This window comes from Streptomyces macrosporus, from assembly GCF_039533145.1.
Taxonomy (GTDB): domain Bacteria; phylum Actinomycetota; class Actinomycetes; order Streptomycetales; family Streptomycetaceae; genus Streptomyces; species Streptomyces macrosporus.
On the sequence record NZ_BAAASZ010000037.1, the window covers coordinates 104,783 to 158,970 of the forward strand.

Annotated in this window: 49 protein-coding genes, 1 pseudogene and 1 riboswitch; of the genes and pseudogenes, 24 read left to right on the forward strand and 26 right to left on the reverse strand. The window is 73.5% G+C overall.

What is annotated here, in order from left to right; all coding sequences use genetic code 11:
* The 10 genes and pseudogenes from cobM to ABD335_RS26380 form a co-directional block, all read right to left on the reverse strand.
* Nucleotides 1-774 (reverse strand): annotated as a pseudogene (gene cobM, locus ABD335_RS26335) (precorrin-4 C(11)-methyltransferase); the annotation flags it as partial.
* Nucleotides 775-839: 65 nt separating this feature from the next.
* A complete protein-coding gene (cobI, locus tag ABD335_RS26340) occupies nt 840-1,598 on the reverse strand; it encodes a precorrin-2 C(20)-methyltransferase (protein WP_344327971.1) in 759 nt (252 codons plus the stop codon).
* Nucleotides 1,595-2,992, reverse strand: coding sequence for a cobyrinic acid a,c-diamide synthase CobB (locus tag ABD335_RS26345; RefSeq protein ID WP_344327972.1), 1,398 nt, complete (start codon nt 2,990-2,992; stop codon nt 1,595-1,597). Before ABD335_RS26345 ends, cobI begins: the two co-directional genes overlap by 4 nt.
* Nucleotides 2,993-3,010: 18 nt before the next feature.
* Complete coding sequence (gene cobO / locus ABD335_RS26350) at nt 3,011-3,616, reverse strand: cob(I)yrinic acid a,c-diamide adenosyltransferase (protein ID WP_344327973.1); 606 nt, start codon at nt 3,614-3,616, stop codon at nt 3,011-3,013.
* On the reverse strand, nt 3,616-5,787 hold the full coding sequence (locus ABD335_RS26355) for a putative cobaltochelatase (RefSeq protein ID WP_344327975.1): 2,172 nt from the start codon (nt 5,785-5,787) through the stop codon (nt 3,616-3,618). Before ABD335_RS26355 ends, cobO begins: the two co-directional genes overlap by 1 nt.
* Nucleotides 5,784-9,470 carry a cobaltochelatase subunit CobN gene (gene cobN / locus ABD335_RS26360; RefSeq protein ID WP_344328059.1) on the reverse strand — a complete coding sequence of 1,229 codons (3,687 nt, stop codon included), beginning with the start codon at nt 9,468-9,470 and terminating at the stop codon, nt 5,784-5,786. The genes ABD335_RS26355 and cobN overlap by 4 nt, the downstream gene beginning before the upstream one ends.
* Before the next feature lie 89 nt (nt 9,471-9,559).
* Entirely contained in the window at nt 9,560-11,071 is a 1,512-nt protein-coding gene (locus tag ABD335_RS26365) for a cobyric acid synthase (RefSeq protein ID WP_344327976.1), read from the reverse strand.
* Nucleotides 11,068-12,015 carry a cobalamin biosynthesis protein gene (locus ABD335_RS26370; RefSeq protein ID WP_344328060.1) on the reverse strand — a complete coding sequence of 316 codons (948 nt, stop codon included), beginning with the start codon at nt 12,013-12,015 and terminating at the stop codon, nt 11,068-11,070. The genes ABD335_RS26365 and ABD335_RS26370 overlap by 4 nt, the downstream gene beginning before the upstream one ends.
* A gap of 188 nt (nt 12,016-12,203) precedes the next feature.
* Nucleotides 12,204-12,327, reverse strand: a riboswitch (cobalamin riboswitch).
* 213 nt (nt 12,328-12,540) lie between these two features.
* Nucleotides 12,541-12,759, reverse strand: coding sequence for a hypothetical protein (locus ABD335_RS26375; RefSeq protein ID WP_344327978.1), 219 nt, complete (start codon nt 12,757-12,759; stop codon nt 12,541-12,543).
* 64 nt (nt 12,760-12,823) lie between these two features.
* On the reverse strand, nt 12,824-14,068 hold the full coding sequence (locus ABD335_RS26380) for an inorganic phosphate transporter (protein WP_344327980.1): 1,245 nt from the start codon (nt 14,066-14,068) through the stop codon (nt 12,824-12,826).
* A 207-nt stretch (nt 14,069-14,275) separates the two neighbouring features.
* Here ABD335_RS26380 and ABD335_RS26385 point away from each other — a divergent pair, with 207 nt between their 5' ends.
* The 6 genes from ABD335_RS26385 (at nt 14,276) to ABD335_RS26410 (ending at nt 20,996) form a co-directional block, all read left to right on the forward strand.
* Nucleotides 14,276-14,935, forward strand: coding sequence for a class II aldolase/adducin family protein (locus ABD335_RS26385; protein WP_344327981.1), 660 nt, complete (start codon nt 14,276-14,278; stop codon nt 14,933-14,935).
* Nucleotides 14,936-15,024: 89 nt separating this feature from the next.
* Nucleotides 15,025-16,158: an alpha/beta hydrolase gene (locus ABD335_RS26390; RefSeq protein WP_344327982.1), complete on the forward strand. Its 1,134-nt coding sequence runs from the start codon at nt 15,025-15,027 to the stop codon at nt 16,156-16,158.
* 181 nt (nt 16,159-16,339) lie between these two features.
* A complete protein-coding gene (locus ABD335_RS26395) occupies nt 16,340-17,755 on the forward strand; it encodes a hypothetical protein (RefSeq protein WP_344327984.1) in 1,416 nt (471 codons plus the stop codon).
* A gap of 174 nt (nt 17,756-17,929) precedes the next feature.
* Nucleotides 17,930-19,528 (forward strand): ABC-F family ATP-binding cassette domain-containing protein, encoded by a 1,599-nt coding sequence (locus tag ABD335_RS26400; protein ID WP_344327985.1) that lies wholly within the window; start codon nt 17,930-17,932, stop codon nt 19,526-19,528.
* Nucleotides 19,529-19,893: 365 nt separating this feature from the next.
* On the forward strand, nt 19,894-20,115 hold the full coding sequence (locus ABD335_RS26405; RefSeq protein WP_344327987.1) for a helix-turn-helix domain-containing protein: 222 nt from the start codon (nt 19,894-19,896) through the stop codon (nt 20,113-20,115).
* A gap of 101 nt (nt 20,116-20,216) precedes the next feature.
* Nucleotides 20,217-20,996 (forward strand): enoyl-CoA hydratase/isomerase family protein, encoded by a 780-nt coding sequence (locus ABD335_RS26410; RefSeq protein WP_344327989.1) that lies wholly within the window; start codon nt 20,217-20,219, stop codon nt 20,994-20,996.
* A 76-nt stretch (nt 20,997-21,072) separates the two neighbouring features.
* On the opposite strand, the gene ABD335_RS26415 is transcribed toward ABD335_RS26410, so the two are convergent.
* The 3 genes from ABD335_RS26415 to ABD335_RS26425 are packed head-to-tail and all read right to left on the reverse strand — an operon-like array spanning nt 21,073 to nt 23,797.
* On the reverse strand, nt 21,073-21,828 hold the full coding sequence (locus ABD335_RS26415; RefSeq protein ID WP_344327990.1) for an SDR family oxidoreductase: 756 nt from the start codon (nt 21,826-21,828) through the stop codon (nt 21,073-21,075).
* Between the two features lie 4 nt (nt 21,829-21,832).
* A complete protein-coding gene (locus tag ABD335_RS26420) occupies nt 21,833-22,774 on the reverse strand; it encodes an SURF1 family cytochrome oxidase biogenesis protein (RefSeq protein ID WP_344327991.1) in 942 nt (313 codons plus the stop codon).
* A gap of 24 nt (nt 22,775-22,798) precedes the next feature.
* The gene (locus ABD335_RS26425) at nt 22,799-23,797 is read right to left on the reverse strand and encodes a DEDDh family exonuclease (RefSeq protein ID WP_344327993.1); all 999 of its coding nucleotides are present in this window, start codon (nt 23,795-23,797) and stop codon (nt 22,799-22,801) included.
* Nucleotides 23,798-23,939: 142 nt separating this feature from the next.
* On the opposite strand from ABD335_RS26425, the gene ABD335_RS26430 reads away from it, so the two are divergent.
* Nucleotides 23,940-24,881, forward strand: a complete 942-nt coding sequence (locus tag ABD335_RS26430; RefSeq protein ID WP_344327994.1) for a sterol desaturase family protein — start codon at nt 23,940-23,942, stop codon at nt 24,879-24,881.
* 44 nt (nt 24,882-24,925) lie between these two features.
* Here the strand turns inward: ABD335_RS26430 and ABD335_RS26435 are convergent, their stop codons facing one another.
* Nucleotides 24,926-26,455 carry a S8 family peptidase gene (locus ABD335_RS26435; protein WP_344327996.1) on the reverse strand — a complete coding sequence of 510 codons (1,530 nt, stop codon included), beginning with the start codon at nt 26,453-26,455 and terminating at the stop codon, nt 24,926-24,928.
* Nucleotides 26,456-26,908: 453 nt separating this feature from the next.
* Between ABD335_RS26435 and moaA the strand changes: the two genes are divergently transcribed.
* Nucleotides 26,909-27,898 (forward strand): GTP 3',8-cyclase MoaA, encoded by a 990-nt coding sequence (gene moaA / locus ABD335_RS26440; RefSeq protein ID WP_344327997.1) that lies wholly within the window; start codon nt 26,909-26,911, stop codon nt 27,896-27,898.
* Here moaA and ABD335_RS26445 read toward each other — a convergent pair.
* Nucleotides 27,881-28,126, reverse strand: coding sequence for a hypothetical protein (locus ABD335_RS26445; RefSeq protein ID WP_344327999.1), 246 nt, complete (start codon nt 28,124-28,126; stop codon nt 27,881-27,883). The two genes, moaA and ABD335_RS26445, sit on opposite strands and share 18 nt — an antisense overlap.
* Nucleotides 28,127-28,302: 176 nt before the next feature.
* Complete coding sequence (locus ABD335_RS26450; RefSeq protein ID WP_344328000.1) at nt 28,303-28,776, reverse strand: DUF3099 domain-containing protein; 474 nt, start codon at nt 28,774-28,776, stop codon at nt 28,303-28,305.
* A gap of 220 nt (nt 28,777-28,996) precedes the next feature.
* Between ABD335_RS26450 and ABD335_RS26455 the strand changes: the two genes are divergently transcribed.
* Nucleotides 28,997-29,284: a GlsB/YeaQ/YmgE family stress response membrane protein gene (locus tag ABD335_RS26455; protein ID WP_344328002.1), complete on the forward strand. Its 288-nt coding sequence runs from the start codon at nt 28,997-28,999 to the stop codon at nt 29,282-29,284.
* 78 nt (nt 29,285-29,362) lie between these two features.
* Here ABD335_RS26455 and tyrS read toward each other — a convergent pair whose 3' ends face one another.
* The 3 genes from tyrS to ABD335_RS26470 form a co-directional block, all read right to left on the reverse strand.
* Nucleotides 29,363-30,772, reverse strand: coding sequence for a tyrosine--tRNA ligase (gene tyrS / locus ABD335_RS26460; RefSeq protein WP_344328004.1), 1,410 nt, complete (start codon nt 30,770-30,772; stop codon nt 29,363-29,365).
* 76 nt (nt 30,773-30,848) lie between these two features.
* Complete coding sequence (locus ABD335_RS26465; protein WP_344328007.1) at nt 30,849-32,294, reverse strand: metallopeptidase TldD-related protein; 1,446 nt, start codon at nt 32,292-32,294, stop codon at nt 30,849-30,851.
* On the reverse strand, nt 32,291-33,811 hold the full coding sequence (locus ABD335_RS26470) for a TldD/PmbA family protein (protein ID WP_344328008.1): 1,521 nt from the start codon (nt 33,809-33,811) through the stop codon (nt 32,291-32,293). The genes ABD335_RS26465 and ABD335_RS26470 overlap by 4 nt, the downstream gene beginning before the upstream one ends.
* Before the next feature lie 150 nt (nt 33,812-33,961).
* On the opposite strand from ABD335_RS26470, the gene ABD335_RS26475 reads away from it, so the two are divergent.
* The 3 genes from ABD335_RS26475 to fabI all read left to right on the forward strand — a co-directional run bounded on the left by ABD335_RS26475 (nt 33,962) and on the right by fabI (nt 36,670).
* The gene (locus ABD335_RS26475; RefSeq protein ID WP_344328009.1) at nt 33,962-34,768 is read left to right on the forward strand and encodes a DUF1648 domain-containing protein; all 807 of its coding nucleotides are present in this window, start codon (nt 33,962-33,964) and stop codon (nt 34,766-34,768) included.
* 412 nt (nt 34,769-35,180) lie between these two features.
* The gene (gene fabG, locus ABD335_RS26480; protein ID WP_344328011.1) at nt 35,181-35,885 is read left to right on the forward strand and encodes a 3-oxoacyl-[acyl-carrier-protein] reductase; all 705 of its coding nucleotides are present in this window, start codon (nt 35,181-35,183) and stop codon (nt 35,883-35,885) included.
* Nucleotides 35,886-35,890: 5 nt separating this feature from the next.
* Nucleotides 35,891-36,670 (forward strand): enoyl-ACP reductase FabI, encoded by a 780-nt coding sequence (gene fabI / locus ABD335_RS26485; RefSeq protein ID WP_344328012.1) that lies wholly within the window; start codon nt 35,891-35,893, stop codon nt 36,668-36,670.
* Between the two features lie 69 nt (nt 36,671-36,739).
* On the opposite strand, the gene ABD335_RS26490 is transcribed toward fabI, so the two are convergent.
* Together ABD335_RS26490 and ABD335_RS26495 are read right to left on the reverse strand one after the other, a co-directional pair.
* Entirely contained in the window at nt 36,740-37,087 is a 348-nt protein-coding gene (locus ABD335_RS26490) for an SH3 domain-containing protein (RefSeq protein WP_344328013.1), read from the reverse strand.
* Nucleotides 37,088-37,231: 144 nt separating this feature from the next.
* Complete coding sequence (locus ABD335_RS26495; protein ID WP_344328015.1) at nt 37,232-37,936, reverse strand: FadR/GntR family transcriptional regulator; 705 nt, start codon at nt 37,934-37,936, stop codon at nt 37,232-37,234.
* A gap of 79 nt (nt 37,937-38,015) precedes the next feature.
* On the opposite strand from ABD335_RS26495, the gene ABD335_RS26500 reads away from it, so the two are divergent.
* The 4 genes from ABD335_RS26500 (at nt 38,016) to ABD335_RS26515 (ending at nt 40,495) form a co-directional block, all read left to right on the forward strand.
* Complete coding sequence (locus tag ABD335_RS26500) at nt 38,016-39,335, forward strand: CynX/NimT family MFS transporter (protein ID WP_425583751.1); 1,320 nt, start codon at nt 38,016-38,018, stop codon at nt 39,333-39,335.
* A 4-nt stretch (nt 39,336-39,339) separates the two neighbouring features.
* A complete protein-coding gene (locus ABD335_RS26505; RefSeq protein ID WP_344328017.1) occupies nt 39,340-39,456 on the forward strand; it encodes an SGM_5486 family transporter-associated protein in 117 nt (38 codons plus the stop codon).
* A gap of 185 nt (nt 39,457-39,641) precedes the next feature.
* On the forward strand, nt 39,642-39,851 hold the full coding sequence (locus ABD335_RS26510) for a hypothetical protein (protein ID WP_344328018.1): 210 nt from the start codon (nt 39,642-39,644) through the stop codon (nt 39,849-39,851).
* A 122-nt stretch (nt 39,852-39,973) separates the two neighbouring features.
* Complete coding sequence (locus ABD335_RS26515; protein WP_344328020.1) at nt 39,974-40,495, forward strand: SixA phosphatase family protein; 522 nt, start codon at nt 39,974-39,976, stop codon at nt 40,493-40,495.
* Between the two features lie 69 nt (nt 40,496-40,564).
* Here ABD335_RS26515 and serB read toward each other — a convergent pair whose 3' ends face one another.
* Nucleotides 40,565-41,800, reverse strand: coding sequence for a phosphoserine phosphatase SerB (gene serB, locus ABD335_RS26520; RefSeq protein ID WP_344328022.1), 1,236 nt, complete (start codon nt 41,798-41,800; stop codon nt 40,565-40,567).
* Nucleotides 41,801-42,183: 383 nt separating this feature from the next.
* Here serB and ABD335_RS26525 point away from each other — a divergent pair, with 383 nt between their 5' ends.
* The 3 genes from ABD335_RS26525 to ABD335_RS26535 all read left to right on the forward strand — a co-directional run bounded on the left by ABD335_RS26525 (nt 42,184) and on the right by ABD335_RS26535 (nt 46,788).
* The gene (locus ABD335_RS26525) at nt 42,184-44,748 is read left to right on the forward strand and encodes an FHA domain-containing protein (protein WP_425583752.1); all 2,565 of its coding nucleotides are present in this window, start codon (nt 42,184-42,186) and stop codon (nt 44,746-44,748) included.
* Between the two features lie 179 nt (nt 44,749-44,927).
* Complete coding sequence (locus ABD335_RS26530) at nt 44,928-46,142, forward strand: GAF domain-containing sensor histidine kinase (protein WP_344328026.1); 1,215 nt, start codon at nt 44,928-44,930, stop codon at nt 46,140-46,142.
* Nucleotides 46,135-46,788: a response regulator gene (locus ABD335_RS26535; RefSeq protein WP_344328029.1), complete on the forward strand. Its 654-nt coding sequence runs from the start codon at nt 46,135-46,137 to the stop codon at nt 46,786-46,788. Before ABD335_RS26530 ends, ABD335_RS26535 begins: the two co-directional genes overlap by 8 nt.
* An 18-nt stretch (nt 46,789-46,806) precedes the next feature.
* Here the strand turns inward: ABD335_RS26535 and ABD335_RS26540 are convergent, their stop codons facing one another.
* Nucleotides 46,807-47,589 carry a hypothetical protein gene (locus tag ABD335_RS26540; protein WP_344328030.1) on the reverse strand — a complete coding sequence of 261 codons (783 nt, stop codon included), beginning with the start codon at nt 47,587-47,589 and terminating at the stop codon, nt 46,807-46,809.
* Between the two features lie 109 nt (nt 47,590-47,698).
* Here ABD335_RS26540 and ABD335_RS26545 point away from each other — a divergent pair, with 109 nt between their 5' ends.
* The 4 genes from ABD335_RS26545 (at nt 47,699) to ABD335_RS26560 (ending at nt 50,881) form a co-directional block, all read left to right on the forward strand.
* On the forward strand, nt 47,699-48,490 hold the full coding sequence (locus tag ABD335_RS26545) for an ABC transporter ATP-binding protein (RefSeq protein WP_344328031.1): 792 nt from the start codon (nt 47,699-47,701) through the stop codon (nt 48,488-48,490).
* A 21-nt stretch (nt 48,491-48,511) separates the two neighbouring features.
* Complete coding sequence (locus tag ABD335_RS26550) at nt 48,512-48,934, forward strand: NfeD family protein (RefSeq protein WP_344328033.1); 423 nt, start codon at nt 48,512-48,514, stop codon at nt 48,932-48,934.
* Between the two features lie 83 nt (nt 48,935-49,017).
* On the forward strand, nt 49,018-49,983 hold the full coding sequence (locus ABD335_RS26555; RefSeq protein ID WP_344328035.1) for an SPFH domain-containing protein: 966 nt from the start codon (nt 49,018-49,020) through the stop codon (nt 49,981-49,983).
* Between the two features lie 130 nt (nt 49,984-50,113).
* Entirely contained in the window at nt 50,114-50,881 is a 768-nt protein-coding gene (locus ABD335_RS26560; RefSeq protein ID WP_344328036.1) for a sulfite exporter TauE/SafE family protein, read from the forward strand.
* Between the two features lie 18 nt (nt 50,882-50,899).
* On the opposite strand, the gene ABD335_RS26565 is transcribed toward ABD335_RS26560, so the two are convergent.
* From ABD335_RS26565 to ABD335_RS26575, 3 genes are all read right to left on the reverse strand, one after another.
* Nucleotides 50,900-51,409 (reverse strand): HNH endonuclease, encoded by a 510-nt coding sequence (locus ABD335_RS26565; RefSeq protein ID WP_344328037.1) that lies wholly within the window; start codon nt 51,407-51,409, stop codon nt 50,900-50,902.
* A 234-nt stretch (nt 51,410-51,643) separates the two neighbouring features.
* Entirely contained in the window at nt 51,644-52,183 is a 540-nt protein-coding gene (locus tag ABD335_RS26570) for a YbhB/YbcL family Raf kinase inhibitor-like protein (RefSeq protein ID WP_344328039.1), read from the reverse strand.
* A 169-nt stretch (nt 52,184-52,352) separates the two neighbouring features.
* The gene (locus tag ABD335_RS26575) at nt 52,353-53,135 is read right to left on the reverse strand and encodes a sporulation protein (protein ID WP_344328041.1); all 783 of its coding nucleotides are present in this window, start codon (nt 53,133-53,135) and stop codon (nt 52,353-52,355) included.
* Nucleotides 53,136-53,266: 131 nt separating this feature from the next.
* Between ABD335_RS26575 and ABD335_RS26580 the strand changes: the two genes are divergently transcribed.
* Nucleotides 53,267-53,938 carry a DNA-3-methyladenine glycosylase gene (locus ABD335_RS26580; protein ID WP_344328043.1) on the forward strand — a complete coding sequence of 224 codons (672 nt, stop codon included), beginning with the start codon at nt 53,267-53,269 and terminating at the stop codon, nt 53,936-53,938.
* The last annotated feature ends 250 nt before the right edge of the window (nt 53,939-54,188 follow it).

Sequence of the window (54,188 nt, forward strand, 5' to 3'; positions counted from 1 at the left end):
CCGCAGCGCCCGCCGCGCGGCGGGCTCGGCCCGGCGGTACCCGTGGAAGTGCCCCGGGTGGTACAGGTGCGAGCGCGTGCCGGAGGCCGACAGCGCCGGGCCGACGAGGAACAGCGTGTGCTTCCACAGCCGGTGCTCCTTGACGGTCTCCTCCAGCGTGCCGACCGTGCAGCGCAGCACCAGCTCGTCCGGCCAGGTCGCCTGGTGGGCGATCACCACCGGGGTGTCGGTCGGATAGCCGCCCTCCAGCAGCTCCACCGCCAACTGCCCGGACCGCGCCGCCGACAGGAAGATCGCCATGGTCGTGCCGTGCCGGGCGAACTCCCGCACCTCCTCGCCGGGCGGCATCGGCGTCTTGCCGCCGCCCAGCCGGGTGAGGATCACCGACTGGGCCACCTCCGGGATCGTCAGCTCCCGCCCCGCGATGGCCGCCACCGCCGAGAACGACGACACCCCGGGCACGATCTCCACCTCGACGCCCAGCTCCGCGCAGCGGTCCACCTGCTCCTGGGTGCCGCCCCACAGGGACGGGTCGCCGGAGTGGACGCGGGCGACCCGCAGGCCCTCGCGGGCGGCCCGCTCGTAGACGGCGACGACGTCCTCCAGGGACATCGACGCCGAGTCCAGGACCTCCGCGTCCGCACGGGCGTGTTCGAGCACCTCCTCGCGCACCAGGCTGGCCGCCCAGATCACGACGTCGGCCTCGGCGATGGCGCGGGCGGCGCGGAAGGTGAGCAGGTCGGCGGCGCCGGGCCCGGCGCCCACGATGGTCACCTTCCCGGCGCGGGGCGCGTCGGTACGGGACGCGGCGGCGGTCGGGTCGGGGCTGGGTGCGGCGGTCACAGTTTGCCTCCTCGGCGGTCGCGGCGGGCGGGGGCGATCAGGGTGGACAGGTAGGGCAGGGCGCCCCCGGCGGCCAGTTCCGCCTCCAGCTCGGACGCGGGGCGGATCGACTCCTCCGGCAGTCCCAGCGACGACCCCCACACGGCCCCCTCCAGACGGCCCGAGGCGCGCAGCGCCTCGGCGACCTCGCCGGCCAGCCGCCCGAACTTGTACGCCACCACCGTGCCCGGCCCCTGGAGGGCCTCCCTGAGCACCGCCGATCCGGCCGTCACCGGCACCAGCGTCAACGGCTCCGTCCCCTCGGTGAGCACCGCCCCGCCGCGCGCGGCCAGGTCCTGCATCGCGGTGATGCCCGGCACGGTCTCCACGACCGTCTCGGGCACCAGGGCGCCGACGGTCTGGGCGAGGTAGGTGAAGGTGGAGTAGACGTTGGGGTCGCCGATCGTGGCGAAGGCCACGGTGCCGTGGGCGCGCAGCAGTTCGGCGACGCGTTCGCCCGCCGCGTCCCAGGCGGCTTCCCGGCGGGCCCGGTCGCTGCGCTCGTTGAGCGCGAAGACCACCCGCTCGACCCGCTCGCGCGACACGTAGTGCAGCACGGTGGCCTCCGCCCGGCCCGTGCCGCCGTCCTCCATCACGGGCACGATCACCACGCGCGCCGAACGCAGCGCCTTCACGCCCTTGAGGGTCACCAGGTCCGGATCGCCGGGGCCGACCCCGACGCCGATCAGCCGTGGCCCACTGTCGGTGCTGTTCACGCGGCACACCTCTCGACACATCGGTTGACGAAGCGCCGGGCCAGGGACGGCTCGGCGGCCCAGTGCACATGCAGGTACGAGGCGTGCACGTGGTTCCTCACGAAGCCCTCGACCCGTCGCCGGTCGCGTGCGGCCCCCCAGGTCAGGCCCCACGCCGGTGCCTGGTCCGTCTCCGGGGACCCGGCACCCGGCTCCACCGTCGTGCGGTGGAACTCGTGGCCGCGCACCCGCGTCCCGGCGGCGGCCAGGACGCTGTCGCCGACGGCGACCGCCTCGCGGTAGCCGAGGGTGAGCCGCTCGGTCATCCGGGCGGTGGCGTCCAGCACCCCGCACATCGGGGCGCCGTCCAACTCCCGCGCCAAGTAGAGCAGTCCGGCGCACTCGGCGGCGATCGGCGCCCCCGAGGCGGCCAGGTCCGCGACGGCCGCGCGCAGCGGCTCGTTCGCCGACAGCTCCGGCGCGTACACCTCGGGGAAGCCGCCGCCGACGACCAGCCCGGCCGTGTCCGGCGGCAGGCCGGTGTCCCGCAGCGGGTCGAAGGGGACCACCTCGGCGCCCGCCGCCCGCAGCAGTTCGGCGTGCTCGGCGTAGGAGAAGGTGAACGCGGCCCCGCCCGCGACCGCCACCACCGGGCGCCGCCCGCGCGGCGCCCCGGCGGGCGGGGCCGGGGGCTCCCACGGTTCCCCGGGCAGGGGCGGCGCGGAGTGCGCCAGGGCGAGCAGCGCCGTCAGATCGCAGCCGGACCGCACCCGTTCCGCCAGCGCCGCCACCGCCTCGGCCGCCTCCGCCCGCCGCTCGGCCACCGGGACCAGGCCCAGGTGCCGCGAGGGGGCGCCGATCTGCGGGGCGCGGCGCAGGACGCCCAGCACGGGCACCCCCGAGGCGTCCAGCGCCTCGCGGAGCAGCTCCTCGTGGCGGTCGGAGGCCACCTTGTTGAGGATCACCCCCGCGACCCGCACCTCGGGGTCCCAGGACGCGAAGCCGTGTACCAGCGCCGCCACCGAGCGGGACTGCGAGGAGGCGTCCACCACCAGCACCACCGGCGCCCGCAGCACCTTCGCCACCTGCGCGGTCGAACCGAGTTCCCCCTGCCCGGCCGCGCCGTCGTACAGCCCCATCACGCCCTCGACCACGGCCAGGTCCGCGCCGGCCGCCCCGTGGAGGAACAGCGGCGCGATCAGCTCCGGGCCGCACAGGTACGCGTCGAGGTTGCGTCCGGGACGCCCGGTGGCCAGCGCGTGGTAGCCCGGGTCGATGTAGTCCGGCCCCACCTTGTGCGGGGAGACGGCCAGTCCGGCCGCCGTGAAGGCGGCCATCAGACCGGTGGCGACGGTGGTCTTGCCGCTGCCCGAGGAGGGCGCGGCGACGACCAGCCGGGGAACGGTCGTGCTCATGGAAGGTTCGTCACCCGCTCACCACTCGATGCCCCGCTGGCCCTTCTGGCCGGCGTCCATCGGGTGCTTGACCTTGGTCATCTCCGTCACCAGGTCGGCGGCGTCGATCAGCGCCCGCGGCGCGTTCCGCCCGGTGATCACCACGTGCTGGGTGCCGGGACGGGTGCGCAGCACCTCCACGACCTCGTCGGTGTCCACCCAGCCCCAGTGCATCGGGTAGGTGAACTCGTCCAGCACGTACAGCCGGTGGGTCTCGGCCGCCAGATCGCGCTTGACCTGCTCCCAGCCCTCGCGCGCCGCCTCCTCGCTGGAGAGGGCGTCCCGGGCGTCCCGCTGGATCCACGACCAGCCCTCGCCCATCTTGTGCCAGGTGACGGCACCGCCCTCGCCGCTCGCGCCCAGCACGCGCAGCGCACGCTCCTCGCCGACCCGCCACTTGGCGGACTTCACGAACTGGAACACCCCGATCGGCCAGCCCTGGTTCCAGGCGCGCAGCGCCAGCCCGAACGCGGCCGTCGACTTGCCCTTGCCGACGCCCGTGTGCACCGCCAGCAGCGGACGGTTGCGGCGCTGACGCGTGGTGAGTCCGTCGTCGGGTACGACGCTCGGCTGTCCCTTCGGCACTACGCGGCCCTCCCAAGGTTCCGGTTCGAGTTCTGTGCGGAGCGGACGAGCGAGGTGACGGCGTCGGCGCGCAGCTCGTCCAGCGTCACCGCCGGGCCGCCCAGCTCGCGGGCGAGCGCGCCGGCCAGGCCCAGCCGCACCGGGCCCGACTCGCAGTCGACCACCACCGAGGCGATGCCGTCGGCGGCCAGCAGCCGTGCCGCCTGCCGCGCCCGTACGACGGGTCCGGTCCCACCCGTCGCCCGACCGCCGCCCCCGGCCGAGGCGCTTCGCGCCGCTCCTCTTTCCGTCGCCCGACCACCACCCCCGGCCGAGGCGCTTCGCGCCGCCCGTCCTTCCGTGGCCCGCCCGTCGGTGACGGCGACCAGCAGCGGACGCCGCGACGGGTCGCGCAGCCGCTCCACCCGCAGCACGTCACGGGCCTTCAGCAGCCCGGCGGCCAGCGGGGTGCGGCCACCGGTGGGCAGCGACTCCAGGCGCGCGGCGGCGGCGTCCACGGAGGACGTGGGCGGCAGGGCGACCTCGGCGCCCGAGCCGCGGAAGGTGATCAGGCCGACCTTGTCGCGGCGCTGGTAGGCGTCCAGCAGCAGCGACAGCACCGCTCCCTTGACGGCGCCCATCCGCTGCCGGGCGGCCATCGAGCCGGAGGCGTCCACGACGAAGAGCACGAGGTTGGACTCCCGTCCCTCGCGCACGGCCTCGCGCAGGTCGTCCCGGCGGACCACCAGGCCCGGCCCGGTGCGCCCCCGGGCCCGCTGGTGCGGGGCGGCGGCCCGGACGGTCGCGGCCAGGTGCAGCCTGCCCAGCGCGCCGTGCGGGCGGCGGGCGCCGGTGGTGCGGCCCTGCGCGGTGCGGGCCCGCGAGCGCCGTCCGGCCGCGCCCTCGCCCACGCCGGGCACGTACAGGGCCCGGGTGCGGAACGGCTCGCCCGCGCGGGCGGGGGCCTGCTCCCCGCCGCCCCGGCCCGGTCCGGTGCCCTCGCCGTCCTCGCGGCCCCGCGACTGCTCCGGCACCGACGGCTCGGACGGCTCGGAGCCGTCCGAGGCGCCCGACGGCTCCTCGGGCCCGCCCTGCGGAGGCCGCCCGCCGCCGGGACCGTTCCCGGGACCGCCGTCCGGCCCGTCCGGGTCCGGCTCGTCGTCCCCGCCGTCCCCGCCGCCGTTCTGCCGGAGCGTCTCGTCGAGCTTCTCCTCGTCCAGGCCGGGCGCGTCGAAGGGGTTGCGGCGCCTGCGGTGCGGCAGGGCCAGCAGCGCGGCCTGCCGGACGTCCTCGGCGACCACGTCGGTACGTCCCGCCCAGGCCGCCAGCGCGCAGGCGGTGCGGGCCATCACGATGTCGGCGCGCATGCCGTCCACCTCGAACGCCGCGCAGGTGGCGGCGATCTGCCGCAGCGCGGCGTCGCCCAGCCGCACCCGCGGCAGCAGCGCGCGCGCCGCCGCGATCCGCTCCCGCAGCGCCGTCTCCTCGTCGGCCCAGCGGGCGGCGAAGGCGGCCGGGTCCTCGTCGTGGGCCAGGCGTCGGCGCACGACCTCCATCCGCTCGTCGGTCTCGCGGGAGGCGGCGACCTCCACCGTCAACCCGAAGCGGTCCAGCAGCTGCGGACGCAGCTCGCCCTCCTCGGGGTTCATCGTCCCCACCAGCAGGAAGCGGGAGGCGTGCCGCACCGAGACGCCCTCGCGCTCGACGTACGAGGCGCCCATCGCGGCGGCGTCCAGCAGCAGGTCCACCAAGTGGTCGTGGAGCAGGTTGACCTCGTCGACGTAGAGGACGCCCCGGTGCGCGTCCGCCAGCAGGCCCGGCTCGAACGCCTTCACGCCCTCCGCCAGCGCCCGCTCGATGTCCAGGGCCCCCACGAGCCGGTCCTCCGAGGCGCCCACGGGCAACTCGACCATCCGCGTGGGCCGGCTCTCGCCGTGCCCCGCCTCGTGCGGCCCGTCCGGGCACTCGGGGTCGGGCCGGCGCGGATCGCAGGAGAAGCGGCAGCCGGGGACGACCTCGACCTCGGGCATCAGCGCGGCCAGCGCCCGTACGGCCGTGGACTTCGCCGTGCCCTTCTCGCCGCGCACCAGGACGCCGCCGACGGCCGGCGAGACCGCGTTCAGCAGCAGCGCCAGCCGCAGGTCGTCCATCCCGACGATCGCGGTGAACGGGTAGGTGGCCGTGGTGGTCATGCGTCGTCCTCCGGATCGTCGTCGGAGCCGCCTTCGAGGTCTCCCTCGAGTTCGAGGTAGAGCTGCCGGAGCCGGTCCAGGGTCTCCGCCTCCGGCTCGGCCCACAGCTCGCGGTCGGCGGCCTCCAGCAGCCGCTCGGTGATGCCGCGCAGCGCCCACGGGTTGGAGCGCCGCATGAAGTCCTGGTTGGTCTCGTCGAAGACGTAGGCGCTCGCGAGCTTCTCGTACATCCAGTCGTCCACCACCCCGGCCGTGGCGTCGTAGCCGAAGAGGTAGTCCACCGTCGCGGCCATCTCGAAGGCGCCCTTGTAGCCGTGGCGCCGCATCGCCGCCATCCAGCGCGGGTTGACCACCCGCGCCCGGAAGACCCGGTGGGTCTCCTCGCCCAGCGTCCGCGTCTTCACCTGGTCCGGCACGGCCGAGTCGCCGACGTACGCCTCGGGGGAGGAGCCCGTCAGGTGGCGGACCATGGCGACCATGCCGCCGTGGTACTGGAAGTAGTCGTCGGCGTCGGCGATGTCGTGCTCGCGGGTGTCGACGTTCTTGGCGGCCACCTGGATGCGGCGGAACGCCGTCTCCATGTCGCCGCGCGCCGGGCGGCCGTCCAGGCCGCGCCCGTAGGCGTAGCCGCCCCACACCGCGTACACCTCGGCGAGGTCCGCGTCCGAGCGCCAGTTGCGGGCGTCGATCAGCGGCAGCAGCCCGGCCCCGTACGCGCCCGGCTTGGAGCCGAAGATCCGCGCCGTGGCCCGGCGCCGGTCGCCGTGCGCGGCGGTGTCCTCGTCCGCGTGGGCCTTGACGTAGTTGGACTCGGCGGGCTCGTCCAGCTCGGCCACCGCCCGCACCGCGTCGTCCACCAGGCCCACCACGTGCGGGAAGGCGTCGCGGAAGAAGCCGGAGATGCGGACGGTGACGTCGATGCGCGGACGCCCCAGCTCCTCCAGCGGCACGATCTCGAAGCCCGTCACCCGCCGCGAGGCGTCGTCCCACACCGGCCGGCAGCCCAGCAGCGCCAGGATCTCCGCGATGTCGTCGCCCTGCGTGCGCATGCAGGAGGTGCCCCACACCGTCAGGCCCACCGACGTCGGGTACGCGCCGTGGTCGGCCAGGTGCCGGGCCAGCAGCGAGTCCGCCAGCGCGCTGCCGACGTCCCACGACAGCCGGGACGGGATCGCCTTGGGGTCCACGGAGTAGAAGTTGCGGCCGGTCGGCAGGACGTTGACCAGGCCGCGGGTCGGCGACCCGGAGGGACCGGCCGGGACGTACCCGCCGTCCAGCGCGTGGAGGACGTTGCCGATCTCGTCGGTGGTGCGCGCCAGCCGGGGCACGACCTCGTCCGCGGCGAACTCCAACGCCCGCACCGCGCCCGGCACCTCGGTGCCCAGCACCTCGGCGGCCACCTCGCCGGCCGCCTCGCGTGCCCAGCCGCGGGCCTCCATGCCCTCCACCAGCCGCCGCGCCAGGTGCTCCAGCAGGTCGATCGCGTCGGAGGCGGTCCGCGCCGGACCGTCCGCCAGGGACGTCAGCGCCTTCGGCACCTCGACACGGGCGCCGGGCTCGGCCAGCAGCGCGGCCTCCTCCAGCCCCACGTGCTCGGCCAGCACCGCCCGCAGACCCGGCAGCGCACCGCCGACGCCGCCCCACACCTGCGCCGAACGCAGCACGGCCAGCACCAGGTTGACGCGCGACTCGCCCACCGGGCCGCCGCCCAGGACGTGCAGGCCGTCGCGGATCTGCACGTCCTTGATCTCGCACAGCCAGCCGTCGATGTGCATGACGAACTCGTCGAACTCGTCCTCGTCCGGCTGCTCCTCCACGTGGAGGTCGTGGTGGAGTTCGGCGGCCCGCACCAGCGTCCAGATCTGGCTGCGCACGGCCGGGGCCTTGGCCGGGTCCAGGTCGCACACCAGCGCGTACTCGTCCAGCAACTGCTCCAGCTTGGCCAGGTCGCCGTAGGAGTCGGCCCGCGCCATCGGCGGCACCAGGTGGTCGACGACGGTGGCGTGGCCGCGGCGCTTGGCCTGGGTGCCCTCGCCGGGGTCGTTGACGATGAACGGGTAGACCAGCGGCAGGTCGCCGAGCACCGCGTCCGGCGCGCAACCGGCCGACAGGCCCAGCCCCTTGCCCGGCAGCCACTCCATCGTGCCGTGCTTGCCCATGTGGACCACCGCGTCGGCGCCGAAGGAGTGCTCCATCCACCGGTAGGCCGCCAGGTAGTGGTGGGAGGGCGGCATGTCCGGGTCGTGGTAGATCGCGATGGGGTTCTCGCCGAAGCCGCGCGGCGGCTGGATCATCACGATCACGTTGCCGAACCGCAGCGAGGCCAGCACGATCTCGGCGTCCTCGCCCTCGCCGTCCACGTACAGCGAGCCCGGCGGCTCGCCCCAGTGCTCGCGCACGGCGTCGCGCAGCTCGGGGTCGAGCGCGGCGAACCACCGGCGGTAGTCCCGCAGCGGCACCCGGGCCGGCGCGGCGGCGAGCTGCTCCTCCGTCAGCCACTCCACGTCGTGGCCGCCGGCGGCGATCAGACGGTGGATCAGCTCGTCGCCGGTCTCGGGCAGTTCGCCGGTGTCGTAGCCGGCGGCCTTCAGGGCCCGCAGCAGCTCCACCGCCGAGGCGGGGGTGTCCAGACCGACCGCGTTGCCCACCCGCGAGTGCTTGGTCGGGTAGGCGGTGAAGACCAGGGCGATCCGCTTCTCGGCGTTCGGCTTGTGCCGCAGCGCGGCGTGCCGCACCGCGATGCCGGCCACGCGCCGGGCCCGCTCGGGGTCGGCGACGTAGACGGGCACGCCGTCGGGGCCCTCCTCCTTGAAGGAGAACGGCACGGTGATCAGCCGCCCGTCGAACTCCGGGATCGCCACCTGCATCGCGGCGTCCATCGGCGACAGCGCCGCGTCCGAGGACTCCCAGGCGGCGCGGGAACCGGTCAGGCACAGGCCCTGGAGCACCGGCACGTCCAGCGCGGCCAGGGCGCCCACGTCCCACGCCTCGTCGTCGCCGCCGGCGCTCGCGTCCGCCGCACGGGTGCCGCCCGCGGCCAGAACGGTGGCGACCAGCGCGTCGGCCCGGCCCAGCAGCTCGTACAGGCCCTCCTCGGCGCCGCGCAGCGAACCGCAGTAGACGGGGAGGGCGTTGGCGCCGCGCTCCTCGATCGCGTCGCACAGCGTGTCGACGAAGGCGGTGTTCCCCGACAGCTCGTGGGCCCGGTAGAACAGCACGCCCACGGTCGGCCGGGACGGGTCGGACCTCCGGTCGCCGTGGACGCCGTACTCGGGCATCGGCCGCGGCTCGGCGAAGCCGTGGCCGGTCAGCAGCACCGTGTCGGACAGGAAGCGCACCAGCTCGGCCAGGTTCTCCGGCCCGCCCGCGACCAGGTACTTCAGCGCCTCGGCCACCACGCCCGCCGGAACGGTGGACATCGCCATCAGCTCGGCGTCCGGAACGGACTCGCCGCCCAGCAGCACGGTGGGGACGCCGGAGGCCCGCAGCGCCTCCAGCCCCTCCTCCCAGGCGCGCCGGCCGCCCAGCAGGCGCACGACGGCGATGTCCGCGCCCTCGATCAGCCCCGGCAGCTCCCCGGCGACGTCGACGCGCACGGGGTTGGCGATGCGGTACGGGGCGCCGGAGGCACGGGCCGCCAGCAGGTCGGTGTCGGCGGTGGACAGCAGCAGTACCGTGCTCATGGAACTCCCATCGGTCCGTACGCCCTTCGCGTCGGTCGCGTCGGTCGCGTCGGTCGCGTCGATTTCCTCGGTCACACCGGTCATACCGGTCACGGCGCCCCCGGCGGTACGAACGGCAGGCCCTCCGGCGCGCCGTCCTCGATCAGCCGCAGCAGCGCGTCGGTGTCGGCGTGCTCCTCCACCAGGTCGCCCAGCCGGTCGAGCTGCTCCTCGCGGAGCGTGGCGAAGGACGTGTCGGGGGCGGGGACGAACGCCCGTCCCGCGTCCGCCGCCACGCGCCGCAGGAAGGCGCGCCGGAAGCCGTCGCTCTCCAGCGACCCGTGCCAGTGGGTGCCCCACACCGAACCGGTGCGGCAGCCGTCCAGGAACGGCTCGTCCCCGCCGGTCACCTCGGCCACGCCATGGTGGATCTCGTAGCCCTCCACCCGCTCGCCCAGCGCCTCGCCGACCGGCCGGGCCAGGGTCTTCTCCGGCGCGAAGCGCACCCGCACCGGCAGCAGTCCCAGGCCGTCGACCGTCCCGGCCCGCGACTCCACCTCGTCCTCGATCCGCTCGCCCAGCATCTGGAAGCCGCCGCAGATGCCCAGCACCGGGCGTCCCTCGGCGGCCCGGCGGACCAGCGCGTCGGCCAGCCCGCGCTCGCGCAGCCAGGCGAGGGCCTTCACGGTGCCGCGGGTGCCGGGCACGATCGCCAGGTCGGCGTCGGCCAGCTCCTCGGGCCGGTCGCAGAACCGCACCACCACGCCCGGCTCGGCCGCCAGCGCGTCCACGTCCGTGAAGTTCGACATCAGCGGCACGGGCACCACCGCGACGCGCAGCACGTCGCGGCCGTGCGGCGGCGCGACGGCCGACTCGCGGACGGTGCCGCGCAGCGACACGCGCAGCCCGTCCTCCTCGTCGATGCCGAGCCCGTGCCGGTACGGCAGGACGCCCAGCACCGGCCGTCCGGTCAGGCCGCGCAGCATCTCCAGACCGGGCTCCAGCAGCGTCACGTCGCCGCGGAACCTGTTCACCAGGTACCCGGCCACCAGGGCCTGGTCCTCGGGGGAGAGCAGCGCGGTGGTGCCGAAGAGGGAGGCGAAGACGCCGCCGCGGTCGATGTCGCCGACCACCACGACCGGCAGGGAGGCGGCGCGGGCCAGGCCCATGTTGACGATGTCGCTGCGCCGCAGGTTGATCTCGGCCGGGCTGCCGGCGCCCTCGCAGATCACCGCGTCGTGGGTGCGCCGCAACTCGGCCAGGCAGTCGAGGACCGTTCCCAGCAGCCTCTCCTGCCGTCCCGTGTGGTAGCCGCGGGCGCTCAACTCGCCCACCGGCCTCCCCAGCAGCACGACCTGGCTGGTGCGGTCGCCGCCCGGCTTGAGCAGCACCGGGTTCATCAGCGCGGTCGGCTCCACCCGGGCCGCGGCGGCCTGCATGGCCTGGGCGCGGCCGATCTCGGCGCCGTCGCGCGTGACGAAGGAGTTCAGCGACATGTTCTGCGCCTTGAACGGCGCCACCTTCACGCCCCTGCGGGCCAGCCAGCGGCAGATGCCGGCCGTGACCACGCTCTTGCCCGCGTCCGAGGTCGTCCCCGCGACCAGCAGTGCGCCACCCGTCACCGCTTCCCCTTCCGTGTGTTCCGCTGCTCCCGCAGGGCCGCGGCACCGGCGCACACCGCCAGCGCCAGCGCGCCCACCCGGCGCGACAGGCGCACCGCCCGCTCGATGTCCGCCACGCGCACCGGACGGCCGGAGGCGTTGAGCACCGGGCGGTGCTCGACCCGTCCGCCGTACGACAGCGTCCCGCCCAGCCGTACGCCCAGCGCGCCCGCGAACGCCGCCTCGACCGCCCCGGCGTTGGGGCTGGGGTGACGCCGGGCGTCCGCCCGCCAGGCGCGCAGCGCGCCGCGCGGGTCGGGGCCGGCGAGGACGGCCAGCAGCGCGGTCAGCCGGGAGCCGGGCCGGCCCACGACGTCGTCCAGCCGGGCCGAGGCCCAGCCGAAGCGGAGGTGGCGCGGCGAGCGGTGACCGACCATCGCGTCCAGCGTGTTGACGGCCCGGAAGCCCGCCAGGCCGGGCACGCCGGCGACCGCGCCCCACACCAGGGCGCCGACCACGGCGTCGGAGGTGTTCTCGGCGACGGACTCCACGACCGCCCGGGCGATGCCGTCGGCGTCCAGCGCCTGCGGGTCCCGTCCGCACAGGTGCGGCAGCCGGGCGCGCGCCGCGTCGAGGTCGCCGGCCTCCAGGGCGGCGGCGATCGTCCGGGCCTCGCGCGCCAGGCTGCTGCCGCCGATCACGGTCCAGGTCGCGGTGGCCGTCAGGGCGGTACGGGCGGCGGGGGAGCGGCGCGCGGCACGGTCCAGCGCCGCCGCGGCGGCCACGGCGCCGCCCGCGCACACGGCGGTGTACAGCGCGCCCGCGCCGCGGTGGTCGCGCCACAGCAGGCGCTCCAGGGCCGCTGCGGCACGCCCGAAGGCGGCGACGGGGTGGCCGCGGCGGGGATCGCCGGCGATCAGGTCGAACAGGTATCCCAGCAGCGCTCCGTACGCGTGGCCCGGCATCGGGGGCGCGGGGTCCGCGGACAGGGCCGGGGGAGCGGCGGTGGTGTCGTGGTCGGCGCGCATGGCGTCAGCGTGCCGTCGCGCCTCGTACGGTCACCGCGGTGGGAAAGGGGGCAGGCGGAATGCCGGGCATGGCGGTATGTCCTCACTCAGGGTCCTCGCCCTGGATCGACGTGACCGGCGGTGAGAGTCTCCTGGCTCCCGGATCCGCGCTTCCCCGGCCTTCCAGCCCGATGCACGAGCCGTGGCCCTGGGTGGGGAGCGCTCCCCGGTGACAGTGGCGGGACCGCGCCGGATTCGCACCGGCTTCCTCTCCTGCCGCCGTTGGGCAACGGGAAGTCCACCATGCCCGGGAAGAGGCGTCAACTCCGCGGTGACCTGCGACGGCGCAGTGTGCGGAAGGGCACACGACGCCGGTGTGCGCGGTGTGCGCCTGTCGGCGCGTCACATCGCGTGCGCGCCCGGCTCGTGACAGGGAAAAGGCGCCCGACGACGGTCGTCGGGCGCCCGAGAGGGGGATGTCGATCAGGCCGCGATGATGTAGATGCCGTACGCCACGGCCGCCGCGCACAGGGCGAAGCTGGCGTAGGCGCCGACGCGGCCGAGGAGGCCGGCGCCGCCGTCGCCCGTCCCGTGGTCGGTGCGGGTGCCGACGATGCCGAAGGTGAAGACGCACACCAGGCCGACCGTCATCACGAGGCTGACCCCGAAGACCTGGCCGAGAGCGGCCCAGTCGATGTCCATGAGGCTGTTTCCTTTGCGGTTCCGTGCGGTTCCCTGGGGCCCGCGCGGTGTGTACGAGGCGGTGTTACGAGGTGGGGGAGAGGGGGGCGGAGACGGCGGGCTTCGCCTCGGCGTCGGCGGCGTCGGCCTCCTCGACGGCGGGCTGCGGCGGGACGCCGACCTGCACGGCGGTGTCGAGGGTCTCGACGGCGACGGGCGCGATCGGCTCGACGTCGTTGACGTTGGTGTGGTCCACCGGCTCCCGGCGGGAGGCGAACCAGATCGCGGCGCAGGCCACCACGGTCAGGACGGTGACGACGGTGACGCCCCAGTCGCCCTGGGTGGTCAGGAGGGCGGCGCCCGCGGCCACCAGGCCGGCGGCCGGAAGGGTCAGGCCCCACGCGGCGACCATGCGGCCGGCGGTGTTCCAGCGCACCGTGCCGCCCTTGCGGCCCAGGCCGGAGCCCATGATCGAGCCGGAGCAGACCTGCGTGGTGGAGAGCGCGAAGCCCAGGTGGGAGGAGGCCAGGATGGTGACGGCCGAGCTGGTCTGGGCGGCGAAGCCCTGCGCCGGCCGGATGTCGGTGAGGCCCTTGCCCATGGTGCGGATGATCCGCCAGCCGCCCAGGTAGGTGCCCAGGGCGATCGCGATGCCGGCCGAGGCGATGACCCACAGCGGCGGGTCGGCGTCGGCGCCCAGCACGCCGCCGGAGATCAGGGCGAGGGTGATGACGCCCATCGTCTTCTGCGCGTCGTTGGTGCCGTGGGCGAGGGAGACCAGGGCGGCCGAGGCGATCTGCCCGGCCCGGTAGCCCTTGGCCACGTCCTTCTCATCGGTGTTCCGGGTGATCCGGTAGGTGAGCCGGGTGGCGAGCATCGCCGCGATGCCGGCGACCAGCGGCGCCGCCAGCGCCGGGAGCAGGACCTTGGAGACGACCGCGCTCATGGAGACGGCGCCGACGCCGACGGAGGCGATGGTGGCGCCGATGAGGCCGCCCATGAGGGCGTGCGAGGAGCTGGAGGGGAGGCCCGCCAGCCAGGTCAGCAGGTTCCAGATGATCGCTCCGACCAACCCCGCCAGGACCACGGCCGGATCGATGCCGGAATCCTCGTTGATGAGGCCCTTGGAGATGGTGGCGGCCACCTCGACCGAGATGAAGGCGCCGATGAGGTTGAGGACGGCCGACATCGCCACCGCGGTCTTGGGCTTGAGTGCCCCGGTGGAAATGGTGGTGGCCATGGCGTTGGCCGTGTCGTGGAAGCCGTTGGTGAAGTCGAACACCAAGGCCGTGACGATCACGATCCCGATGAGAAGCGTGATGTTTTCCATTCACCCAGGCAATCAGTCGAAGGGGCGGTACGCGGCGAACGTAGGGACTCAGGGTGAACGCAAGGTGAACTGGGAGCGGATTCACGGTGTCTCCCCGAGCCTGTGTAGGCAGGAGCGTACGGCGGTCTCCCCCGGCACGCCCGCCGACGACACCCTCCGGGTGAGCCTCGCCCGCCGCGCTACAGTGCTCCGCCGGAGGTGGCGCGGATGCGGCGGACCTGGCACGACGCCTGGCGCGAGCTGGTGGACACGGCCCGCCGGACGGTGGCCGACGGACTGGTCGTGGGCACCTCCGGCAACGTCTCGGTACGGGTCGGCGACACCGTCCTGGTGACCCCCAGCGGCGTCCCGTACGACCGGTTGGGGCCGGACGACCTGTGCGCCGTCGACCTCGACGGCCGGCGGGTGGCCGGGGAGTCGGCGCCCACCAGCGAGCTGCCGATGCACCTGGCGGTCTATCGTGCCACCGACGCCGCGGCGATCGTCCACACCCACGCCGTGCACGCCACGGCCGTCTCCACCCTCGTGGAGGAGCTTCCGGCGATCCACTACATGACCGCCGCCCTGGGCGGCCCGGTACGGGTCGCACCCTACGCCACCTACGGCAGCGAGGAACTGGCCGCCCACGCCCTGGAGGCCCTGCGCGACCGCACCGGCTGCCTGCTGCGCAACCACGGCACGATCGTGTACGGCGACAGCCTCCGCCGGGCGTACGACGACACCGCGCAGTTGGAGTGGATGTGCCGCGTCTGGCTCGCCGCCGCCTCCGTGCCCGGCCGCACCCCCACGCTGCTGCCGCCCGAGGAGCTGGACCGGGTGGCCGAGAAGCTGCGCGACCACGGCCCGCGGAACGGCCGGTCCGGCTGAGCGGTCCGCCTCCCGGCCGGGACCTCCCGGATCACCCGCCGGGCCCGGCCCACTGGCTTCCGCCGCGCCGCGCCGTCATCCTGGGCAGGATGAGCCTGCGCAAAACGACAGCCCTGACCGCCACCGCCGTGCTCGGTGCCGCCGCGGTCGCGGTCGTGGCCGGGCGGTACGCGGCCCACACCGCCCTCAGGCCGCCCACCGGCCGCTCCCTGCCCGTCGGGTTCCAGGGGCCGCCGCTGACGGTCCACGCCACCGCGGCGGGGCAGATCACCCTGACCCGCTCGCTCGTCTCCGAGCTGCCCGGCACCTACGCGCTCACCGGTCCCGGCCGGCACGCCGTCGTCGGCCCCGTGCTCGACGTCCCCTCCGCCCCCGACACCGTCGTCAGGCGTCTGGAACGCGTCGACCGCGGCCGTCTCGCCCCGGGCGACCGGGTGCGGCTGACCCCGCAGCTGTACACCGGCGACCCGCGCGACGCCCTCGGCCTGGAGTACGAGGACGTGGTGGTGCCCGGCGAGCTCGGCGCGCTGCCCGCCTGGTACCTGCCGGCCCTCCGCGACGTGTGGGTGATCGCCGCGCACGGCCTCGGCGCCACGCGCGAACACCCCCTGAACCTGCTGCCGTTCCTCCACGGGATGGGCCTCCCGACGCTCCTCCTCTCCTACCGCGGCGACCCCGGCGCGCCCCGCTCGCCCGCCGGCGCCATGCACCTGGGCGACTCCGAGTGGCGCGACCTCGACGCGGCGATCCGCCACGCCCTGGACCGCGGCGCCCGGAGCGTCGTCCTGTACGGCTGGTCCACCGGGGCGTCCATGGCGCTGCGCGCCGCGGCGCACTCCCCGCTCCGCGACCGCGTGGGCGGGCTGGTGCTGGACTCGCCCGTGCTCGACTGGCGGGCCACCCTGCGGTCCCTCGCCGCCGGCCGCCACGTCCCCCGTCCGCTGCTGCCGCTGGCGGTGCGCGCCGCGCAGGGCCGGGCCCGGCTGCACCCCGGGCCCCTGCCGGAGCTGGCCGACCCGGCGAGCCTGGAGCTCCCCACCCTGATCCTGCACGGCCCCGACGACGCCGTCGCCCCCTGGGGGCTCTCCCGGGAGCTGGCGGAGCGGCGGCCCGACCTGGTCTCGCTGCACGTCGTCCGGCAGGCTCCGCACGCCGCCATGTGGAACGCCGACCCGAGGGGGTACGAGGAGGCGCTGCGCCGTTTTCTCACCCCTCTGCTGTAGGCCCCCGGAGGGACCGGCGCAGAGGCCCCTCCGGCGCGGGCCGTCCGCCGTGGAAGCCGCTGTCGAGGGTCCCGCGCGGGGCTCGTGCGGAGCCTCGTGCGGGGGGCCTCTGCGGGACGCTCAGATGAGTTCCGTGCACGGACGTTTGGGCTTTCGGGCGGTCGTGGACAAAACTGCTCCCGTGACGTCCCGTACACCGCGAGACACCAGGCTGCGCCTCGTTACCCGTCAGCCTCTCGCCGCCACGCGCAGAGCCGTGAACGCGCGTCGCCGGCAGAGGACGCCCCGGCCCCCCGAGGGTCTCCATCCCCGTGACCAACTCGCCAGGCAGGCGAGGGCCTGTCTGGGCGACGCAGTGCGCCTGGCCCGCTGGGCGGACGGCACCGGCCTGTCGCCGGTGGCGGATGCCGAGCGGGCCGCGGCCGACCTGCGGATGCCGGTGGACCAGGTGCCCGTCCACTGGGACCGGGCCCGGCTCGCCGGTCTGATCGAACTGCACGACGGCACCGCCGTGCCCGGTTGGCGGCTGCGCGCCTGGGACCGCGACGACTCCGCGGTGCTGCGCGGCTGGGTCGCCCTCTTCGACGCCTGGTCGCTCGTGCACCCGGCGCCCGACGACGCCGATCCGGCGCTGGTCGGCGACGTGGTCGTGGCGACTCCGCAGTTCCTGTCCGTGATGCACCTGTCGTCCGGTCCGGTGACCGTCCCGCTCCTGCTGGACCTGCTGCGGCAGCGGATAGCGGAACTCCGCGCGGAGCGCGGGAAGGACCTGGCGGAGCGCGGGAAGGACCTGGCGGAGCGCGCAAGCGCGTCGGGCGGGGACGTCGAGGACCTCGTCCCCCGGGACCTGCCCGCGCTGCTCGACTGGGCGCTCGACGGCCTGGCCTCCGTCGGCGCTCTCACCCGGTGCGCCGAGGACGGCGAGGGCCGTCCGGGGCAGGCGGTGCTCACCCCGCTGGGCAACTGGGCCGTGTGGGTGAAGCTCGAACAGATCTGCGTCGCCGCCCAGAGCCCCGCCGGGAACATAGAGCACCCCGCCGAGGACATGCTGCGCGGCTGCGCCCGGCTCTCGCCGGGGGAGGCCCGCGCCGAGTACCGGGCCTGGCTCGCCGCGCGTCCCACCGGCCCGGCCGTCGCCGAACTGCTGGACGCCGCCCGCGGCGAGGACTCCCTCATCCGCGGCCTGGCCTTCGAGGCGCTGCGCGCCGTCGGCGCCCCCGCCGAGTCCGCCGTCCGGGCGGTCCTGGACGAGCCCACCCTGCGCCCCTACGCCCTGCTCTGGCTCGCCGAGCACGACGGCGCCGACCCCGCGGACCTGACGGGCGGCGCCCCCGGCGTCCTGACGCGCGAGGAGGCCACCTGGCTGTGGGTGGACACCGCCGCGGCCGTCGCCGACCACGGCGACGGCCGGCTGCTGGTGGAGCACTTGGAGTCGGCCGTGCAGGAGAGCGTCCCGGCGCTGCTGGAGGAGGTCCGCGCCACCGGCCACCCCCGCACGGTCCAGGTCCTGGTGGCGCTCGCCGCCGCCCACCCGGACCCCGTGCTGGCCCGGGCCGTGCGCCGGGCGGCCTTCCAGGTCCACACCGGCGAGGTGTGACGGACCCCGGGGCTTCTCGTGCCGCCGGCGGCACGAGAAGCCCCGGAAATTCGGTTGCGCACCGCCGTTAGACTTGCCGCATGGCAAATCTCCTCGCGCATTAGGCCGGCGTACGCCGTCTCCCAGCCCCCGACCACGACGTACGCACGTCCACCCTGCCCAGGAGTATTTTCCGTGATCACCGCCTCCGGACTCGAGCTGCGCGCCGGCGCCCGGGTCCTCATCGAGTCCGCCTCCTTCCGCATCGCCCGGGGCGACCGCATCGGCCTGGTCGGCCGCAACGGCGCGGGCAAGACCACCCTCACCCGCTGCCTGGCCGGCGAGGGCATCCCCGCGGCCGGCACCATCACCCGCACCGGCGAGGTCGGCTACCTGCCGCAGGACCCGCGCACCGGCGACCTCGACGCCCTGGCCCGCGACCGCATCCTCTCCGCCCGCGGCCTGGACACCGTGCTGCGCAGGATGCGCGAGAACGAGGAGCGGATGGCCAACGGCAAGGGCGCCACCCGCGAGCGGGCGATGAAGAAGTACGAGCGGCTGGAGACGGAGTTCCTCACCAAGGGCGGCTACGCCGCCGAGGCCGAGGCCGCCACGATCGCCGCCAGCCTGGGCCTGCCCGACCGGGTGCTCGCCCAGCCGCTGGGCACCCTCTCCGGCGGTCAGCGGCGCCGTGTCGAGCTGGCCCGCATCCTCTTCTCGGACGCCGACACCCTGCTGCTGGACGAGCCGACCAACCATCTCGACGCCGACTCCATCGTCTGGCTGCGCGACTTCCTCAAGACCTACCGCGGCGGCTTCGTCGTGATCTCCCACGACGTCGACCTCGTGGAGACGGTGGTCAACAAGGTCTTCTACCTGGACGCCAACCGCGCCTGCATCGACGTCTACAACATGGGCTGGAAGCAGTACCTGGTCCAGCGGGAGGCGGACGAGAAGCGGCGCAGGCGGGAGCGGGCCAACGCCGAGAAGAAGGCCGCCGCCCTCACCGCCCAGGCCGACAAGATGCGCGCCAAGGCGACCAAGGCCGTCGCCGCGCAGAACATGGCCCGCCGCGCCGAGCGGCTGCTGGCCGGGCTGGAGGAGGAGCGCCGGAGCGACAAGGTCGCCAAGCTGCGCTTCCCCGACCCCGCGCCGTGCGGCAAGACCCCGCTGATGGCGGAGGGGCTGTCCAAGTCCTACGGCTCCCTGGAGATCTTCACCGACCTCTCGCTGGCGATCGACAGGGGTTCGCGGGTGGTCGTCCTCGGCCTCAACGGCGCGGGCAAGACCACCCTGCTGCGGCTGCTGGCCGGGGTGGAGAAGCCCGACGGCGGAAAGGTCGTCCACGGCCACGGGCTCAAGCTCGGCTACTACGCGCAGGAGCACGAGACGCTGGACCCGGACCGCACGGTGCTGGAGAACATGCGCTCGGCCGCGCCCGACATGGACATGGTCGACATCCGCAAGACGCTGGGATCGTTCCTGTTCTCCGGCGACGACGTGGACAAGCCCGCGAGAGTCCTCTCCGGCGGCGAGAAGACCCGGCTGGCGCTGGCCACGCTGGTGGTCTCCTCGGCCAACGTGCTGCTGCTGGACGAGCCGACCAACAACCTCGACCCCGCCAGCCGCGAGGAGATCCTCGGCGCGCTGCGCGCCTTCACCGGCGCGGTGGTGCTGGTCACGCACGACGAGGGCGCGGTGGACGCGCTCCAGCCGGAGCGGATCGTCCTGCTCCCGGACGGCGTGGAGGACCTGTGGGGCGAGGAGTACGCGGATCTCGTCGCGCTGGCCTGAGGCCCGGGGGGACCCGGAGGACGCACGGTGATCACACCGTTCTGGATCATTCGGCCGACGTGTGATCCATCATCTGAGTGAGTTCGGCTCGTATTGCGGCGCGGTTGCGCGTCGAGAGGGCGGGCAGTGTGGCATGGGCCTCCCGACATGGAGGTTTGGAGTCCGCACCCCGCTCTGACCTGCCTCTTTTCCGCGGAGTGCGACGGCGTACCCGAGGAAAGCGTTGCGGAATGCTTCATTCCGACTTCCCTTGCGACTTGCCTCGTGGACAAGATCGCCGTACGGACCTTGTCGAATGGGTGGCCAGATGCCCGGCAAGGGGTGATCATGAGAGATCAGAGCGCACTTCCCATGAGGAGGCACGGGTGGCCGAGACTCTGAAGAAGGGCAGCCGGGTGACCGGCGCCGCGCGCGAGAAGCTCGCGGCTGACCTGAAGAGGAAATACGACTCCGGTGCGAGCATCCGGGCGCTGGCCGAGGAAACCGGCCGCTCCTACGGATTCGTGCACCGGATGCTCAGCGAGTCCGGCGTGACCCTGCGCGGTCGCGGCGGTGCGACGCGGGGCAAGAAGACCACGACATCCTGAGATCCGGGGTCGTCCCGAGGGGCGCCACCCGGTCGGCCATCCGACCGACTGGGTGGTTACTCTTCAGTCACCTGACTGCGGAGAGCTCCCGGGAGACCCTCATGACCCTGCTCGACAAGGACGGCGTGCGGCTCGTCGTCGACGGTGCCGTGGCCACGGTCACGCTCGACCGTCCGGCCAAGCGCAATGCCCAGACCTTCGCGATGTGGCGCGCGCTGGCCGAGGCCGGACGGCTGTTGCCCGGCGAGGTCCGCGTCGTCGTCCTGCGCGGTGAGGGACAGTCCTTCTCCGCCGGACTCGACCGGCAGGCCTTCACGCCCGAGGGCTTCGAGGGCGAACCGTCCTTCATCGATCTGGCGCGCGGCTCGGACGCCGAGATCGACGCCGCCATCGCCGGCTACCAGGAGGCGTTCACCTGGTGGCGGCGGAACGACGTGGTGAGCGTCGCCGCCGTCCAGGGGCACGCGGTCGGCGCGGGCTTCCAGCTCGCGCTCGCCTGCGACCTGCGCGTGTGCGCCGACGACGCGCAGTTCGCGATGCGCGAGACCGCCCTCGGACTGGTCCCCGACCTCACCGGCACCCACCCGCTCGTCGGGCTCGTCGGATACGCCCGCGCGCTGGAGATCTGCGTGACGGGCCGCTTCGTCCACGCCGAGGAGGCCGAGCGGATCGGCCTGGCCAATCTCGTGGTGCCCCGCGCCGAACTCGAGGCGGCCACCGCCGACCTGACGGCGGCGCTGCTCGCCGCCCCGCGCGACGCGGTGGTGGAGACCAAGGCGCTGCTGCGCGGCGCGGTGGAGCGCACCTACGACGAGCAGCGCGCGGCCGAGCGCGAGGCCCAGGGACGCAGGCTCCGCGACCTGGCCGGCATCGGCGAGTGATCGGCGCGTAGGCGCGCCGGACCGGCTCCGTGCGCACCGCCCCGTCCGGGCGGCGCACACGGAGCCGGCGCGGGGCTCAGAAGCCGTGGCGGGCGCCGCCGTCGATCGGGAGCATCACCCCGGTCACGTACGAGGCGGCGGGGGAGAGCAGGAAGGCCGCCGCCCTGCCGAACTCCTCCGGGGTGCCGTAGCGGCGCAGCGGGATCGCGGCCGAGCCGCGCTCGCGGGCGGCCTCGGGGTCCTCGGCGAGCGCCTCCAGCTCGCGGATCCGGTCGGTGGCGATCCGGCCCGGCAACAGCCCGACGACGCGGATGCCGCGCGGACCCAGCTCGTTCGCGAGGGACTTGGCGAAACCGGCCAGGCCCGGCCGCAGCCCGTTGGAGATCGTCAGCCCGGCGATCGGTTCGTGCACCGAGCCGGAGAGCACGAAGCCGATCACCCCGCCCTCCGTCAGCCGTCCGGCCGCCGTGCGGGCCAGCCGCACCGCGCCGAGGAAGACCGACTCGAACGACGACCGCCACTGGTCGTCGGTGTTGCTCTCGAAGGAGCCGGGCGGCGGTCCGCCGACGCTGATCATCACCCCGTCGAGGCGGCCGTGTCGGTCGTACGCGGTGGTCACCAGGCGGTCGGCGGCGTCCGGGTCGGCGTTGTCCGCCGCGACGCCGACGGCGCCCTCGCCCAGCCGTTCGGCGGCCTCGGCCGCCGCCCGCTCGGTGCGGCCGGTGACGATCACCTTCGCGCCCTCGGCGGCCAGCTCACGGGCGGTGGCGAAGCCCAGCCCGCGGGTGGCGCCGGTGACGAGGTACACCCTGTCCTTGAGTCCGAGATCCATGGGCTCAGTCTGCCGGTCGGTCCGTCGGCCGCGCGGCGGAGGGGGTGGGGGAGAGGGGTTCGGCCGGGGTCCGCCCGTCCGGGGCGTTCCCGTCCGGGGTGGTTCCGTCCCCGTCCGCGCCGTTTCCGCCGTTGCCGTCCGGGGCGTCGGCTCCGTCCGTCGTCCGGCCCGCGCTCCGCTCCCGCGCCGCCAGGCGCTCCCGGTGCTCGCGGCGGACCAGCACCACCCAGCCGACGGGGACCCCGGCGGCGAACAGCCACCACTGGAACGCGTAGGCCAGGTGCGAGCCGATGCTGTCGTGGTCCGGTTCGGGGAGGAGCTGGGGCTGCTCGCCGGACGGTTCGGGGGAGGTCTCGGTCAGCGCGACGTAGCCGCCGAGGACCGGCCGGTCCAGCTCCCGCGCCGCCCGCTCGCTGTCGATCAGCATCACCTGGCGCGGCGGCAGGCCGCTCTTCTCCTTGATGCCGCCGCTCTCCGACTCGTCCGCCATCAGCCGGCCGGTCACGGTGACCTCGCCGGAGGGCGCCGGCGGCACGTCGGGGAACCGCGTCAGGTCCCCGCCGGCCGGGATCCAGCCGCGGTTGACCAGCACGGCCGTGCCGTCCTCGCGGATCAGCGGGGTGAGGACGTGGTAGCCGATCTCCCGGCCGTCGGCGGCGGTCCGCTGGCGGACGACCACCTCGTGCCGGGTGTCGTAGGTGCCGGTCGCCGTCACCGGACGGTACCGGTCGTCACCCTCCGGGCCGCGGCCCGGAGCGACCAGCTCGTCCACGGACACCGGCTCGGCGGCCAGGCTCGTGGCGATCAGTTCGTTGCGCGCCACCCGCTCCTCGTGCCGGTGGAACTGCCAGAACCCCAGCCGCACCATCACCGGGATCAACACGAGGGCGACGAGGGTGAGGATCACCCATTGCCGGGTCAGCAGGAAACGGTACGAGGACGACACGATTCGACGGTACCCCGCCGGGTGTCATTCCCCGGGAGCGGGGGCCACGTCCCGCAGGAGCTGGGTGAAGGCCGCCTCGTCGATCACCGGGGTGCCGTAGGCGCGGGCCTTGGCGACCTTGGAGGTGCCGGAGTCGGGGTCGTTGGTGACCAGGAGGCTGGTGAGCCGCGACACGCTGGTCGCGATGTGGAGGCCGGCCTCGACCGCCCGGTCCTCCAGCAGCTCGCGCTCGACGGAGGTGTCGCCGGAGAACGCCACCCGCATGCCCTGGACGAGCGGCTTGCCCGGCTCGTACCGCCCCGGGTTGGGGTAGGGGCAGGCGGGACGCTTGCGCGCGGGACGCCAGTTCCCCGCGTAGGAGGAGCGCGGACGCGACCCGCCGGAGGTGATGCTGTCGTTCCACTCGGTCATCGGCCGGCAGGCCAGCAGGGGCAGGCGTATGCCGCTGCGGGCCGCCATGTGCAGGCTCGGCCGGAACGCCTCGGCCAGCACCCGGGCGTCGTCCAGCGCGTGGTGCGCCCGGCGCTGCACGACGCCGTAGTGCGCGGCGAGGGTCTCCAGCCGGTGGTTGGCCAGGGGCAGGCCCAGCTCCTTGGAGAGGGCGATGGTGCACAGCCGCTGCCGCACGGGGGCCTCCAGCCGGGCGCGGGCGTACTCGCGGGCGATCATCGACCAGTCGAAGACGGCGTTGTGCGCCACCAGCACCCGCCCGCGCAGCCGCTCGGCGAACTCCTCCGCGATCTCCGGGAAGAGCGGGGCGTCGGCCAGCATCTCGCTCGTCAGACCGTGGATCCAGGTCGGCCCCGGATCCCGCTGCGGGTTGACCGGGGTGTACCAGTGGTCCACCACGTTCCCCCGGGCGTCCAGCCGGTAGACGGCCGCGGAGACGATGCGGTCGTCCCGGGCCAGCCCCGTGGTCTCCACGTCCACCACCGCGTAGCCGTCCGGGTATTCGCTGGGCCAGGCCGGGGTGGTGGGCTGCGCTGCGGGCCGCGCGTCGGCCGCCGACTGGTCTTCGAGCATGGTCACAGAGGATACGGGCCGCTACTGACACCCTCACATCGCCGCAGGTCGTTCCGGGGGTCCGGCCCGCTGACGACCTTTCTCACATACTTGCCGGTAACAGACCCTAGGCGCGGCCCGTCCACGGCTCTACGGTGCTCGCATGCCGAGCGTGCCCGATCTCCCCGATGTCGTGCTGTGGTCGATCCCCGCCTTCGTCCTGCTGACGGTCCTGGAGATGGTCAGCTACCGCGTCCACCCCGAGGAGCCCGACAGTCCCGTCGTCGGGTACGAGGCCAAGGACGCCGCCACCAGCGTCACCATGGGCCTGGGCAGCCTCTTCTTCGACGCCCTGTGGAAGATCCCGATCGTGGCGATCTACGCGGTGGTCCACGAACTGACCCCGCTGCGGGTGCCCGTCGAGTGGTGGACGCTGCTGCCGATGCTGTTCGCCCAGGACTTCTTCTACTACTGGTCCCACCGCGGCCACCACGTGATCCGCATCCTGTGGGCCTGCCACGTGGTGCACCACTCCAGCCGGCGGTTCAACCTCACCACCGCGCTGCGCCAGCCCTGGACGTCCGTGACCTCCTGGCCGTTCTACCTGCCGCTCGTCGCCTGCGGCGTGCACCCGGCCGCGCTCGCCTTCTGCTCCTCGGTCAACCTGGTCTACCAGTTCTGGATCCACACCGAGCGCATCGGCAGGCTCCCCCGGCCGGTCGAGTTCCTCTTCAACACGCCCTCGCACCACCGCGTCCACCACGCTTCCCAGGGCGGTTACCTGGACCGCAACTTCGGCGGCATCCTCATCGTCTGGGACCGTCTCTTCGGCTCCTTCGCGCCCGAGACCGAACCGTGCGTCTACGGGCTCACCAAGAACATCGACACCTACAACCCGCTGCGCGTGGCCACCCACGAGTACGTGGCCATCGCCCACGACCTGAGGGCGGCCCGCGACTGGCGCGAGCGCGCCGGACGCCTCTTCCGCGGCCCCGGCTGGCAGCCGACGGCCACCGGCGCGGCCCGGACGGCCCGGCCGGCGGAGGGAACGGGAGGAGGGGCCGGACCCACCGGGCCCGACCCCTCCGCGTCCGCGGCGTCCTGACGCCCCGACGGAGAGCCGTCCGTCGAACGCCCCGGACGTCCGCGCTACTCGACGGCGTCCAGGGCGTCGACGACGCCGTGGCCGTAGAAGCCGTTGAGGTTCTTCCCGCCCTCACAGGTGGAGTCCTCGACCCCGTTGCCGTCCGGGTCGTAGAACTCCGGGCAACCGGGGTTGTCCGCCTGCGCCTTCAGCATCAGCTGGAGCGCCGCCGGGCTCGCCCAGGGGTGTTCGCTCTTCAGCAGCGCCGCCACGCCGGCCACGTGCGGGGAGGCCATCGAGGTGCCCTGCAGGAAGGCGTAGGAGTCGTTCGGCATGGTCGACAGGATGCGACCGTTCTTCGACGGGGTGTCGGGCACCTGGTACCGGTCCCCGCCGGGAGCCGCGACGTCGACGACCCGGTGACCGTAGCTGGAGTAGTACGACTTGACGTCCTGTACGCCCGTCGCCGAGACGGTCACCACGCCCGGCAGCTGGGTCGGCAGGTCCAGGCACTCCGACGGGTCTATCGTCCGCTCGGTCGGGACGGTGTCGTTGGGGCTGGAGTCGTCGACGATCGCGTCGGCGGCGAGGTCGTGGTTGGAGTTGCCCGCCGAGGCGACGTGCAGCGTGCCCTTGCGCTCGGCGTAGCGCGCGGCCCGGCGGACCGCCTCCACCACCGCGCCCTGGTCCGCGTCGTCCTCGCAGTTGTACAGGTACGGGTCGACGTAGTAGCTGTTGTTGGTGATCTCCACGCCCTTGTCGGCCGCGAAGACGAACGCGCAGATCACCGCCTCCGGGTAGAAGAGGCTGGTGTCGGGCTCGCTCACCTTGATGGAGGCCACCCGCACGCCCGGCGCGACCCCCGCCACGCCGACGCCGTTGCGCGCCGCGGCGATGGTGCCCGCCACGTGCGTGCCGTGGTAGTCGTCCGCGGTGTACGGGCGCCAGGCGCCCTCGCGGGTGTCGGCGACGCCGCCGACGCAGTTCGCGGACTGACGCGCCGAGAAGTTGGGGGCCAGGTCCGGGTGGGTGTCGTCGACGCCGGTGTCGATCACCGCGACCGTGACCCGGGCACTGCCCGGGTTGACCTTGGCGGCCTCGTCGGCACGGATGGCGCGCAGACCCCACAGGTCCCCCTCCAGGGGCTCGGCGTCGGCGTCCGCCGCGCCGGCCCGGGCCGCGCCCGCCGCCTCCTCCACGTACTGCGGAGCGCCGACCTCGGTGGTCCCCGCGGACCGCAGCGGCGCGGTACGGGTGGCGCCGGCGGAGTCCACGCCGCGCACCGCGCGCATCTCCTCGGCGAAGGAGGGGTTCGCCGAGTGGGCGACGATCACGCCGATCTTCCGGTGCGTGACGACGACCGTGCCGCCGGCCTGGGCGACGGCCTTCTCCACGCGGGCGAGGGTGGCGGGGTGGGTGGAGGTGTTGACCACGTACGACAGCTGCTCGCCGTCCGCGGCCGCCGGGGCCGAGGCCGCCGGAACGTCCTGGGCCAGCGCCGTACCGGCGCCGGGCAGCAGGGCCAGGGAGGCGGTCAGCGCCAACCCGACCGGCACCGCGAGGGCGCGGCGCCGGCTGGAGGGTCTCGATGCCATGGGTTCTCCATCGGATCTTCGGTAAGGGACCACCGGTGTCGGCCGGTGGCGGGTCGCTCCCGGCGGAGGCGGGAGGGCACTCCGTCTCTCTGCGGTCTCTCTGCGGTTTTCCGCGGCTTCCCGCGGCGGTGTCGCCCGTGCCCGCGATCCCGTGGGGGACCGTCCGGGGCGGGGCGCGACCTTCGGATCGGAAGCCTCCTACCTCCTGGGTGGGGAGCGGAGTCGCGTCTGTGCGAGCACAGGCCGGCAACAGTCCGTTCGGTTATCGGAGTTGGCCGTACGGATGTATGACGACGGAAACTATCGCCCCGGCGGGGGACGTGGCAATGGTGGATTCTTCGGCGGATTCCCCACCGTCCGACGCTCGACCGCCCCGCCTCGGCGTGCCACCGCCCGTAACAGGCGTCGCGTACGCTGCCTGACAGATGTCCATCCGTGGGAGGGGCCGTCGGCATGCTGCTGGACACCTACGGTCGGGTCGCCACCGATCTGCGCGTATCGCTCACCGACCGCTGCAACCTGCGGTGCACCTACTGCATGCCCGAGGAAGGGCTCCGGTGGCTCGCCAAGCCCGAACTCCTCACGGACGACGAGATCGTCCGCCTCGTGGGGATCGCCGTGTCCCGGCTGGGGGTGCGGGAGGTGCGCTTCACCGGCGGCGAGCCGCTGCTGCGCCCCGGGCTGGTGGGCATCGTCGAACGCTGCGCCGCCCTGGAGCCCCGGCCGAGGCTGTCGCTGACCACCAACGGCATCGGACTGGAGCGCACCGCCGCGGCCCTGCGCGAGGCCGGGCTGGACCGGGTCAACGTCTCCCTCGACACCCTCGATCCCGAGGTCTTCCGGCGGATGACCCGCCGCGACCGGCACGCCGACGTCCTGCGCGGCCTGGCGGCCGCCCGCGCGGCGGGGCTCGCGCCGGTCAAGGTCAACGCCGTGCTGATGCCCGGCCTCAACGACACCGAGGCCCCCGACCTGCTCTCCTGGGCCGTCGAACACGGCTACGAACTGCGCTTCATCGAGCAGATGCCGCTCGACGCCCAGCACGGCTGGCGGCGCGAGGGCATGATCACCGCGGGGGACGTCCTCGCCTCCCTGCGCACCCGCTTCTCCCTCACCCCCGAGGACGAGGAGAGCCGCGGTTCGGCCCCCGCCGAGCGGTGGATCGTCGACGGAGGCCCGCACCGCGTCGGAGTGATCGCCTCCGTCACCCGGCCCTTCTGCCGCGCCTGCGACCGCACCCGGCTGACGGCCGACGGACAGGTCCGCACCTGCCTGTTCGCCCGGGAGGAGTCCGATCTGCGCGGGGCGCTGCGCTCGGGGGCGGACGACGCGGAGATCGCCGGGCTGTGGAAGGCGGCGATGTGGGGCAAGAAGGCGGGCTCGGGGCTGGACGACCCCTCCTTCCTCCAGCCCGACCGTCCGATGTCAGCGATCGGCGGCTGAGCCGTCCCGTCGGCCCTCCCACTCCTCCAGGGTCACCACGTCCTTGAGGAAGCCGCGGATCCCCAGGAAGTTCGACAGGTACTCGCGGTGCTCCTCGCAGGCCAGCCAGGTCTTGCGGCGTTCCGGGGTGTGGAGCTTCGGGTTGTTCCAGGCCAGTACCCACACGGCGGCCTCGCGGCAGCCCTTGGCGGAGCAGACGGGAGCGGTATCGGTGGTGGAGTCGGTCACGGCTCCATACAAACACGGCGACGCCGGGCAGCCACGGGGGGAGCCGCCCGGCGTCGGTCTGTCGCCCCGACGGGGGATGCGGAGCGTGTACGCAGTATGGCACGCACACCCAACCCGGGGGCACCGGAACGGCACGATTGATCTGAGGTTTTCCTGAGGTTCGGATTCCGGGCAGGTCAGTGCCGTGGATCGGTCCCGCCGACCGGACCCGACCGGCTCGGTTCCTGCTCGTCCCCGTCTCCGGAAGCCGGATGCTCCGATTCCCGGGGGGACTGCCACACCGTGTAGTCCTCCGGGCCCCACACCTTGTGCTCCTCCGCCTCCGGACCCCCCTCCGCGGCCCCGCGCTCCGCCGGGCCCAGCGCCGGCCGGGGCGGTGTGGGGATGTAGGAGTCCGGGAGCGACGGCGCGTTCTCCCGCCCTCCGTTGGCGATGACGACCGCCACGTACGGCAGCACCGCGCCGAGCACCAGGGTCACCACGGCCAGGGGACGCTGGACGTTCCACAGCAGCACGGTCAGCAGGACCGACACGGTGCGCACCAGCATCGAGATCACGTAGCGTCGTTCCCGACCCCGGACGTCCTCGGCGAGGCCCTGACGGGCTCCGGTGATGCGGAAGACCTCGGGACCGTGCTGCTTGCGCCTCAACTCCACCACCTGCTCAGACCGCCGGTTCCCGCGGACGCGCCCGCCGGGTTTCCGGCCTTTCCCACACTACGCCCCGACTCCGCCGCATACGAAGGCGGGGAGGGGGCACCCGATGCGCCAGGGACGCCTCCCACCCGGATGGCCCCGCGGCCGTGCGAGTGGCGTCCCCAGGCACAAGCTGAACGCGCAAAACGCATCGCGCGCCGCACGAGGAGGCGACATGAGCTGGTTGTGGGCGATCATCGTGGGTCTGGTCCTGGGTGTCCTGGCCCGCGCCATCCTGCCCGGCAGGCAGGACATTCCCCTGTGGCTGACGGCCATCTTCGGCATCCTCGGCGGGATCCTGGGCAATGCCGTGGCCGGGGGGATCGGAGTGGAGGACACCGGAGGGATCGACTGGATCCGGCACCTGCTCCAGCTCGCCGGTGCCGTGCTGATCGTCGCGCTGGGCACCCCGCTGTACGCGACCATCAGGGGCCGGGGCCGGGGCAGGAGGAGGACCGTCTGACGACCCGACGGAATCCGGGACACCGGCACCCGGGGCCGGCGCGCCGCGCCGGCCCCTCGGTGTGTCCGCGGTCCGGACCTACAGCCCCCGGACCTCGGCGACCTTGCGCCCCGCCTTGAGGTAGACGGCACCGGAGATCCCGGCCTCCGCCAACTTCTCCGGAACGACCTCGGCCAGCGGGCGCAGCGCGTCCGCCTCGGGCAGCACGATCGTCTCCTGTCCGCCCTCGGTCTCGACGATCAGGCGCAGACCGTTCTGCTTGGCGACACGGCGGGCGGCCGAGGCGCTCGGGGTGAACCCCAGCACGGTCGCCAGGATGGCCGCGACGCCCTTCTCGCCGTGCTCGGCCGCGTCCACCACCGGCAGGCTCTCCACGTCGGTGAAGGACTTCTTCGAGAACTGCGCGACGAACCCCGCACGGGCCGCCATCGCCGCCTCCACGCCGTGGATCGCGGCGACGACCTCACCGGCCAGGACCTTCTTCAGGTCCATCGGGTGCAGCGTCCCCTTCTCCAGCCGCTCGGTCACCAGGTCGATCTCGGTGTCCGTCCACTCCGTCCAGGCCCGCAGGTACGGGACCATCAGACGGTCCGGAATCGACATGATCTTGCCGAAGACGTCGTCGGCGGTCGCGTTCAGCCCGATGTAGTTCCCCTTGGACTTCGACATCTTCGCGCCCGAGCCGTCCGTGCCCTCGATCAGCGGCATGGTGACGATCATCTGCGGCTTCTTGCCGTAGATCTCCATCACCTTCCGGCCCATCTGCATGTTCAGCAGCTGGTCCACGCCGCCCAGCTCGATGTCGGCGTCGATCTCCGCGGAGTCGATGGCCATCGCCACCGGGTAGATCAGCTCCGACATCGTCAGCCCGTGCCCGGCCGCCAGCCGGTTGCGGAAGTCCTCGCGCTGGAGCAGCGACGAGGCCGGGACCTGGGAGAGGATGCCGATCAGCCGCGGCAGGGTGATGCCGGCCAGCCACTCGCTGTTGTGCCGGAAGCGCACCTTGTCGAAGTCGAAGAACGGCCTCACCTGGTCCCGGTAGCCCGCCAGGTTGCGGGCGATGTCCTCGTCCGTCAGCGGCGGACGCTCCGAGGAACGCCCCGAGGGGTCGCCGATCCTGGCGGTGATGTCGCCGATGATCAGCGTGACGTCGTGCCCCATCCGCTGGAAGCGGCTCAGCACGATCATCGGGACCGTGTGGCCCAGGTGCACGTCGGCCGCCGTCGGGTCGATGCCCAGCTTGACGTGGAGCCCGCGCCCCGCCTCCCGCGCGGCGTCGATCTGCTCCGCCAGCCGCTCCACCGACGGCAGGACGTCCACCGCCCGCCCGGCGATCAGCTCGGCCTGCTCCTTCGCCGACAGGTCCGTCAGATCGAGATAGCGGCGCGCGCCCGTCTCGGCGAGCAGTCGCTCGACGGTCTCGTCGGAGGAGAGGTCCTGTGCCAGCAGGTCGCAGGCACGCTGCACGGAGTCGCCGAGGCGTGTCACGTTCTTTCCCGGTGATCGAATCGGATGGATGGCCGACCAGGTGGTCCTGAACGGTTCGGGTAAGAGTCTATGCCGCTCACACTCCCCGGCTGACGGAGCTCATGTTGAAGTCCGGCACGCGCAGCGGAGGCATCGCCGCCCGGGTGAACCAGTCCGACCACTCGCGCGGCAGCGTGCGCTCGGTGCGCCCGGCCTCGGTGGCCCGCGACAGCAGGTCGACCGGCGACTCGTTGAACCGGAAGTTGTTCACCGCGCCCGTGACCTCGCCGTTCTCCACCAGATAGACCCCGTCCCGGGTCAGCCCGGTCAGCAGCAGCGTCGCCGGGTCGACCTCGCGGATGTACCACAGACAGGTCAGCAGCAGGGCCGGGCCGTCGTGGCCGGCGTTCGCCACCATCTCCTCCAGCGAGGCGGTGCCGCCCGCCTCCAGGATCAGGTTGTCGATCCCCGGCGCCACCGGCAGGCCCGTCAGCCCGGCCGAGTGCCGGGTGGTCAGCAGGTGCCGCAGCTCGCCGTCGCGCAGCCAGTCGGTGGCCTCCAGCGGCAGCCCGTTGTCGAAGACCGAGGCGTCGTCGCCGGAGGAGTGCGCGATCACGAAGGGCGCCGCCTCCAGACCGGGCGCGCGCGGGTCGCTGCGCAGCGTCAGCGGCAGCTCCGACAGCCGCTCGCCGACCCGCGTACCGCCCCCGGGTTTGCTGAACACCGTGCGCCCCTCGGCGGCGTCGCGCCCGACGGACGACCACAGCTGGTAGATCAGCAGATCCGCCACGGCGCTCGGCGGCAGCAGCGTCTCGTACCGCCCCGCGGGCAGCTCCACCTGCCGCTTGGCCCACTCCAGCCGCCGCGCCAGCTCGGCGTCCAGCGCCTGCGGGTCGACGTCCGTGAAGTCGCGGGTCGCCCGCCCCGCCCACGCCGACCGGGAGCGGTCCGGGGATTTGGCGTTGATCTCCAGCGTGCCGGTGGGCTGGTCGTGACGGAGCCGCAGCCCGGTGGAGGTCCCCAGGTAGGTGGAGACCATCCGGTGGTGGGCGAAGCCGTACAGCTCGCGGCCCTCCGCGCGGGCCCGCGCGAAGGACTCGCCCAGCGCCGGGGCGAAGGCGGCGAAGACCGACGAGGAGGTCTCGGCCGGGGCCTCGGTGAAGTCGGGCGAGGCGGGCACGCCCTCCACCAGCGGCTGGGCGTCCTCGGCGGGGCCGGCGTTCCGCGCGGCCTCCTCGGCGGCCCGCACCAGCGGCTCGATGTCCGCGTCGGTGACGGCCGAGCGGGAGACCACCCCCGACGCCGTCCCCTCGGCGCCGTCGACGGTCGCGACGACGGTGAGGGTGCGGCCGCGGGTGACGCCGTTGGTCGTCAGCGCGTTGCCGGCCCACCGCAGGTTGGCGGTGGACTCCTCGTCGGCGATGACCACACAGCCGTCGGCCCGCGACAGCTCCAGCGCGCGCTCGACGACCTCGTGGGGGGCGGGGGACGCGGAGAATGCCGAAGAAGCTGAAGAAGCTGAAGAAGCTGAAAAAGCGGTCATCGACCGGCCTCCTGGGCGGTGTTGAGGATGTTGACGCCGCGGAAGAGCGCGGAGGGACAGCCGTGCGAGACGGCGGCGACCTGGCCCGGCTGGGCCTTGCCGCAGTTGAACGCGCCACCGAGCACGTACGTCTGCGGCCCGCCGACGGCCTCCATCGATCCCCAGAAGTCGGTGGTGGTCGCCTGGTAGGCCACGTCGCGGAGCTGCCCGGCGAGCCGTCCGTTCTCGATCCGGAAGAACCGCTGCCCGGTGAACTGGAAATTGTGGCGCTGCATGTCGATCGACCACGAGCGGTCGCCGACCACGTAGACGCCCCGCTCCACCCGCGAGATCAGCTCCTCGGTGCTCGGTCCGTCCGGGGCCGGCCGGAGCGAGACGTTCGCCATGCGCTGCACGGGGACGTGGGAGGGGGAGTCGGCGTAGGCACAGCCGTTGGAGCGGCCCAGCCCGGTCAGCTTCGCGATCCGCCGGTCGAGCTGGTAGCCGACCAGGACGCCGTCCTTGATCAGGTCCCAGGACTGGGCCGCCACGCCCTCGTCGTCGTAGCCGATCGTCGCCAGCCCGTGCTCGGCGGTGCGGTCGCCGGTGACGTTCATGACCGGCGAGCCGTACCGCAGGGTGCCGAGCTTGTCGAGGGTGGCGAAGGAGGTGCCCGCGTACGCCGCCTCGTACCCCAGGGCCCGGTCCAGCTCGGTGGCGTGGCCGATGGACTCGTGGATGGTCAGCCACAGGTTGGAGGGATCGATCACCAGGTCGTACCTGCCCGGCTCGACGCTCGGCGCGCGCATCTTCTCGGCCAGCAGCTCCGGGATGCGCTCCAGCTCCCCGTCCCAGTCCCAGCCGGTGCCCGTCAGGTACTCCCAGCCCCGCCCGACCGGGGGCGCCAGGGTCCGCATCGAGTCGAACTCGCCGGACTCGGCGACGGAGACGGCCGTCAGCTCCGGGTGCAGCCGCACCCGCTGCTGGGTGGTGACGGTGCCGGCGGTGTCCGCGTAGAACTTGTTCTCCTGGACGGTGAGCAGCGAGGCGTCCACGTGCGACACCCCGTCGGCGGCCAGGAGTCGCCGGCTCCACTCCGCCAGCAGGCCCGCCTTCTCCGCGTCGGGCACGTCGAACGGGTTGACCTCGTACGACGAGACCCACGTCCGCTCGCCGTGCACCGGCTCGTCCGCCAGCTCCACCCGCTCGTCGGACCCGGCCGCCTCGATCACCTTCGCCGACAGCCTCGCCATCTCCACGGCCTGTTCCGCCACGCGGGCGGCGGCGTCCGGCGTCAGGTCCACCCCCGAGGCGAACCCCCACGCCCCCTCGTGCACCACCCGCACCGCGAACCCGGCGTCGGTGACGTCCGAGGACCCGGACGGCCGCGCGTCCCGCAGCCGCCACGAGGCGCTGCGGATCCGCTCCAGACGGAAGTCGGCGTGCTCGACCCCCAACTCCCGCGCCCGGGCGAGCGCGGCGTCGGCGAGCGCGCGCAGCGGCAGCGCGAGGAAGGACTCATCGATCTCGTGCACCACGGACGCTCCTCCTTGTCGATGCATGATCGCAGTCAACCACGCCTCGCCGGTGGGACACGGCGCGTTTTCCACAGGCGGGGTCCCGCGGGCCCTGACTACCCTGCGGAGGGCGTCGGGGAACACCCGAAGGACGGACACGAGGGGGCGGAGATGGGAGACGAGGACCGGCCGGGCTTCCCCTGGCCCTGGCTGCTGCCGTCCCTGGCCCTCCTGGCGGCGCTGACGGTCTGGGGCGTCGGGGTCTACCCGCACCTGCCGGAGCGGGTGCCGCGGCACATGGGCCCGGACGGCGTCGACGCGTGGACGGGGAAGTCCGTCGGCGCGGTCTTCCTCCCCGTCCTCCTCCACGCCGGGACCACCGCGCTGACGGCCGCCGTCGCGGCGACGCTGCTGCGCATGCGCCCCGCCGACCGGATCGGCCCCCACGAGCGGACGTCCTCCCTGCTGAACCGGCCCGCCACCCGTGCCTCGGCGCTGCGGACCGCCAGGGCCACGCTCCTGCTCGGCTTCTGCGTCGGGCTGTCGATCGCCGCGACCTGCGCGGTGATGTGGCGCACCGAGCCGGACCCGGACGTCCCCGCCTGGCTGTTCGCCGCCGCCCTCGTCCCGATCGGCCCGGGCGTGGTGCCCGTCCTCGCCGCGGCCGCCCGGGACCGGAGGGAACGGCCGAGACGACCCGGACGCCGGTGTGTTTCCCGGGCGGCACCGGGTACTCACGGCCGCGTCGGCCGCCTACCGAGGCCCCGGCGCGAAGGAGGCACGGACATGAGCGACTACTCCGGCCCCTACGGCACGGATCACGATCCGTCCGAGATGATGAAGGCCCGCGCGAGGAAGAAGGAGAGGGAAGCGGAAGAGCGCGCCCGGCAGACCGTCCAGGACGCCCGCACCCGGCCGTCGTCGACGCGCAAGACCCGCCCGGGTGACGAGGGCGAGGGCGAGGAGACCGGCGAGTAGGGACGGACCGGCGAGCGGAGACCGCCGCCTGCCGCCCCGGCCTCCTCGCCGGGGCGGCGTCCCGTCGGCGTCCTCGCCGCCGACGTACCGCCTCGACGCCCGGAAGCGGGCGTGCCGGAGGGGACGTCCCGGGCCGTCGGCCGGGCATCACCGTCGTGACGCGCCGCCCCGCGCTCGCGCGCCACGCGCACCCGGCGTGACGACGGAGAACGGCGGGTGACCGCCCGGATTCCGTACGGGCGGCCGTCACGAGCGGTCGTCGTGCGCGCGCGGTCTCGGGCGTGTCGTCGGCGTCTTCTGTAGGAACCCCACAGCGCCCCGCCGAAGCCCCTGTCGGCCCCCCGTTCCCCGGGAGAGGGGGCCGGGCGATAGTTTCTCAGGGAGTACCTGCTCCCTACGGAAGGGTGTCCTCTTGAGCCGCTCGGTTCTCGTCACCGGAGGCAACCGCGGCATCGGCCTCGCCATTGCCCGCGCTTTCGCCGACGCAGGCGACAAGGTCGCCGTCACCCACCGTTCCGGCGAGCCCCCGGAGGGCCTCCTCGCCGTCAAGTGCGACATCACCGACGCGGAACAGGTGGAGCAGGCCTACAAGGAGATCGAGGAGCGGCAGGGCCCGGTCGAGGTGCTGGTCGCCAATGCCGGGATCACCCGCGACCAGCTGCTGCTGCGGATGTCCGAGGAGGACTTCACCTCCGTCCTGGAGACCAACCTCACCGGCACGTTCCGAGTCGTCAAGCGCGCCTCCAGGGGCATGCTCCGCGCCCGCAAGGGGCGCATCGTGCTGATCTCCTCCGTGGTGGGCCTGCTGGGCTCGGCGGGGCAGGCCAACTACGCCGCCTCCAAGGCCGGTCTGGTCGGCTTCGCCCGCTCGATCGCGCGGGAGCTGGGCTCGCGCAACATCACCTGCAACGTGGTCGCGCCGGGTTTCGTGGACACCGACATGACGCGCGCGCTCACCGAGGAGCAGCGCGAGGCGATCGTCGGTCAGGTCCCGCTGGGCCGTTACGCCCGGCCCGAGGAGGTCGCCTCCTCGGTGCGCTTCCTGGCCTCGGAGGAGGCCGCGTACATCACCGGAGCCGTCATTCCCGTGGACGGCGGATTGGGTATGGGTCACTGAACGTCATGAGTGGACTTCTCGCCGGAAAGCGCATCCTCGTCACCGGGGTGCTCACCGACTCCTCCATCGCCTTCCACGTCGCCAGACTCGCCCAGGAGGAGGGCGCCGAGGTCGTCCTCACCGGCTTCGGGCGGCTGACGCTGGTGCAGCGGATCGCCAAGCGGCTGCCCAAGGAGGCGCCGGTGATCGAGCTGGACGTGCAGAACAAGGAGCACCTGGACACCCTGGCCGGCAAGGTCGCCGAGCACCTCGGCGAGGGCATCGGGCTGGACGGCGTCGTGCACTCCATCGGCTTCGCGCCGCAGGACGCGCTCGGCGGCAACTTCCTCAACACCGAGTGGGAGTCGGTCGCCACGGCGCTGGAGATCTCGGCGTACTCGCTGAAGGCCCTGACGATGGCCCTGCTGCCGCTGCTGGAGAAGCGCGGCGGCTCGGTCGTGGGCATGGACTTCGACGCGCAGGTGGCCTGGCCCAAGTACGACTGGATGGGGGTGGCCAAGGCCGCCCTGGAGTCCACCTCCCGCTACCTCGCCCGCGACCTGGGGCACAAGAACATCCGCTGCAACCTGGTGTCGGCCGGCCCCATCAAGTCCATGGCCGCCAAGTCCATCCCCGGCTTCGAGGAGCTGGCGGACGTGTGGAACACCCGCGCCCCGATCGGCTGGGACCTCACCGACCCCGAGCCCGCCGCGCGCGGTGTGGTCGCCCTGCTCTCGGACTGGTTCCCGAAGACGACGGGCGAGATCGTGCACGTGGACGGCGGCGTCCACATGATGGGCGCGTAGGCGCGCCGTGCTCTCCGGGGGCGGCGGACGCACTCGCCGCCCCCGGAGGCGTTCCGTGCCCGTACGGCGTCACATCACGTCCTTGCAGTAGGGCACGGTGCCGGTGTTGGCGACGTAGCGGGCCGACACCCAGGTGGGGCGGTCGCGCAGCAGGTACCAGACGGTGTTGCCGTCGACGTTCTGGGCGCGGACCTTGCACCGCAGGCCGATCTGCGTCCGGTAGGGGAGGCGTCCTCGGGACGAGGAGTCGGTGCTGGGGAACTGGCGCTCGTAGACCCCGTCGGTGCCGACGACGGTTCCGTACGGCCGGGCGGGCTGGGCCTGGGCCGGGGCCGTGACGGCCGCGGCGCCGACCAGGAGCACGGCCACCGCCGTTCCGGCCGCCGCGCCGGGCCGCCGGGGCTGGGCAGGGGGCATGCGGGTTCTCCTCTCGCGAGGCGGGCAGGGCAGCAGCGGCCGTCCCACCCGCCGGCCCCGGGCAAACCCCGCCTCCGCCACTCGCCCGCCTTCGGGCATCCGATCGGAGGGGCCCGCACCGGCCGGCCCGTGTCGGCCCCCGTGTCAGTCGGAGTCCGCGGCGCGGTCCGCGCGGCGGCCCCGGGGGCCGCGGCAGGTCCGTGCGTACGAGCCCGCCTCCCGCGCGGCGGTCTCCGCGTCGCCGTCGCGGATCGCGTCCACCAGCCGCTCGTGGTCCAGGTACTCCTCGGAGCGCAGCTCCTCTCCCACGTCGTTGCGGAGGAAGGTGCGCAGGACCGTGCCGAGGTCCGCGTACAGCGCGGTGAGCACCTCGTTGTGGGAGGCCCTGACGATCGCCAGGTGCAACGTGACGTCCGCCTCCACGAAGCGTTCCACCTCGCCCGTCTCCCAGGCCGCCTCGCGCCGCTCCAGCAGGGTCCGCAGTTGGCGCAGCTCCTGGTCGGTGCGGCGGTGCGCGGCCAGTCGGGCGGCCTCCGCCTCCAGCACCGAGCGCAGTTCGGCCACGTCGCGCGGATCGGCGTCGGCGAAGCGGCGGTGCATCACTCCGGCCAGCTCGCTGGTGGCCACCACGTAGGTGCCCGAGCCCTGCCGGATGTCCAGCAGCCCGTTGTGGGCGAGCGCCCGTACGGCCTCGCGCACGGTGTTGCGGGCGACCCCGAGCTGTTCGACCAACTCGGGCTCGGTCGGGATGCGGGAGCCGACCGGCCACTCGCCGGAGGTGATCTGGTCGCGCAGGGCGTCGATCACCTGGTCGGCCAGGACGGACCGTCGGGGCGAGGTCAGGGGCATGGCACTCCCCGAGTGGGCGGGCGCATGATCACGCGCATGAGATGGCCTCGATTCATCCGATGATTCTATGATGTTCGCCATGGCCAACGACCCCGCGACCATCGACCAGCAGGCGGACGGCAGGACTCCGACCAGCGTAGGGACCCGCCCCGCCGCGCGGGCGGACACGGCGGCCTCCCCCTGGGCACGGCGGCTGCTGATCGCCGGCCTCGTCCTGGCGGCGCTCAACCTCCGCCCCGCCATCACCGAACTCGGCCCCCTCCTGGAGGAGGTCCGCGAGGGACTGGGGATGAACGGCACCGTCGCCGGACTGCTCACCTCCGCGCCCGCGCTGTGCTTCGCCGTCTTCGGCAGCGCCGCGCCCCGCCTGGCACGCCGCCTGGGACCGGCCGCCGTGGTGCTCGCCGGCATGGCCGCCGTCACCGCCGGCCTGGCGCTGCGTCCCCTCGCGGACGGCACGGGCCCGTTCCTGGCCGCCAGCGGGCTGGCGCTGGCCGGCATCGCGGTGGGCAACGTGCTGATGCCGGTGGTCGTCAAGCGCTGGTTCCCGGACCGGATCGGCCCGATGACGGGCCTGTACTCCATGGCCCTCTCCCTGGGCACCGCGGCCGCCGCGGCCCTCACCGTCCCGGCGACCCGGGCCCTGGGAGACGACTGGAGGACGGGCCTGGCGTTGTGGGCGCTGCCGGCCGCGCTCGCGCTGGCGGTCTGGCTGCCGATCGTGCGCGGCCGGCACGCCCGCGCCGCGTCCGCCCCGGATGCCGGCGCCCCGGCCGACGGCCCGGACGCGGATGACCGGACGCCTCCCGTCCGCATCACCCGTTCCGTCACCGCCTGGGCCCTCGGCGTCTTCTTCGGCTTCCAGGCCACCGCCGCCTACATCACGATGGGCTGGCTCCCGCAGATCTTCCGCGACGCCGGGGTCCCCGCCCCCACCGCCGGGCTGCTGCTCGCGGTCACCATGGGCCTGGGCATCCCCCTGTCCTTCGTGCTGCCGCGGATCGCCGCGCGGCTGCGCCACCAGGGACCGCTCGCCGTCGCGCTGGCCGTGTGCGGGCTCGGAGGGTACGCCGGGCTCTGGTTCGCCCCGGCGGAGGGCGCCTGGGTCTGGGTGCTGCTGCTGGGCGTCTCCAACTGCTCCTTCCCGCTGGTCCTCACCCTGATCGGGATGCGGGCGCGCACCGGCGCCGGGGTCGCCCGGCTCTCCGCCTTCGCACAGGGCACCGGCTACCTGATCTCCATCCCCGGCCCGCTGCTGGTCGGCGCCCTCCACCAGCACACCGGGGGCTGGCACGCCCCCCTGACCCTGATGGCCGTCCTGATGGCCGCCCAGCTCTGCGTGGGCCTGGTGGCGGGCCGGGACCGGTGCGTCGAGGACGAGCTCCGAGTGCGACACTGAACCCATGCCAGTGCTGGAACCCAACCCCCGCAACGGACAGAAGAAGCTGCTCGCCGTCCTCGGCGCGATGCTGGGCATCACCGTCGTCATCGCCGTCATCGCCACCGCCATCGCCCCGTAGCCGCGTCCCGGCGACCCGCGTCGCATCCCCTCGGACACGGGCGGTGGTGGGGCAGGCCCCACCATCCCCTAGGGGGTCGGGCTCAGGGAGCAATGGGTGGCTCACCGGATGGGACCGCCGCCGCGCGCCCCGTAGCGTCTCGGTGGATCGACCGAGCACCGCGCGACACCACGGAGGCGAGCCCGATGACGGCCCACGCACCCACCAGGACCGACCACCGGAGGGCGGCCGGCGGGGTGGACGCGCGGCTGCCGTGGTGGGCCGTGACGCTGCCCGTGATCGCCTTCGCCGTGCTGCTGGCGCTGACCGTCGGCGGCGGCGAGGCCGGCGCGGCCGAGCCCCCGCGGGACCTCGTCCGGCTGCTGGAACTCCTCCGGAGCCTCCTGCGGCAGTGACGCGAGCCGACCCGTGAGCGATCCGCGGACGGCCACGGGCGCCGGTGACCACCGGGTCACCCGGTCGGGGAGGGTCCCCAACTCCTCGCGCCACGCGCCGCCATTCGTGCGAAGCTGGACGCATGAGCGTCGATGTGCCCCGCAGGATCGTCATCCTCCGACACGCCAAAGCCGACTGGCCGCCCCAGGTGGCCGACCACGACAGGCCGCTCGCGGAGCGGGGCCGCAAGGACGCCCCGGAAGCGGGCCGTTGGCTCGCCGCGAGCGGCATCGTCCCCGACCTCACCCTCTGCTCCACCGCCGACCGCACCCGCGAGACGTGGAAGCTGGTCGCCCACGAGCTGCCGAAGCGGCCGAAGACGGTGTACGAGGAGCGGCTCTACGAGGCCGTGCTCGGCCGGCTCATCGAGGTGGTCAACGAGGTGTCGGACGACGTCCGGGACCTGATGCTCGTCGGGCACAACCCCGGCATGCACGCGCTGGCCGACGCCCTGGCGGGCGAGGCCGAGGGAGACGCCAGGACCCGTCTGGACCGCATCGGCTTCCCCACCTCGGCCATAGCCGTGGTCTCCTTCACCGGGTCCTGGAAGTCCGTCGAGCACGGGGTCGGCCGGCTGGAGGCCTACTGGGCGCCGCACGAGTAGGACACCGCGCGAGCGGACCACCCACGGTGCCGCGTCCCCCTCGGGGCGCGGCACCCGTGCCCGCGCCGGTCACGCCCGGGCGGCGTCGGCCGCCTCGACCTCCTCGCGCGTGATGCCCAGCAGGTACAGCACGGTGTCCAGGAACGGCACGTTCACCGCCGTGTGCGCCGCCTCCTGGACCACCGGCTTGGCGTTGAACGCCACGCCCAGCCCCGCGGTGTTGAGCATGTCCAGGTCGTTGGCGCCGTCACCGATCGCCACGGTCTGGGCGAGCGGAACCCCGGCCTCGGCCGCGAAGCGGCGCAGCAGCCTCGCCTTGCCCGCCCGGTCCACGACCTCCCCGACGACCCGGCCGGTCAGCTTGCCGTCGACGATCTCCAGGGTGTTGGCCGAGGCGAAGTCCAGGCCCAGCCGCTCCTTGAGATCGTCGGTGACCTGCGTGAAGCCGCCCGAGACCACACCCACCTGGTAGCCCAGACGCTTGAGAGTGCGGATGAGGGTGCGGGCGCCCGGCGTGAGCCGGACCTCGGAGCGCACCTTGTCCACCACCGACTCGTCCAGCCCCTCCAGCAGCGCCACCCGCGCGTGGAGCGACTGCTCGAAGTCCAGCTCGCCGCGCATCGCGGCGGCGGTCACCTCCGCGACCTTCTCCTCGCAGCCGGCGTGCGCCGCGAACAGTTCGATCACCTCGTCCTGGATGAGCGTGGAGTCCACGTCCATCACCACCAGGCGCTGCGCGCGGCGGTGCAGCCCGGCGGCCACCACGGCGATGTCCACGCCCAGGGCCGCCGACTCGGGGGCCAGCGCGGTCCGCAGCGCCTCGGTCTCCGTCCCCGAGACGGCGAACTCCACGGCCGTCACCGGGTACTTCGCCAGCCGGAAGATCCGGTCGATGTTGCCGCCGACCCCCGTTATCCGGGCGGCGACGGCCGCCGCCGCCTCGGCGGTCAGCGGATTGCCCAGCACGGTGACGTGGGAGCGGCCGGTGCCGCGCGGCCGGTTGTCGCCCCGACCGGAGATGATCTCCGCCTGGAGCCGCATCGACTCCGCCCAGGTGTGCACCGTCGCCCGCAGGCTTCCCTCGGCGCCGTCCCCGCCGGGCGTGGTGACCAGGGCGCACAGGGTTATCCGTCCCCGGGTGACGACCTGCTCGATGTCGACGACGTCGACCGAGTAGGCGGCCAGGGTCTCGAAGAGGCCCGCGGTGATGCCGGGCCGGTCCTTGCCGAAGATCTTCACCAGGAGGGTGGGGGTGTCCCCGCCGATGGCGGCGGGGACGGGCGGCGGAGTCTGCGAAGCGCTCATGATGATCCCTACGGTATCGAGCACCGATGCGGTTCCGTACGCACGTCCGTACCCCGGACAGCCCGCGACGGCGCTGTTCGGCGCCCGCTCGTCCGGCCGCCGGCGCGGTCCCGCACGGGGCGCCCGAGACGGCCGTTCCGGTACGGCCCCGTACGGATGCGCACCGTTTCCTCACGGTCCGTGCGGACGGGCGCGGGTCCGTCGTCGCCGGTACCCGTTTCTCCCGGGATCGCTCCCGCCGGGACGACGCGGACCGTAGCGGTTCCGCAACCATCCGCCGGGGTCGACTTTCTGTCAGGAGCCGGAGCCTGGAATAGTTCCTCCACGATGTTCGCCATCCCTAGACCCTCTGCCGCACAGGGGGTAGCTCGGGGGACAACTTTGTGGGGCATGGAGTGCCGGAACTCGTACTGGAATTGAACGGACGGACCTGGACGCTCGACCCGTCCAGGTCCTACGCCCTGGGGCGCGATCCCCAGGGCGACATCGTGGTCGACGACGCCAGGGTCTCCTGGCGGCACGCCGTACTGCGCTGGGGTGGGAACGCCTGGATCCTCGAGGACCAGGGCAGCACCAACGGAACGTACGCACAGGGCCGGCGCGTCCAGCAGGTGCAGATAGGCGCCGGCTCGGTCGTCCATCTGGGCAACGCCACCGACGGGCCCCGACTGGGCTTCTCCGGCCAGGCCGCGGGCGCGCCCGCCGCCGGCGCCCACGGGGTCCAGGCCGGTGCCCAGGCCGCGATGGCCGCGCCGCAGGCGTCCGCCCGGCAGCCGATGGCGCAGCCGCAGCACGGCGGTCCCGCCTGGAGCCCGCAGCCGCAGGCCCCGCAGCAGGCGGGGCCCGGGCAGGGTCCGCACGGACAGCCCGTGCACCAGCAGTCGGTGCCGCAGCAGTACGCGCCGGGGCCCGCGCAGGGCGGCGCGCCCCTCCACGGCGACCACCGCAGCCCGACCACGTTCCACCAGCTCTCGCTGGGCCGCGTCATGCGGATCGGCCGTGCGCTGGAGAACGACCTGGTGGTCTCCGACCTCCAGGTGTCCCGGCACCACGCGGAGTTCCGGGCCACCCCCGACGGTCGCTTCGAGATCCGCGACCTCGGCAGCCACAACGGCACGTACGTCAACGGCCAGCCGCTGCCCAAGTCGGGGTCGGCGGTCATCGGGCCGGACGACATCATCGGCATCGGCCACTCGACCTTCCGGGTGGTCGGCGACCGGCTCGAGGAGTTCGTCGACACCGGCGAGGTCGCCTTCTCCGCCCGCCATCTGACGGTCAAGGTCGACGGCGGCAAGGTGATCCTCAACGACGTCACCTTCGGCGTTCCCGAGAAGTCCCTGGTCGCCGTCATCGGCCCGTCCGGCTCCGGCAAGTCCACGCTGCTGCGCGCGCTCACCGGCTACCGACCGGCCGACATCGGCGAGGTCCTCTACGACAACCGGAACCTCTACAAGCAGTTCGCCGAGCTGCGCCGGCGCATCGCCCTGGTCCCGCAGGACGACATCCTCCACAAGGAACTGACCATCCGCACCGCCCTGCGCTACGCCGCCAAGCTGCGCTTCCCCGGCGACGTCGCGGAGGCCGAGCGCAACGCGCGGATCGAGGAGGTGCTGGCCGAGCTCAAGCTCGACATCCACGCCAACAAGAAGATCACCTCCCTCTCCGGCGGCCAGCGCAAGCGCGTCTCGGTCGCGCTGGAACTGCTCACCAAGCCGTCGCTGATCTTCCTGGACGAGCCGACCTCCGGCCTCGACCCGGGCATGGACCGCGACGTGATGCAGCTGCTGCGCGGCCTGGCCGACGACGGCCGCACCGTGCTGGTGGTCACCCACTCGGTGGCCGAGCTGGCCCTGTGCGACCGGGTCCTGGTGATGGCCCCGGGCGGCGGTGTGGCCTACTTCGGCCCGCCGGAGGAGGCCCTCAACTTCTTCGGCTACGAGAGCTGGGCGGACGTCTTCTCGGCCTTCGAGAACTACCGCGACTACGACTGGATGGGCCGCTGGCGGGGCTCCCAGCACTACCAGCTCTACGCCGCCGAGATCGACGCGGCCGCGCCCCAGACGCAGCAGTTCGCCCCGCCGCCGTCCCGGCCGCCCAAGCCGCAGAGCTGGGGCTCGCAGCTGTGGACGCTGACCCGGCGCTACACGTCGGTCATCGCGTCCGACGTCGGCTTCCTCGTCCTGATGGTGCTCCTGCCCGTGATCCTGGGCGCGGTCAGCGTCGTGATCCCCACCGACCACGGACTGCGGGCCAACCCCAACCCCGGCGGGTTCAACCAGCACGCGGGCACGATCCTGCTGATCCTCGCGGTCGGCATGTGCCTGTCCGGCGCGGCCAACTCCGTCCGCGAACTGGTCAAGGAACGGGTCATCTACGAGCGGGAGAGGGCCACCGGCCTGTCCCGGTCCGCGTACCTGATGTCCAAGGTGATCGTCCTCGGGGTGATCACCGCCCTCCAGGGCGTCATCATCTGCGCCATCGGCTTCTCGGTGCGGGAGCTGCCCGACGAGGGCCTGTTCCTCCCCACGGCCGTCGAGCTGTGCATCGGGATCATCGCGTTCGGCCTCACCTCGATGATGTTCGGCCTGGTGATCTCCTCGCTGGTGAAGACCTCCGAGATGACCATGCCCCTGCTGGTGGGCTTCGCGATCGTCCAGCTCGTCTTCACCGGCGTGCTCTTCCAGGTCTTCGACTCGCCCGGCATCGAGCAGGTCGCCTGGCTGATGCCCTCGCGCTGGGCGATCGGCGTGCTGGGGGCGACCGTGGACCTGTCGCACACCATGGCCCCCTGGGACCGTGAGAACCCCACCAACCTCGACCCGCTGTGGGAGCACAGCGCCGGGGTGTGGGCGATGGACCTGGCGATCCTGCTGGCGATCGGCGTCGTCTGCGGCATCGCGGTGGCCCGTCTGCTGCGCCGCCACGAGCCGGAGGTCATGCGCAAGTAACCGTCGGCCGCGTCACGCGCACGGAGTGCGAGGGCGGTGTCCCCGGAACCGGGGGCGCCGCCCTCGCCGCGTGTGCGCGGCGCCGCGCCTCTGCGACCGCGGTCCTACGACCCCCGCCCGGCGCGAGGGGAGACGACGGGCCGATCCGGTCGCGCGCCCCCGGCAGTACGGTGGGGCGCATGGTCCCCAGAACCGGGCTGGCGGCCGTCGGCGCCGCCCTGCTCGCCATGAACCGGCACCTCCAGGTGCGCGACGTCCTCCAGACGATCGTCGCCTCCGCCCGCGAACTCCTCGACGCCCGGTACGCCGCGCTCGGCGTCCCCGACGACCACGGCGGCTTCGCGCAGTTCGTGGTGGACGGGGTCGACGACGAGCAGTGGAAGGCGATCGGCCCGCTGCCCCGCCAGCACGGCATCCTCGCCGCCATGCTCCGCGACGCCTCCCCGCAGCGGCTCGCCGACGTCCGCCGCGACCCGCGCTTCGAGGGCTGGCCCGCCGCGCACCCGGAGCTGGCCGACTTCCTCGGCATGCCGATCGTCGACGGCGAGGAGGTGCTCGGCGCGCTGTTCCTCGCCAACAAGCGCGGCGGCAGGCAGGGCGACCAGCACGGGGACGGGCACGGAGAGCGGGGCGACAAGAGCGGCCCCGCCGACCGGCGGTACGGAGCCCCGGAGGACGGCTGCGGCTTCACCGAGGAGGACGAGGAACTGCTGCGCCTCCTCGCCGAGCACGCCGCCATAGCCCTCACCAACGCCCGCCTCTACGAGCGCAGCCGCGAGCTGACCATCGCCGGGGAACGCGCCCGCATCGCCCACGAACTGCACGACGCCGTCTCGCAGAAGCTGTTCTCCCTGCGCCTGACCGCCCAGGCCGCCACCGCCCTGGTCGACCGCGACCCCGGCCGCGCCAAGGAGGAACTGCGGCAGGTCGCGCGGCTGGCCGCCGAGGCCGCCGACGAGCTGCGGGCCGTCGTCGTCGAACTGCGCCCCGCCGCCCTCGACGAGGACGGCCTGGTCGCCGCCCTGCGCACCCAGGTCCAGGTCCTGGACAGGGCGCACGGCGCGTCCGTCACCTTCGACAGCGAGGGGGTGCGGGCGCTGCCCGCCGCCCAGGAGGAGGCGATGCTGCGAGTGGCGCAGGAGGCCCTCCACAACGCCCTGCGCCACTCCGGGGCGGACCGCGTCACGGTCACCCTCACCCGCCGCGACACCGCCACCGTGCTGCGGGTGGCCGACGACGGCCGCGGCTTCGACCCCTCCGCGGTGCGCCGCGCCGGCCGCCACCTCGGCCTGGTGTCGATGCGCGACCGGGCGGGCGGGGTCGGCGGCACGCTGACGGTGGAGTCGGAGCCCGGCAAGGGCACCGTGGTCGAGATGGAGGTGCCCTGTGGCTGACGGGCTCGCCGCAGTGATCAGAGTCCTGCTGGTGGACGACCACCAGGTCGTACGCCGGGGCCTGCGCACGTTCCTGGAGGTCCAGGACGACATCGAGGTGGTCGGCGAGGCCGCCGACGGGATCGAGGGCGTGGCCCGCGCCGAGGAACTGCGCCCCGACGTCGTCCTGATGGACGTGAAGATGCCCGGCACCAGCGGCATCGAGGCCCTGCGCACGCTCCGCGAGGCGCAGAACCCCGCACGGGTGCTGGTCGTCACCAGCTTCACCGAGCAGCGCACCGTCGTCCCCGCCCTGCGCGCCGGAGCCGCCGGCTACGTCTACAAGGACATCGACCCCGACGCGCTGGCCGCGGCCATCCGCTCCGTCCACGCCGGGCACGTCCTGCTCCAGCCGGAGGTCGCCCAGGCCCTGCTCTCCCAGGAGGAGACCGGCGGCGGAGCGGGCCGCGGCACCGCCCTGACCGAACGGGAGAGGGAGGTCCTCGCCCTGATCGCCGACGGACGCTCCAACCGGGAGATCGCACGGCACCTGGTGCTCTCCGAGAAGACCGTCAAGACGCACGTGTCCAACATCCTGATGAAGCTGGACCTCGCCGACCGCACCCAGGCGGCGCTGTGGGCGGTCCGGCACGGCGTGACGGGCTGACGCGCGGGCCCGGCCGGCTCAACGCCGTTCGCGCTCCTCCACGTACGCGTTGTAGGCCGCCACCTTCGCCCGCCGCGCCGTCCGCTCCACCGGCCGCAGCACCTCGACCCGCGCCGCCATCGCGCCCGCGCTGACCGCGCCGCCGTGCTCCGGCCCGTACGCGATGTCCACCAGCGCGCCCACCCGCTGCGCCAACTCCAGAACCCGCACCGCGCGCGGCGGATAACCCGGCGCCAGCAGGCGGCGGCTCGCCTCCGCCCGCGCCCGGTACGCCTCCAGCGCCGCCTCCGCCACCGGCCCCGACCCGGCCACGTCCAGCCGCGTCAACGCCTCGACCGCCTCGCGCATCGCCTCCGCCAACTCGCGCTCGGCCTCGCCCAGCGACGGCACGTCCGCGGGCGGTGCCTCGCGCACCGGCAGGCAGCGCCACACCACCTCGGAGTACACGTCCCCCTCCGGACCCGCCTCGCTCACCTCCGGCACCAGCCCCAGCGCCGCCCCCACGGCGACCACCGCCTCCCCGGCGTCCAGGGCCAGGGCGTTGAACTCCGGCGGTCCGCTCAGCCCCAGCGGATGCCCCGGCGCGGGCAGGGCCAGCCGCAGCCCCCTCACCCCCAGCGCGCGCAGCCGGCCGAGCGCGAGGGTGAGGCCCACCTCCCCGGACTCGCCCGGCAGACCCGCCACCCGGTGGACGGCATCGCCGCCCACGATGCGCGGCGCGGCGTCGTCCGGCGGGACCACTCCGGCGAACAGGGCATTTCCCCAGGCGGTCAGCCGCCCGGAACGAGGTTCATCGAGCATGCCCCCAGCCTAAGGACAGCACCGCGACGGACGTGGCGTAGGTTTTCCCTGGGGACTGTGCCCACAGGCACAGACGACAGCAGCGACTGCAAATGGGAGACAACGCGCCATGAGCGATGTTCTGGAGCTGGTGGACGTATCCGTGGTCCGCGAGGGTCGGGCTCTGGTGGAAGACGTCTCCTGGTCGGTCAAGGAGGGGGAGCGCTGGGTCATCCTCGGCCCCAACGGCGCCGGCAAGACCACCCTGCTCAACATCGCCTCCAGCTACCTCTACCCGTCGTCCGGGACCGCGACCATCCTCGGCGAACGGCTCGGCAGGGTCGACGTCTTCGAACTGCGCCCCCGCATCGGCATGGCGAGCAGCGCGCTCGCCGAGAAGCTGCCGCGCGACCAGACCGTGCTCCAGACCGTCCTCACCGCCGCCTACGGCATGACCGCGGGCTGGCGCGAGCACTACGACCCGGTCGACGAGGAGCGCGCCCTCGCCTTCCTCGACCGCCTCGGGATGAGCGCCTACCTCGACCGCAGGTTCGGCACCCTCTCCGAGGGCGAGCGCAAGCGCACCCAGATCGCCCGCGCCATGATGACCGACCCCGAACTGCTGCTCCTGGACGAGCCCGCCGCGGGCCTCGACCTCGGCGGCCGCGAGGACCTGGTCCGCCGGCTGGGCCGGCTCGCCCGCGACCCGTACGCCCCCTCGATGATCATGGTGACCCACCACGTCGAGGAGATCCCCCCGGGCTTCACCCACGTGTTGATGATCCGTCAGGGCAAGGTGCTCACCGCCGGACCGGTCGAGACCGAGCTGACCTCCAGCAACCTCTCGCACTGCTTCGGACTGCCGCTGATCGTGGAGCACCACGGCGACCGCTGGACGGCGCAGGGTCTCCCGCTCGGGTGATCGGCGCCCTACCATGACGGTGTGGACGCATGGGTGTGGTGGCTGATCGCCGCCGTAGGGCTCGGAATCCCCCTCGTGCTGACCGCCATGCCCGAGTTCGGCATGCTCGCGGTGGGTGCCATCGCGGGCGCGGTCGTCGCCGGACTCGGGGGAGGAGCGGTGGCCCAGGTGGCCGTCTTCGCGGTGGTCTCGACCGCGTTGATCCTCGTCGTCCGTCCCATCGCCAGACGCATGCAGACACAGCGTCCCGAACTGCGAAGCGGCGTGGACGCCCTGACGGGGCGTCAGGCGATCGTCCTCGAAACGGTGGACGCCCACGGGGGACGCATCAAGCTCGCCGGCGAGGTCTGGTCCGCGCGCGCCCTCGACACGAGCGCGACCTACGAGCCCGGTGCGCAGGTGGACGTGGTGGAGATCGACGGGGCCACCGCCGTCGTGATGTGATAGCGGGTAACCGCACGGTCACACCGTCGTCGCGGTCAGCGCGACATCCATAGCGACATCCGTAGAACGCAGGGGGAGACACGATGGACGCCATCATCATCGTGCTGATCATCCTGGTGGTGCTGGTCTTCATCGCACTCATCAAGACGATCCAGGTCATTCCGCAGGCCAGCGCCGCGATCGTGGAGCGCTTCGGCCGCTACACCCGGACCCTGAACGCGGGTCTCAACATCGTCGTCCCGTTCATCGACACCATCCGCAACCGCGTCGACCTCCGCGAACAGGTCGTCCCCTTCCCGCCGCAGCCGGTGATCACCCAGGACAACCTGGTGGTGAACATCGACACGGTGATCTACTACCAGGTCACCGACGCGCGGGCCGCGACGTACGAGGTCGCCAGCTACATCCAGGCCATCGAGCAGCTCACCGTCACCACCCTGCGCAACATCATCGGCGGCATGGACCTGGAGCGCACCCTGACCTCCCGCGAGGAGATCAACGCCGCGCTGCGCGGCGTCCTGGACGAGGCCACCGGCAAGTGGGGCATCCGCGTCAACCGCGTCGAGCTCAAGGCGATCGAGCCGCCGACCTCCATCCAGGACTCGATGGAGAAGCAGATGCGCGCCGACCGCGACAAGCGCGCCGCGATCCTCCAGGCGGAAGGCGTCCGGCAGTCCCAGATCCTCACCGCCGAGGGCGAGAAGCAGTCCGCCATCCTCCGCGCGGAGGGCGAGGCCAAGGCCGCCGCGCTCCGGGCCGAGGGCGAGGCCCAGGCGATCCGCACGGTCTTCGAGTCCATCCACGCCGGCGACCCGGACCAGAAGCTCCTGGCCTACCAGTACCTCCAGATGCTCCCCAAGATCGCCGAGGGCGACGCCAACAAGCTGTGGATCGTGCCCAGCGAGATCGGCGACGCCCTCAAGGGACTCGGCGGCGCGTTCGGCAACCTCGGCGGCTCCGTCCCCACCCCTTCCGGCGGCCCCTCCGGAGACGGCGGCACCGGCCGCTCCGACCTGACCAAGCGCCGCGAGCAGCCCCCGATCGACTGACCGCGGCCGGCGGAGGCGGCCGGGCACACCTCCTGCGCACACCCCGTACACCACCCCGACACACCGTGGCGGCGCCCCTCGGGCATGATCGGTGCACTGGACACCGATTCTCGGCCGAGGGGCGTGGCACGTGGACATCTGGGAGGCGCTGGCGGTCTTCGCCGCCGGCATCGGCGCGGGCACCATCAACACGATCGTGGGCTCAGGGACCCTGATCACCTTTCCGGTCCTGCTCGCGGTCGGCCTCTCCCCGGTCACCGCGAACGTCTCCAACGCGCTGGGCCTGGTCCCCGGCTCCGTCAGCGGCGCCATCGGCTACCGCCGCGAACTGCGCGGACAGCGCGACCGCGTCCTGCGGCTGAGCAGCGTGGCCTTCATCGGCGCCCTGGTCGGAGCGGCCCTGCTGATCATGCTGCCGTCCACGGCGTTCGACATGATCGTCCCGGCGCTCATCGCGCTCGCCCTGGTGCTCGTCATCGCCCAGCCGCGCCTGTCCCGCGCCGTCCAGCGCCGGCGCGAGCGCAACGGGCACCAGGGCCACCCCCACGGCGGCCCCGTCCTCCTCGGCGGCATCACCCTGTCCAGCGCGTACGGCGGCTACTTCGGCGCCGCCCAGGGCGTCATCTACCTCGCCCTGATGGGACTGCTCCTCCGCGAGGACCTCCAGCGCATCAACGCCGTGAAGAACATCCTCGGCGCGGTCGTCAACGGCACCGCCGCGCTCTTCTTCCTCTTCGTCGCCGAGTTCGACTGGACCGCCGTCCTGCTCATCGCCGTCGGCTCGGCGGTGGGCGGTCAGCTCGGCGCCCGCCTGGGACGCAAGCTGCCGCCCACCGCCCTCCGCGCGGTCATCGTGGCCGTCGGCGTGGTGGCGATCCTCCAGCTCCTCCTGGGGTGACCGCGCCGGGCCGGCCGCTCAGGCCGAGGCGGGCAGCGGCAGCCAGTCCGGCAGCGAGTCGCCCTCCCGCAGCCCCAGCGCCAGGACCAGCGCGTCCGCCGGAGTGGGCTCGAACGGCTGCGTGAGCAGCCGCATCCCCGCCTGCGCGGGCGTGCGGTCCGCCTTGCGGTGGTTGTCCTCCGCGCACGCCGCCACCGTGTTCAGCCACGTGTCGCCCCCACCGCGCGAACGCGGCACGATGTGGTCCACCGTGGTCGCCCGGCGCCCGCAGTAGGCGCACCGGTGCCGGTCCCGCACGAGCACACCGCGCCGCGACCACGGCGCCCGTTGTCGGAAGGGAACCCGTACGTATCTGCGGAGCCTGATCACCTGCGGCACCGGCAGGTCGATGTGCGCCGCCCGCACGCGCAGCCCCGGGTGGGACTGTTCGACGACGACCTTGTCCTGCATCACCAGCACCACCGCGCGCCGCAGCGACACCGTCGACAGCGGCTCGAAACCGGCATTGAGCACCAACGCCTCGCGCATCTCACCCACCTCCGGGCCCGGGCCCCGCCCCCGTGGCGAGGTGGCACCACTGTGCCGTTGCCCCACGAGGTGAACAACGCAATTTCCCCACGTTGTACGGGAGATGCCCACGGACCGGCCGCCGGGTGACGATCATGGAAAACAGTCGTGCACGGCACGGACCGGCACGGACCGGAAACGGAGAAGGCCCCGCGCGGGGGCGGTGCGCGGGGCGGTGGAGGGGCGGCCCGGGTGTCAGTCCTGCGCGGGCACCTCGTACTCGCCGATGAGCTGCGCCCGGGCCAGCGTGTGGAACCGCAGGTTGAAGCCGACCACGGCGGGCGACGCGTCCGCGTCCACCCCCAGCTTCTCGGTGTCCACGGCGTACACCGTGAAGACGTAGCGGTGCGGGCCGTCCCCGGGCGGCGGCGCGGCCCCGCCGAAGTCCCTGGTGCCGTAGTCGTTGCGCACGTGCACGGCGCCCTCGGGCAGGCCCTTCATCTCACCCGTGCCGGCGCCCGCGGGCAGCTCCGTCACGGTCGCCGGGATGTCGAACACCGACCAGTGCCAGAAGCCGCTGCCGGTCGGCGCGTCCGGGTCGAAGCACGTGACGGCGAAGCTCTTCGTCTCCTCCGGGAACCCCTCCCACCGCAGGTGCGGAGAGGTGTTCCCCTCGGCGTAGACCTGGTCGGGCTTCAGTCGGGCGCCCTCGGACACATCGTCGCTGACGACCGTGAACGACGGCACCGGAGGATGGAAGTCGTGGGGGAGTGGGCGCCGCTTCTGCTCGGTCACGTCGGAACCTCCTCGGTAGCGCGACATCGCTGCGCCGCCAGCCTATCGATCTTCACCCCCGCGGACGGAAACACCGTGGCGGGCCGAGCCCCGGACGCGCGGGGGGCGCGGCCCGCACGGGACCGCGCCCCACACCCGACGCACGCCGTCCGGCGGACGCGGACCGGGATCAGAACCAGTTCCGCTTGCCGCCGACCTCGGCCAGCCACTGGTTGAGGTAGGCGGTCCAGTCCGTCTGCCGGAAGTTCGCCAGGTCCATGGTGAAGGAGCGGTACGTGTCGCTGCCCTCGCTGAACAGGCCGGGCTTCTTGTCCATCTCCAGGACGACGTCCATCTCGCGCTCGTCCGCGACGAAGCTCAGCTCGACCTGGTTGAGCCCGCGGTACTGCTGCGGAGCCAGGAACTCGATCTCCTGGTAGAAGGGCAGCTTCTGCCGCGTCCCGCGGATGTGTCCCTGCTCCAGGTCCGCGTTCTTGAAGTGGAAGCCCAGACCCGCGAACGCGTCGAGGATCGCCTGCTGGGCGGGGAGCGGGTGGACGTTCACCGGGTCGAGGTCGCCGGAGTCCACGGCCTTGGCGATCGCCAGCTCCGTCTTCACCCCGATGTTCATCCCGGTCAGGTGCCGGCCCATGAACATGGTGATCGGGGTCTCCCACGGCACCTCCAGCCCGAACGGCACCGTGTGCACGGCCCCCGGCTGGAGCTCGAAGGAGCCGCCGAGCTGCCGGCGGTGGAACTCGATGTTCTTGTTGTACTCCTCCTCGCCGCCCTCGACCTCGACCTTCGCCTGGAGACCGACCGACAGCCCCTGGATCTCCTGGACGACCGAGCCGCCCTGGATCCTCACCTCGCCCTGGACCACACCGCCCGGCACCACGTTCGGCTCGGTCAGCACCGTCTCCACGGACGCACCGCCGATGCCCACGCTCGCGAACAGCTTCTTGAAGCCCATGTCTTCCTCCCCCAGGCCCTGGCCTGTGTGTCGCGTCGGACTGTGTAAACGCCGGCAGTCCGTCGGACGGTTCCACCGTCCGGGCCGCCGCCCGCGATCGTCACCCGATGGCTGCACTACGCTCGACCGGCGTGACCGCAGAGCAAGACCGTATGCCCCTGCCCCGCGACTTCTTCCACCGCCCCGTTCTGGAGGTCGCCCCTGACCTGCTCGGGCGCGTCCTGGTCCGCACGACCGAGGACGGCCCCGTCGAGCTGCGCCTGACCGAGGTCGAGGCGTACGCGGGGCGGATCGACCCCGGGTCGCACGCCTACCGCGGCCGGACCGAGCGCAACGCCGTGATGTTCGGCCCGCCCGGCCACGCGTACGTCTACTTCACCTATGGCATGTGGCACTGCCTCAACCTGGTCTGCGACGGCGAGGGCACCGCGAGCGGTGTGCTGCTGCGTGCGGGCGAGGTGGTGAGAGGCCGGGAGTGGGCCCGCAAGCGCCGTCCCAAGGCGCGCAACGACAACGAGCTGGCCAAGGGCCCCGCCCGCCTGGCCACGGCCCTGGGCGTGGACCGCGCCCTGAACGGCACCGACGTCTGCGGGAACGACCCGGAGGCCCCCCTCCGCATCCTCACGGGCACCCCGGTCCCGGCGCACCGCATACGCACCGGCCCGCGCACGGGCGTGGGAGGCGAGGGAGCCGCCCACCCGTGGCGCTACTGGATCGCCGACGACCCCACCGTGAGCCCTTACAGAGCGCACCAGCCACGTCGTCGGAAGACGGTGCTTGACGCCAGGGTGCCCGAGGTCTAACGTAGACCGAGCCGCTGGAACGGGACGAGGTCCTCACGGCGACCGAAGCGGTCGCGTGAGCGAGAGGCCCGGAGCGGACAAACCACCAAACCAGGGATCCCGGCAGGGGTCGTTTCCGCTGTGCGGAAAGCCAACCCGAATGGCTCGATTATGAGTCGCCGGAAAGATCCGCTAAAGTGGTGGACACACCGAGAGGGAAGCGCCCGGAGGGGCCCCGGAGAGGGGTCGCGAAGGAAGCGTCCGTTCCTTG

Coding starts and splice junctions, on each gene's coding strand:
- ABD335_RS26345 (WP_344327972.1), bottom strand. CDS start 2,992: ATGAGCACGACCGTTCCCCGGCTGGTCGTCGCCGCGCCCTCCTCGGGC.
- ABD335_RS26355 (WP_344327975.1), bottom strand. CDS start 5,787: ATGACCACCACGGCCACCTACCCGTTCACCGCGATCGTCGGGATGGAC.
- cobN (WP_344328059.1), bottom strand. CDS start 9,470: ATGAGCACGGTACTGCTGCTGTCCACCGCCGACACCGACCTGCTGGCG.
- ABD335_RS26370 (WP_344328060.1), bottom strand. CDS start 12,015: ATGCCGGGCCACGCGTACGGAGCGCTGCTGGGATACCTGTTCGACCTG.
- ABD335_RS26375 (WP_344327978.1), bottom strand. CDS start 12,759: ATGGACATCGACTGGGCCGCTCTCGGCCAGGTCTTCGGGGTCAGCCTC.
- ABD335_RS26380 (WP_344327980.1), bottom strand. CDS start 14,068: ATGGAAAACATCACGCTTCTCATCGGGATCGTGATCGTCACGGCCTTG.
- ABD335_RS26385 (WP_344327981.1), top strand. CDS start 14,276: ATGCGGCGGACCTGGCACGACGCCTGGCGCGAGCTGGTGGACACGGCC.
- ABD335_RS26390 (WP_344327982.1), top strand. CDS start 15,025: ATGAGCCTGCGCAAAACGACAGCCCTGACCGCCACCGCCGTGCTCGGT.
- ABD335_RS26410 (WP_344327989.1), top strand. CDS start 20,217: ATGACCCTGCTCGACAAGGACGGCGTGCGGCTCGTCGTCGACGGTGCC.
- ABD335_RS26415 (WP_344327990.1), bottom strand. CDS start 21,828: ATGGATCTCGGACTCAAGGACAGGGTGTACCTCGTCACCGGCGCCACC.
- ABD335_RS26425 (WP_344327993.1), bottom strand. CDS start 23,797: ATGCTCGAAGACCAGTCGGCGGCCGACGCGCGGCCCGCAGCGCAGCCC.
- ABD335_RS26430 (WP_344327994.1), top strand. CDS start 23,940: ATGCCGAGCGTGCCCGATCTCCCCGATGTCGTGCTGTGGTCGATCCCC.
- ABD335_RS26435 (WP_344327996.1), bottom strand. CDS start 26,455: ATGGCATCGAGACCCTCCAGCCGGCGCCGCGCCCTCGCGGTGCCGGTC.
- moaA (WP_344327997.1), top strand. CDS start 26,909: ATGCTGCTGGACACCTACGGTCGGGTCGCCACCGATCTGCGCGTATCG.
- ABD335_RS26455 (WP_344328002.1), top strand. CDS start 28,997: ATGAGCTGGTTGTGGGCGATCATCGTGGGTCTGGTCCTGGGTGTCCTG.
- ABD335_RS26465 (WP_344328007.1), bottom strand. CDS start 32,294: ATGACCGCTTTTTCAGCTTCTTCAGCTTCTTCAGCTTCTTCGGCATTC.
- ABD335_RS26475 (WP_344328009.1), top strand. CDS start 33,962: ATGGGAGACGAGGACCGGCCGGGCTTCCCCTGGCCCTGGCTGCTGCCG.
- fabI (WP_344328012.1), top strand. CDS start 35,891: ATGAGTGGACTTCTCGCCGGAAAGCGCATCCTCGTCACCGGGGTGCTC.
- ABD335_RS26490 (WP_344328013.1), bottom strand. CDS start 37,087: ATGCCCCCTGCCCAGCCCCGGCGGCCCGGCGCGGCGGCCGGAACGGCG.
- ABD335_RS26495 (WP_344328015.1), bottom strand. CDS start 37,936: ATGCCCCTGACCTCGCCCCGACGGTCCGTCCTGGCCGACCAGGTGATC.
- ABD335_RS26500 (WP_425583751.1), top strand. CDS start 38,016: ATGGCCAACGACCCCGCGACCATCGACCAGCAGGCGGACGGCAGGACT.
- ABD335_RS26505 (WP_344328017.1), top strand. CDS start 39,340: ATGCCAGTGCTGGAACCCAACCCCCGCAACGGACAGAAGAAGCTGCTC.
- ABD335_RS26510 (WP_344328018.1), top strand. CDS start 39,642: ATGACGGCCCACGCACCCACCAGGACCGACCACCGGAGGGCGGCCGGC.
- ABD335_RS26515 (WP_344328020.1), top strand. CDS start 39,974: ATGAGCGTCGATGTGCCCCGCAGGATCGTCATCCTCCGACACGCCAAA.
- serB (WP_344328022.1), bottom strand. CDS start 41,800: ATGAGCGCTTCGCAGACTCCGCCGCCCGTCCCCGCCGCCATCGGCGGG.
- ABD335_RS26530 (WP_344328026.1), top strand. CDS start 44,928: ATGGTCCCCAGAACCGGGCTGGCGGCCGTCGGCGCCGCCCTGCTCGCC.
- ABD335_RS26540 (WP_344328030.1), bottom strand. CDS start 47,589: ATGCTCGATGAACCTCGTTCCGGGCGGCTGACCGCCTGGGGAAATGCC.
- ABD335_RS26545 (WP_344328031.1), top strand. CDS start 47,699: ATGAGCGATGTTCTGGAGCTGGTGGACGTATCCGTGGTCCGCGAGGGT.
- ABD335_RS26555 (WP_344328035.1), top strand. CDS start 49,018: ATGGACGCCATCATCATCGTGCTGATCATCCTGGTGGTGCTGGTCTTC.
- ABD335_RS26565 (WP_344328037.1), bottom strand. CDS start 51,409: ATGCGCGAGGCGTTGGTGCTCAATGCCGGTTTCGAGCCGCTGTCGACG.
- ABD335_RS26575 (WP_344328041.1), bottom strand. CDS start 53,135: ATGGGCTTCAAGAAGCTGTTCGCGAGCGTGGGCATCGGCGGTGCGTCC.